This window comes from Thalassotalea sp. ND16A (genome assembly GCF_000764205.1).
In the GTDB taxonomy this organism is placed as follows: domain Bacteria; phylum Pseudomonadota; class Gammaproteobacteria; order Enterobacterales; family Alteromonadaceae; genus Thalassotalea_A.
On the sequence record NZ_JQDZ01000030.1, the window covers coordinates 1 to 57,671 of the forward strand.

Annotated in this window: 53 protein-coding genes and 1 tRNA gene (1 of these 54 running past the window's edge); 22 read left to right on the plus strand and 32 right to left on the minus strand. The window is 42.1% G+C overall.

Annotation, left to right across the window (positions count from 1 at the left end):
- Positions 1-365: 365 nt before the first annotated feature.
- From ND16A_RS14340 to ND16A_RS14330, 3 genes are all read right to left on the minus strand, one after another.
- Entirely contained in the window at positions 366-1,346 is a 981-nt protein-coding gene (locus ND16A_RS14340) for a HupE/UreJ family protein (protein ID WP_033076569.1), read from the minus strand.
- On the minus strand, positions 1,343-2,182 hold the full coding sequence (locus tag ND16A_RS14335; RefSeq protein ID WP_033076570.1) for a peptidyl-prolyl cis-trans isomerase: 840 nt from the start codon (positions 2,180-2,182) through the stop codon (positions 1,343-1,345). Before ND16A_RS14335 ends, ND16A_RS14340 begins: the two co-directional genes overlap by 4 nt.
- A gap of 117 nt (positions 2,183-2,299) precedes the next feature.
- Complete coding sequence (locus ND16A_RS14330; RefSeq protein ID WP_033076571.1) at positions 2,300-4,216, minus strand: DUF3604 domain-containing protein; 1,917 nt, start codon at positions 4,214-4,216, stop codon at positions 2,300-2,302.
- A gap of 297 nt (positions 4,217-4,513) precedes the next feature.
- Between ND16A_RS14330 and ND16A_RS14325 the strand changes: the two genes are divergently transcribed.
- The 4 genes from ND16A_RS14325 (at position 4,514) to ND16A_RS21245 (ending at position 7,331) form a co-directional block, all read left to right on the plus strand.
- Positions 4,514-5,062: a DUF4136 domain-containing protein gene (locus tag ND16A_RS14325; protein WP_033076572.1), complete on the plus strand. Its 549-nt coding sequence runs from the start codon at positions 4,514-4,516 to the stop codon at positions 5,060-5,062.
- A 118-nt stretch (positions 5,063-5,180) separates the two neighbouring features.
- Positions 5,181-5,546, plus strand: coding sequence for a hypothetical protein (locus ND16A_RS14320; protein WP_033076573.1), 366 nt, complete (start codon positions 5,181-5,183; stop codon positions 5,544-5,546).
- Between the two features lie 245 nt (positions 5,547-5,791).
- On the plus strand, positions 5,792-7,180 hold the full coding sequence (gene dbpA / locus ND16A_RS14315) for an ATP-dependent RNA helicase DbpA (protein WP_033076574.1): 1,389 nt from the start codon (positions 5,792-5,794) through the stop codon (positions 7,178-7,180).
- A gap of 13 nt (positions 7,181-7,193) precedes the next feature.
- Positions 7,194-7,331, plus strand: coding sequence for a hypothetical protein (locus tag ND16A_RS21245; protein ID WP_160173488.1), 138 nt, complete (start codon positions 7,194-7,196; stop codon positions 7,329-7,331).
- Between the two features lie 23 nt (positions 7,332-7,354).
- Here ND16A_RS21245 and ND16A_RS14310 read toward each other — a convergent pair whose 3' ends face one another.
- The 3 genes from ND16A_RS14310 to ND16A_RS14300 all read right to left on the minus strand — a co-directional run bounded on the left by ND16A_RS14310 (position 7,355) and on the right by ND16A_RS14300 (position 8,434).
- On the minus strand, positions 7,355-7,651 hold the full coding sequence (locus ND16A_RS14310; protein ID WP_033076575.1) for an SRPBCC family protein: 297 nt from the start codon (positions 7,649-7,651) through the stop codon (positions 7,355-7,357).
- The gene (locus ND16A_RS14305) at positions 7,651-8,115 is read right to left on the minus strand and encodes an aromatic ring-hydroxylating oxygenase subunit alpha (RefSeq protein WP_033076576.1); all 465 of its coding nucleotides are present in this window, start codon (positions 8,113-8,115) and stop codon (positions 7,651-7,653) included. Before ND16A_RS14305 ends, ND16A_RS14310 begins: the two co-directional genes overlap by 1 nt.
- 67 nt (positions 8,116-8,182) lie before the next feature.
- On the minus strand, positions 8,183-8,434 hold the full coding sequence (locus ND16A_RS14300) for a hypothetical protein (RefSeq protein ID WP_033076577.1): 252 nt from the start codon (positions 8,432-8,434) through the stop codon (positions 8,183-8,185).
- Between the two features lie 184 nt (positions 8,435-8,618).
- Here ND16A_RS14300 and ND16A_RS14295 point away from each other — a divergent pair, with 184 nt between their 5' ends.
- Positions 8,619-9,278 carry a dioxygenase family protein gene (locus tag ND16A_RS14295; RefSeq protein ID WP_033076578.1) on the plus strand — a complete coding sequence of 220 codons (660 nt, stop codon included), beginning with the start codon at positions 8,619-8,621 and terminating at the stop codon, positions 9,276-9,278.
- A 33-nt stretch (positions 9,279-9,311) separates the two neighbouring features.
- Here the strand turns inward: ND16A_RS14295 and tcdA are convergent, their stop codons facing one another.
- The 9 genes from tcdA to ND16A_RS14250 form a co-directional block, all read right to left on the minus strand.
- The gene (gene tcdA / locus ND16A_RS14290) at positions 9,312-10,103 is read right to left on the minus strand and encodes a tRNA cyclic N6-threonylcarbamoyladenosine(37) synthase TcdA (protein WP_033076579.1); all 792 of its coding nucleotides are present in this window, start codon (positions 10,101-10,103) and stop codon (positions 9,312-9,314) included.
- A 143-nt stretch (positions 10,104-10,246) separates the two neighbouring features.
- Positions 10,247-13,312, minus strand: coding sequence for an efflux RND transporter permease subunit (locus tag ND16A_RS14285; RefSeq protein WP_033076650.1), 3,066 nt, complete (start codon positions 13,310-13,312; stop codon positions 10,247-10,249).
- A gap of 79 nt (positions 13,313-13,391) precedes the next feature.
- Positions 13,392-16,688 carry an efflux RND transporter permease subunit gene (locus tag ND16A_RS14280; protein ID WP_052072887.1) on the minus strand — a complete coding sequence of 1,099 codons (3,297 nt, stop codon included), beginning with the start codon at positions 16,686-16,688 and terminating at the stop codon, positions 13,392-13,394.
- Positions 16,689-16,777: 89 nt separating this feature from the next.
- Positions 16,778-17,851, minus strand: a complete 1,074-nt coding sequence (locus ND16A_RS14275; protein ID WP_033076580.1) for an efflux RND transporter periplasmic adaptor subunit — start codon at positions 17,849-17,851, stop codon at positions 16,778-16,780.
- 334 nt (positions 17,852-18,185) lie between these two features.
- Entirely contained in the window at positions 18,186-18,383 is a 198-nt protein-coding gene (locus ND16A_RS14270; RefSeq protein ID WP_033076581.1) for a hypothetical protein, read from the minus strand.
- Position 18,384: 1 nt separating this feature from the next.
- A complete protein-coding gene (locus ND16A_RS14265; protein ID WP_033076582.1) occupies positions 18,385-19,065 on the minus strand; it encodes a M15 family metallopeptidase in 681 nt (226 codons plus the stop codon).
- 17 nt (positions 19,066-19,082) lie between these two features.
- Positions 19,083-20,219, minus strand: a complete 1,137-nt coding sequence (gene dapE, locus ND16A_RS14260; RefSeq protein WP_033076583.1) for a succinyl-diaminopimelate desuccinylase — start codon at positions 20,217-20,219, stop codon at positions 19,083-19,085.
- A complete protein-coding gene (locus ND16A_RS14255; RefSeq protein WP_033076584.1) occupies positions 20,212-20,577 on the minus strand; it encodes an ArsC family reductase in 366 nt (121 codons plus the stop codon). Before ND16A_RS14255 ends, dapE begins: the two co-directional genes overlap by 8 nt.
- A gap of 55 nt (positions 20,578-20,632) precedes the next feature.
- A complete protein-coding gene (locus ND16A_RS14250) occupies positions 20,633-21,019 on the minus strand; it encodes an ACT domain-containing protein (RefSeq protein WP_033076585.1) in 387 nt (128 codons plus the stop codon).
- A gap of 597 nt (positions 21,020-21,616) precedes the next feature.
- Here ND16A_RS14250 and yfbV point away from each other — a divergent pair.
- A complete protein-coding gene (gene yfbV, locus ND16A_RS14245; protein WP_033076586.1) occupies positions 21,617-22,039 on the plus strand; it encodes a terminus macrodomain insulation protein YfbV in 423 nt (140 codons plus the stop codon).
- A 42-nt stretch (positions 22,040-22,081) separates the two neighbouring features.
- On the opposite strand, the gene rlmA is transcribed toward yfbV, so the two are convergent.
- A complete protein-coding gene (gene rlmA / locus ND16A_RS14240) occupies positions 22,082-22,903 on the minus strand; it encodes a 23S rRNA (guanine(745)-N(1))-methyltransferase (RefSeq protein WP_033076587.1) in 822 nt (273 codons plus the stop codon).
- 47 nt (positions 22,904-22,950) lie between these two features.
- Positions 22,951-23,757 carry an exodeoxyribonuclease III gene (xthA, locus tag ND16A_RS14235; RefSeq protein WP_033076588.1) on the minus strand — a complete coding sequence of 269 codons (807 nt, stop codon included), beginning with the start codon at positions 23,755-23,757 and terminating at the stop codon, positions 22,951-22,953.
- Positions 23,758-24,281: 524 nt separating this feature from the next.
- Here xthA and ND16A_RS14230 point away from each other — a divergent pair.
- Both ND16A_RS14230 and ND16A_RS14225 read left to right on the plus strand, forming a co-directional pair.
- Positions 24,282-24,977 carry a winged helix-turn-helix domain-containing protein gene (locus ND16A_RS14230; protein ID WP_033076652.1) on the plus strand — a complete coding sequence of 232 codons (696 nt, stop codon included), beginning with the start codon at positions 24,282-24,284 and terminating at the stop codon, positions 24,975-24,977.
- 3 nt (positions 24,978-24,980) lie between these two features.
- The gene (locus tag ND16A_RS14225) at positions 24,981-26,261 is read left to right on the plus strand and encodes an ATP-binding protein (RefSeq protein WP_033076589.1); all 1,281 of its coding nucleotides are present in this window, start codon (positions 24,981-24,983) and stop codon (positions 26,259-26,261) included.
- A gap of 121 nt (positions 26,262-26,382) precedes the next feature.
- Here ND16A_RS14225 and ND16A_RS14220 read toward each other — a convergent pair whose 3' ends face one another.
- From ND16A_RS14220 to ND16A_RS14205, 4 genes are all read right to left on the minus strand, one after another.
- Positions 26,383-26,850, minus strand: coding sequence for a YchJ family protein (locus ND16A_RS14220; RefSeq protein ID WP_033076590.1), 468 nt, complete (start codon positions 26,848-26,850; stop codon positions 26,383-26,385).
- 570 nt (positions 26,851-27,420) lie between these two features.
- A complete protein-coding gene (locus ND16A_RS14215) occupies positions 27,421-27,861 on the minus strand; it encodes a hypothetical protein (RefSeq protein ID WP_033076591.1) in 441 nt (146 codons plus the stop codon).
- Positions 27,862-27,992: 131 nt separating this feature from the next.
- The gene (locus ND16A_RS14210; RefSeq protein ID WP_033076592.1) at positions 27,993-29,735 is read right to left on the minus strand and encodes a thiamine pyrophosphate-binding protein; all 1,743 of its coding nucleotides are present in this window, start codon (positions 29,733-29,735) and stop codon (positions 27,993-27,995) included.
- A 1,027-nt stretch (positions 29,736-30,762) separates the two neighbouring features.
- Positions 30,763-32,442 carry an FAD-binding dehydrogenase gene (locus tag ND16A_RS14205; protein WP_033076593.1) on the minus strand — a complete coding sequence of 560 codons (1,680 nt, stop codon included), beginning with the start codon at positions 32,440-32,442 and terminating at the stop codon, positions 30,763-30,765.
- Between the two features lie 112 nt (positions 32,443-32,554).
- On the opposite strand from ND16A_RS14205, the gene ND16A_RS14200 reads away from it, so the two are divergent.
- The 6 genes from ND16A_RS14200 to ND16A_RS0118850 all read left to right on the plus strand — a co-directional run bounded on the left by ND16A_RS14200 (position 32,555) and on the right by ND16A_RS0118850 (position 41,391).
- Positions 32,555-33,487: a response regulator transcription factor gene (locus ND16A_RS14200; protein WP_033076594.1), complete on the plus strand. Its 933-nt coding sequence runs from the start codon at positions 32,555-32,557 to the stop codon at positions 33,485-33,487.
- A 46-nt stretch (positions 33,488-33,533) separates the two neighbouring features.
- Positions 33,534-34,094 carry a DUF6942 family protein gene (locus ND16A_RS14195; RefSeq protein ID WP_033076595.1) on the plus strand — a complete coding sequence of 187 codons (561 nt, stop codon included), beginning with the start codon at positions 33,534-33,536 and terminating at the stop codon, positions 34,092-34,094.
- A gap of 104 nt (positions 34,095-34,198) precedes the next feature.
- On the plus strand, positions 34,199-35,401 hold the full coding sequence (locus ND16A_RS14190; RefSeq protein WP_033076596.1) for an acetate kinase: 1,203 nt from the start codon (positions 34,199-34,201) through the stop codon (positions 35,399-35,401).
- Position 35,402: 1 nt separating this feature from the next.
- Positions 35,403-37,514, plus strand: coding sequence for a phosphate acetyltransferase (pta, locus tag ND16A_RS14185; protein WP_033076597.1), 2,112 nt, complete (start codon positions 35,403-35,405; stop codon positions 37,512-37,514).
- A gap of 148 nt (positions 37,515-37,662) precedes the next feature.
- Complete coding sequence (gene purU / locus ND16A_RS14180; RefSeq protein ID WP_033076598.1) at positions 37,663-38,532, plus strand: formyltetrahydrofolate deformylase; 870 nt, start codon at positions 37,663-37,665, stop codon at positions 38,530-38,532.
- Positions 38,533-38,697: 165 nt separating this feature from the next.
- Positions 38,698-41,391: a reprolysin-like metallopeptidase gene (locus ND16A_RS0118850; RefSeq protein WP_052072888.1), complete on the plus strand. Its 2,694-nt coding sequence runs from the start codon at positions 38,698-38,700 to the stop codon at positions 41,389-41,391.
- A gap of 4 nt (positions 41,392-41,395) precedes the next feature.
- Here the strand turns inward: ND16A_RS0118850 and ND16A_RS14175 are convergent, their stop codons facing one another.
- A complete protein-coding gene (locus ND16A_RS14175) occupies positions 41,396-42,691 on the minus strand; it encodes a GntP family permease (protein ID WP_033076599.1) in 1,296 nt (431 codons plus the stop codon).
- 83 nt (positions 42,692-42,774) lie between these two features.
- Here ND16A_RS14175 and ND16A_RS14170 point away from each other — a divergent pair, with 83 nt between their 5' ends.
- Complete coding sequence (locus ND16A_RS14170) at positions 42,775-42,963, plus strand: hypothetical protein (RefSeq protein ID WP_033076600.1); 189 nt, start codon at positions 42,775-42,777, stop codon at positions 42,961-42,963.
- Here ND16A_RS14170 and ND16A_RS14165 read toward each other — a convergent pair.
- Positions 42,950-43,255: a hypothetical protein gene (locus ND16A_RS14165; protein WP_033076601.1), complete on the minus strand. Its 306-nt coding sequence runs from the start codon at positions 43,253-43,255 to the stop codon at positions 42,950-42,952. The two genes, ND16A_RS14170 and ND16A_RS14165, sit on opposite strands and share 14 nt — an antisense overlap.
- Before the next feature lie 180 nt (positions 43,256-43,435).
- Complete coding sequence (gene sthA, locus ND16A_RS14160) at positions 43,436-44,866, minus strand: Si-specific NAD(P)(+) transhydrogenase (protein WP_033076602.1); 1,431 nt, start codon at positions 44,864-44,866, stop codon at positions 43,436-43,438.
- A 506-nt stretch (positions 44,867-45,372) separates the two neighbouring features.
- Here sthA and ND16A_RS14155 point away from each other — a divergent pair.
- Entirely contained in the window at positions 45,373-45,780 is a 408-nt protein-coding gene (locus ND16A_RS14155) for a DUF1810 domain-containing protein (RefSeq protein ID WP_033076654.1), read from the plus strand.
- Here the strand turns inward: ND16A_RS14155 and ND16A_RS14150 are convergent.
- The 3 genes from ND16A_RS14150 to ND16A_RS20110 all read right to left on the minus strand — a co-directional run bounded on the left by ND16A_RS14150 (position 45,772) and on the right by ND16A_RS20110 (position 49,050).
- Positions 45,772-46,245, minus strand: a complete 474-nt coding sequence (locus tag ND16A_RS14150) for a Pycsar system effector family protein (RefSeq protein WP_033076603.1) — start codon at positions 46,243-46,245, stop codon at positions 45,772-45,774. The genes ND16A_RS14155 and ND16A_RS14150 overlap by 9 nt on opposite strands.
- Before the next feature lie 331 nt (positions 46,246-46,576).
- Complete coding sequence (locus ND16A_RS14145) at positions 46,577-48,193, minus strand: c-type cytochrome (RefSeq protein ID WP_152593805.1); 1,617 nt, start codon at positions 48,191-48,193, stop codon at positions 46,577-46,579.
- Positions 48,194-48,201: 8 nt separating this feature from the next.
- Positions 48,202-49,050, minus strand: a complete 849-nt coding sequence (locus ND16A_RS20110) for an SCO family protein (protein ID WP_081945484.1) — start codon at positions 49,048-49,050, stop codon at positions 48,202-48,204.
- 433 nt (positions 49,051-49,483) lie between these two features.
- Here ND16A_RS20110 and ND16A_RS14140 point away from each other — a divergent pair, with 433 nt between their 5' ends.
- Entirely contained in the window at positions 49,484-50,053 is a 570-nt protein-coding gene (locus ND16A_RS14140; protein ID WP_033076605.1) for a carboxymuconolactone decarboxylase family protein, read from the plus strand.
- 105 nt (positions 50,054-50,158) lie between these two features.
- Here the strand turns inward: ND16A_RS14140 and ND16A_RS14135 are convergent.
- Positions 50,159-50,235: transfer RNA gene (locus ND16A_RS14135), tRNA-Val, on the minus strand.
- Between the two features lie 177 nt (positions 50,236-50,412).
- Positions 50,413-51,801, minus strand: a complete 1,389-nt coding sequence (locus tag ND16A_RS14130) for an MATE family efflux transporter (RefSeq protein WP_033076656.1) — start codon at positions 51,799-51,801, stop codon at positions 50,413-50,415.
- A 63-nt stretch (positions 51,802-51,864) separates the two neighbouring features.
- On the opposite strand from ND16A_RS14130, the gene ND16A_RS14125 reads away from it, so the two are divergent.
- Positions 51,865-52,506, plus strand: a complete 642-nt coding sequence (locus tag ND16A_RS14125) for a riboflavin synthase (protein WP_033076606.1) — start codon at positions 51,865-51,867, stop codon at positions 52,504-52,506.
- A 31-nt stretch (positions 52,507-52,537) separates the two neighbouring features.
- Here ND16A_RS14125 and ND16A_RS14120 read toward each other — a convergent pair whose 3' ends face one another.
- The 3 genes from ND16A_RS14120 to ND16A_RS14110 all read right to left on the minus strand — a co-directional run bounded on the left by ND16A_RS14120 (position 52,538) and on the right by ND16A_RS14110 (position 54,561).
- Complete coding sequence (locus ND16A_RS14120) at positions 52,538-52,744, minus strand: CPXCG motif-containing cysteine-rich protein (protein ID WP_033076607.1); 207 nt, start codon at positions 52,742-52,744, stop codon at positions 52,538-52,540.
- Between the two features lie 197 nt (positions 52,745-52,941).
- A complete protein-coding gene (locus tag ND16A_RS14115; RefSeq protein ID WP_033076608.1) occupies positions 52,942-53,817 on the minus strand; it encodes a fructosamine kinase family protein in 876 nt (291 codons plus the stop codon).
- A 123-nt stretch (positions 53,818-53,940) separates the two neighbouring features.
- Positions 53,941-54,561 carry a hypothetical protein gene (locus ND16A_RS14110; RefSeq protein ID WP_033076609.1) on the minus strand — a complete coding sequence of 207 codons (621 nt, stop codon included), beginning with the start codon at positions 54,559-54,561 and terminating at the stop codon, positions 53,941-53,943.
- A gap of 212 nt (positions 54,562-54,773) precedes the next feature.
- Here ND16A_RS14110 and thrS point away from each other — a divergent pair, with 212 nt between their 5' ends.
- The 4 genes from thrS to rplT all read left to right on the plus strand — a co-directional run.
- Complete coding sequence (gene thrS, locus ND16A_RS14105) at positions 54,774-56,684, plus strand: threonine--tRNA ligase (protein ID WP_033076610.1); 1,911 nt, start codon at positions 54,774-54,776, stop codon at positions 56,682-56,684.
- Between the two features lie 26 nt (positions 56,685-56,710).
- The gene (infC, locus tag ND16A_RS14100; RefSeq protein WP_081945485.1) at positions 56,711-57,268 is read left to right on the plus strand and encodes a translation initiation factor IF-3; all 558 of its coding nucleotides are present in this window, start codon (positions 56,711-56,713) and stop codon (positions 57,266-57,268) included.
- 167 nt (positions 57,269-57,435) lie between these two features.
- Positions 57,436-57,633, plus strand: coding sequence for a 50S ribosomal protein L35 (rpmI, locus tag ND16A_RS14095; RefSeq protein WP_033076611.1), 198 nt, complete (start codon positions 57,436-57,438; stop codon positions 57,631-57,633).
- A 20-nt stretch (positions 57,634-57,653) separates the two neighbouring features.
- On the plus strand, positions 57,654-57,671 hold the beginning of the coding sequence (gene rplT / locus ND16A_RS14090; protein ID WP_033076612.1) for a 50S ribosomal protein L20. 336 nt of this gene lie beyond the right edge of the window; the window shows 18 of its 354 coding nt (coding positions 1-18); its start codon is at positions 57,654-57,656; its stop codon lies off the right edge, out of view.

Here is a 57,671-nt window from a genome sequence, read left to right on the forward strand (position 1 = left end):
TTCAACGACTAATGCTATTGCATCAAGCTTAAATTCTTTTGAATATTTTTTACGTGCTGTCATTTTTTTTCTCCAGTTAAGTCTATTATCTCTTAACTGGGGTAGTCGAATCCATTAAACCACGTCACAGTTACACTTGCTGCAATGTTAACTGTGATGTGAATAAACACTACTAACTTTGTGTTGAACAAGGGCTTGTTGTTGCACCTGAAACTTATCCCACTCTCGAAACCTCTCATCAATTTTTAAAAATTCAAGACTTGATTGGTGTGAACAAGCTTTTACATACACGAGAATTAACGCCAACAGAGAACCAGCCTGTTGTGCGGATGCACCGCGCTACCTATTATTCATAATATTCCCGCTTAGAATGCCGATAACCTTTCAATCATCCAGAATGTTGCTGTAGTTCCACAAAGGTAGCTCACCGGCATTCTGAGTTTTTCTAAAGATAACGATTTAACAAACATGGCGGCTGAAGCCATTAAAATAAACAATGCCAAAACAAACAGTATTTGCCCAAGCTCGACGCCAATATTAAAACTCAGCAAGGCGAGTAGTTTTTCTTGTTGAGGCAGGCCTATTTCAGTCAGTACCGCGGCAAAGCCAAAGCCATGCAGTAAACCAAAACTCGAAGATACCAGTACGGGATAGCGCAAACTGAGACTTTGTTTGCGATTTTTAGCGATTTCCCAGGCCAAAAAAATAATACTGAGCGCTATCACGGCTTCAACCGGTTCTATCGGTATTACAAACAAGCCTGATGCTGCAAGGAAAAGGGTAATAGAATGGGCGACGGTAAAGCCGGTAATGGTGAAAAAGAGTTTTCTTCGGGTGCCAGAGATATAGACCAGACAAGCGACAAATAACAAATGATCTAAGCCGATCAGGATATGTTCAATGCCTAACTCAATATACGTTAAGGCCGTCTCAACTGCGGTCATAGACGATATAGAATCGATAACATAGCCAGGTCGTTCAACATTCAATACGGTTGTTAAGGTTTGCTGCTGGCGATCTATTACTCTTAACAGAACATCCCCCGTAGAACCTTCTATGCCATCAATAATCACTTCTAAGCCAACTAAGCCCGATTCTCGTTGCACGCTCGAGTATTCAATATAGGCATTATCAATAATACGGGTTCTTTTCGGCGCTAATAAGCGAGTGTCTTCTGGAAAAACCACGCTAAGCTCCTCTTTAGTGCCATTTCTGATCGGTATTTTCCAAACCACTTCAAAGTCGGTATTGTTTACTGAGCTAATGTTAAGAGAAGCTGGCCGCATATCATCGGCCATAACTTGCGAACAACAAAACACTAATAAACTAAGAATAAAGCGCATCATTCGCTATCCTTGTTCGCTTGGCTACTTTCTCGTTCTATGTGGTAAATTTGCTGAAGTTGTTGTTCGAAGCTGGCTTTCGCTTGTTGTAAATTTTGGTATTGCCAGTCTTTTAAGACCTTGTTTTTGCTCGACTCAAATGGCTTGTTTGCCGCCGGTTGGCGCTGTTCAATAAACACAAAGTGTTGCCCCTGCGAGCTTGATACCGGCCCAGACCAGGTGGATAGCGGGTAATCTTGCAGTTTGTCGGTAAAACCATCGCCAAATAATCTATCGATTTGCAGTGAATATTTATGGTCAATGCGATTGGGTAACAGGGTAACTTCACTTGTTGGTGGCAACCCTTGCTCTATCAATGCTAACTGTTGATTGATTTTTTGCGCTAGCTGCTCAGGGCTCCTGTCGATTGAAATGTGCACTTGCTGCAAACTGTATATTGGCAGGGTTTGATAGTTTTCAATGTGTTGTTGATAGTAGCTCTGCAACTCTTCATCGGTGGGCTCTTTGGCGGTGACCAAATCTTCAATTAAAAAGTCCATTTTTTGGCGTAGACGCCGATCAATGACTTTATCGCCTTTATCCAGGCCTAATGCTCTGGCTTCGCGCAGATACATTTCATTAATGGCATAGTGCTGAGCGGCATTGGCCAATTCATCCGGCAGTGGCTCGCGTTTCCAGCGGTTTAAAAAGCTTTGTCTGATTTGCTCCATTCGGCCCTCACTGACAGTGATGGTATTGGCGGTGGCAGAGTCGTTATTTAAACGGTCAAACACAATAAAAAACACTATGGCGATAAGCAGGAAATGGATCAGTGGTTCAGAGATAATTTTTTTAAGCATAAGCACACTATAAAATTTATTATTATTAGAAGATAACAACAGAATGAAATTTATTAAAGAATTAGAGTCGCTTCATATAAAACAGCCTTGCTGATAAAAATCAGCAAGGCGTTGATTTTATTTAGGTGAATACCAGATTGGCGAGCTGTAAGCCCGTTCCTGGCCGACTAACTCTGCTTCTTTAGGAATGTCCGCGCCTAATCTGACTTTGTCATATAACACCCAGCGCGGGGTAGGGATTTCGAGCACTCGGACATAATAAAACGCCGACTCATTTTTATCAAAATTCGGATCAACCCAAACACTCGCTAACTGGCTATCGCCAATAGAGTTACTCCAGGTTGCCGTTGCTTCATCGACGGTGTTGCCAACTGCTTGTTTCGCCCGACCAGAACTGTCAATTTTTCTGCCATCAGATACCGCCACATCATACACTCGTTCATGCAACTTGCCTTTGGCATCCATCCAGCCCTTGATGATTTGAATTCTGTCTAAATAAGCACTTTTCGGGTCTCGCATGGCATAAACCATAAACGACGGTGCCTTGTCAGATTGTTGTTTGACTAAGTCACCGCCCATAGGTACACCTTTGGCGTAGCCAACTTTTGCCGGGTCACTGGCTTGTAAATCTTGCGGTTGATATTCCCAGCCACCAAAGAAGCGAACTGTCATGCGCGGCCCTGTGGTGCCGTAGGTTTCTTTTCGCTCAATGGCATCAAATATCGCGGCTCGGGTATTTTCGTGCGCCCAAACACCGGTGTAACCTGAGGCAACCAGCGTATAACCTTCTATTCTGCCTAACTTCGAGGCGATAAATGGGTGTGCCATCCTGTCTTTCGATGGCTCAACACTGGCAGATTTACTAAAAAAGTTATCTTCATCTGCGGTGGCTAATGAGGTATGGCTGTCGGTGGCGCCGCCAACACCAAACTTATACGGGTTGTATCCAAGCTTTTTCTCTAACGCTAACCCTTGTTTCAACGCTTCACGAGCATATTCGCCTTTTAGCATCTCCGGCTTTTTCAGCTCACTGATATCCAGGTTACCCACATCCCAATTTTCATAATCGGCAAATTCATCCTCCGGGGATAAATAAGGGTGGGCTTCACCATCGCCTTTTATTTGGGTAATTTCATAATGCGGTTCCCATTTGGCCCTGAGTCTTACATATTCTTCATCGACAGTGCCGCCATGATAAGTTTTATCGGTGGGGAACATCCAGCCATTAGATAAGTTACCATTATGAGAGAATGCAAACGCCCGGCCACCGTGCTTAGTTTCGTAATCTTCCAGCCATTGATATAAATCGTGTGGGTTGGTACTACCGGTTGGCGGCTGGGTTGTTGGTGGTTGAATTTTTAATGCCATTTCCGCGTTATCGCGAATAATTACATTGCGATGCAAATTAAAGCCTTTCGGTACTGAGGTCCATTCAAAACCGATAAAAGCGGTAAACAATCCCGGCTCATTATGCTGTTCAGAGGCATTAACTATGGTTTTCCAAACACTGCCAAACACTTCGGAACCAGGACTATAATCCTCGATGATTTGTTCCGGCAAGGTCATTTGCGAGAAATTTTGGATCAAGTCAAACGCCGCTTCACCGGCGGTTTTGCCACCTTTTTTAAAGCCTTCATGCCATTCTTTGCCTTTCGGGATGGCAACAATGTTGTCGGCACCTTGTTGAATATCCGTGGCAATGCCCATTAAATCGGTATGGTCGGTGATAATAAGCCAATCCAGCGGCCGGGCAAGTTTTAAAGGAATGCCCTTGGAAGAATTTATTTGTTCACCCCGGGCCAAGCGATAGGCATCGTCAATACTGACGGTATTACCAAATAAGCCGGCATCGAGTGATAGGCCGGTATGCAGGTGAGAATCACCCCAGTAGACATTATTAGGTTGCGTGTTGTTGGCACGGGGAGAAAACTTCATTTGCTCTTCTGTGGTAGCTGTGTCGGCAGCGAATACGTGGTGCGCATTGGCAAGCAAACAAGCGAAACTCAAAACTTTAAGTGCATTTATAGTTGGCATATCAAATCCTTGAAATAGATGAGTAATTGATAGGTTAGGAGACAAAAACTGTTTTTGCCAATTACTTCAATAAAAATTAGCCTGGCAGCGCAAGTGCTCTGGTTTATCGCAACTAATAATCATGGTACTAGTCATGCATTTATGTACGCATTTATGTACGCATTTATGTACGTATTTATCTATGCGTCATATGCACCATATGCATAATGATTATCAGATATCATCATTAGCATGTATATCTGCTGTTGTTTATCATTAGCCCACTAACAAATTTTAAGGTAAATAAACGAGGTATTTATGAAAGCGATAAAATTAATCCTTATTCCTTTGGTTCTTCTATTGTCGGCCTGTAGTACCACTTATCAAGCCGAGAGTGATTACAACAGTGCTTATGACTTTAACGCGGTGCAGAGTTTCCATGTTGTTGGCGATGAAAGGTTAAATAACCCGATGTTGAGTGATATCGACAGGGATCGTATTAATGTTGCCATTAGCGAATCTTTGAGTGCCCAAGGCAAGCAAGCAGAAAACAAGGAATCGGCAGATGTCCTGGTGGAATATTTTGTCCTGACTAAGGATAAAACCAAGATATACAGCACTTCGGCCGCAGGTTATGCGAATTGTTATCGTTGTGGTTATGGCTATGGCGCAGGTGTTTCAAATATCAGCAGCAGAGATTATGTGGAAGGTACCATAGTCGTCGATGTTATTGACAATGTTAGCCAAAAAACCATCTGGCGCAGTACTCTATCGAAAAAGCTGCAAGACTTTGACAATGCAACAGAACGTAATGAGGCAATAAAACTGGCGGTGAATGCTATTTTTAAAGAATTTCCAGCCAGTTAGGCCTAATTTGTCAGCTAAGACTCGCTTCATGCACGATTGTTAAACGTACTTTGCTATTTTACTGCTATGCTTTTTATAAGCCAAGCGCCGCAGTAGCAGGATTAATTCAGGAGTTATCATGAAATATTTATTCATATTATTTACTTTGCTCAGTGCCAATGCCTTTGCTGAGGAAACATTGTCGAAATCGCAAGTTAAAAGCGTTGAAGCTATGCTGATTGAAGCTGGCAGTAAAATGCTTTATCTCACTCGGGATTGCGATAAGCCAATCGACCCGAGTAAATTTAAGGAGCTGGCAAAAATTAAAGCCTTTAGTGAAGGCTATGAAACCATCGAAGGGGTGAGCTGGAAAACCATCCAAAGAGAATCTCATCGCCAATATGGTGAGTTAAAAACCGAAGCGCCCATGGGGGAGCTGTGTGAGCAATATAAAGCCGACATAAAAGGTAACTATAAATTTTTAAAAGATATTGATGAAATGTAATAAGTCATTGTCCGTCTTTGTAATGGAGCCAAAAGGCTCCATTTTTATAAGCGTCAGTCAGAGGCGTCTTGTGAAGGGAAAATTATCATTTTATTACATTGGTATACACTATTAAGCTATTTATCCATTCTCAGCTGAGTATTTATTGATTATCTTTGCTACAATACGCGCCGAAATTACCGGCCTGTAAAATTAATATCTTAGGCTGATGCTAACCAACTACATTTACCTTTTGGAATACTACATTGTCTGATCTTAAATTTTCAACGCTGGCGTTAAAACCTGAACTTCTTTCTAACTTAGAGTCACTAGGGTATGAATCAATGACACCCATTCAGGCACAAAGCTTGCCTGACATTCTAAAAGGTAAAGACGTGATTGGCCAAGGCAAAACCGGCTCAGGTAAAACGGCGGCCTTTGGCTTAGGCTTATTGCAAAAGCTTGATGTAAAACGGTTTCGTATTCAATCTCTGATCCTTTGTCCAACGCGAGAACTGGCTGATCAAGTGGCGAAAGAAATTCGTCGTCTTGCCCGTTCTATCCATAACATTAAAGTATTAACCTTATGTGGCGGCATGCCTTTTGGCCCACAAATTGGCTCATTAGAACACGGTGCTCATATTGTTGTCGGTACGCCTGGGCGGGTAGAAGAGCATGTCATCAAAGGCACCTTAAATTTAGAAAACCTAAATTTATTAATCCTTGATGAAGCCGACAGAATGTTGGACATGGGTTTTCAGCCCGCATTAGATAACATTGTCCGACGAGCACCGGATGATAGACAAACGTTATTATTCAGTGCCACATTCCCAAATAAGATCAAACAAATCTCTGAACGCATCATGACCAAGCCTGGCATGGTAAAAGTAGAGTCAACTCATGATGACAGCAGTATTACCCAGCACTTTTATAAAGTCGCAGATAATGACCAACGTTTAGAAGCCCTGCGCTTATTGTTAATGCAGCATAAACCTGAATCTGCAGTGGTGTTTTGCAATACCAAAAAAGATGCGCAAATTGTCGCCGATAAATTGATTGCCTTTGGTTTTTCCACCTTGGCTTTACATGGTGACTTAGAACAGCGCGACAGAGATCAAACTCTGGTGCGTTTTGCCAATAAAAGTGCCAACGTATTAGTGGCAACGGATGTGGCGGCTCGTGGTTTAGATATTGATAATCTGGATGCGGTGTTTAATTTCCATATTGCCCTGGATACCGAAGTGCACGTACACCGTATTGGCCGAACGGGCCGTGCGGGCAGTAAAGGCATTGCCTGTTCAATCTTTAGTGATAAAGAAAGCTATAAAGTTGCCTTACTCGAAGACTATTTAAATAGAAAAATCGTTGGCGAAGAATTACCCGATTTCAATGTATTGCATGATGCGGTAATGCGTCCACAGATGATCACCATTCAAATTGACGGCGGCAAGCGTGATAAAGTTCGCCCAGGTGATATTTTAGGGGCATTAACCGGTGAAAACGGCATCAAGGGCGACCAGGTAGGGAAGATCAATGTTTCACAAAATTTTGCCTACGTAGCAGTGAAACGCAGTGCCCATAAGCTGGCGATTAAAAAACTGGAAAAGGGCAAAATTAAAGGCCGTAACTTCCGAGTACGAGTGATCCGAGGGTAAACAACAAGTAACTATGATTTTTTCAGCATGGATCATTGTCAATATGGGCATGGAAACGATCATTTGGGGCACGGTTCTGGTGTTAATCGGTATTCCATTTTACTTTTATGAAAAACGTAACTGGTTCAAGGCGATGACAGGAAAAGATTAACCGAACAGCGTTTTTCTTTCGTGTTAAGCACTTAAATCTTGATGAAGCAGTTGGTGGAACAAATGTTCACCGGCTTCTTTTTCCACCGATAAACGGCCAGTATCGTAGCCGTTAGAGGCTAAACCGCGCTGCACAGACTCACACACGTAGGTGTCTTCGGCCTGGACTTTATTGGCCACAATCACACTGTTATTTTTAAACTCTTCGCTGTTTTTTGCATTGCGGTTATCGAAGAAATAATCAAAAGTGACTTTACCGGTATCTACGCTAACGGGCTCCACAATCATAATGCCCATAATGCCATCGTACAAATTCACCATTAAATTGGGGGATTGCCAATAATAGCGGGCGGTACCCGTGCGCACCAGGAAAATTCATTGTCGCGTTTTTTGGTGGGACAAGACTGTAAGCAAAACTTAGGCGTAGCAGCCAGGCTACCATCGAGTTTGTAACTCCAGGCATGATATGGGCAGGTAAGGGCACGGGTACAACCAGAGCCTGTCGCCATTACCTGAGCAGCATGATGGCGACAGACATTATAAAACGCTTTAATGGACTCACCTTTTACCAATACAATTGGCTGGCCGGCAATTTCAGTGGCGACATAATCGCCAGTATTTTGTAATTGTTCGCAGCGCGCTGCAATTAACCAGTTATTGCTAAACACAGGGTTTAATTCATGTTTAGCGATATCTTGATTGGTGTACCAGGCACTCGGCGGGGTAGATGCTAACTCTAACGGATTGTCTGGGTTGTATTGAGAAATTAGCTGTTTGATATCCACGGTAATCGCCTGCTGCTGTTATTATTTTTATATTACTAGCTCATATAATTAGCACTAATTTTTTGATTTATCTAGTTTTCGCTTTGGCGATGGAATTTTTTATGGCGGCAACTTGCTGCTCACAAGCTTGTCGTGAATCTTTGTCCTTTGTTGCGCAATTATTGGTGGTGACTCTTTGTTGCTCAATCGCGATGGCAACACCAAGGTAGGCAACAGCGTGCCAGGCATTATTGCTTTCAACACGCGGACCGAACGTTGTGTTTGCACAACCGCTCAGCCAACAAGAAAACAGAACGATTATTAGAGTGGTTATCTTCATTGCAGCTCCTTCATACATGTTGGCTTAATTGAGATTATTAACCGAAGCTCATTAACTAAAGTATAACTTAAAATTTGTATGTTAATTGAACAGGACACTGATCTATGCTCACTTGTATTTTCACTTGTTTGAGACTAGACCTATATTTAAGTCAATATTCGCAAGTCAATATGAGGTATTTACGGTGAAATCTTTAGATAACATCAACCGAAGGTTTATTTTAAAGGCAAGTGTAAGTCTTGTAACTGCCACAACTAGCTTGGCCGTCTTGGCTAATAGCAGCATCGCCATTACACCTAAACAGCCAGAAGGCCCTTTTTATCCAATTAAGCCACAACAAGATAAAGACTTAGATCTCACCGAGGTACAGGGCAGTACTAAGCCGGCAAAAGGAGAAATCATCGAAGTGACGGGTACCGTTTTTGATCAAGATAATCGGCCATTAGCGAATGCTGTCGTCGATATTTGGCAAGCCAATGCCGCGGGCCGATATGCTCATGAGCAAGACTCTAATGATGCGCCTCTCGACCCTAATTTTCAGGGGTGGGGAATCGTTAAAACCGATGAACGCGGTTTTTATCGGTTTAAAACCGTTAAACCCGGGGCCTATCAGGTTTCAAAGCAATGGAGTCGACCCCCACACATACACTTTAAAGTAGCAAAGCGGGGTTACCGCGAACTTATTACACAAATGTATTTTAGCGGCGAAATGTTAAATGATACCGATGCCTTATTACAAGAAGCACCAGCCGAGCAACGCCATCAACTCATTGTTGATTTTTCGACCGCGAAAGATAACATGGCGAAACAAGGAGTGTTCAATTTGGTATTGGCAAAAATCTAATACCAAATTGATTAAATATCTGCTTTTTTTGATTTAGTTTTCTCGTTGTTTCTTCGCTAAGAATTTGTCCATTGCACGACCGACGGCAAAGAAAGCAAAGCTGGCGGTAACATGGGTTGCGGCGCCAAAACCTCCGCTACAATCGAGACGCATCGCCCCGTCGGTGGTTTGTTTGGCATGACAAACGCTGCCGTCATTGGTTGGGTATTTTAACTGTTCGGTGGAGAATACCGCATCAATTGAAAATTTTCGTTTCAGGTTACGCGGAAAATTGAAATCTCGACGCAATTGGTTTTTTACCTTGGCCAGTAGCGGGTCCTGGTAGGTTTTACTTAAATCGGCAAATTCGATTTTACTCGGATCAATTTGACCGCCGGCACCGCCAACGGTGATCATCGGGATTTTTTGTCGTTTACAATGAGCAATCAGTGAGGTTTTAATTTTCACCGAATCAATGGCATCAATCACATAGTCAAAGCCAGTAGTGATTAACTCAAACAAATTTTCCTGAGTGATAAAATCTTCGATTTCATTGACCACACATTCGGGGTTAATTTGCTTAATGCGCTGTGCCATGACTTCCACTTTACTTTCACCTATGGTGTCGGTTAAGGCATGAATTTGGCGGTTAATGTTGGTGATGCAAATATCGTCTAAATCAATTAAGGTGATTTGGCCAATACCGTTACGAGCCAGGGCTTCTGCGGCCCAGGTGCCGACGCCACCGATGCCAATCACACAAAAGTGCGCTTGTTGGATATGTTTGGCACCAGTTACGCCATATAAGCGTTCGATACCACCAAAACGTAATTGATAGTCTGACATGAAAAATACTGAGCCATATAAGGCAATTTAAAGAAAATACTGCGGCATTATATAAGAATTTATTAGCACGAACACTCGATTTTTTTAGTTCGTTAAAATCAAGTGTTCGTGTGGCTAGGCCAGGGCTTAAAGTAAAGGCAAGATCAGGCCTTTATCACTTTACTCACCACCACTTTTGAGTTGTTCACTACCCTTGCACTATAGGCTTTTAGTCGCAGTAATAACACATACGCCAATGGCACCAGATACAAACTGGTGATGGTGGAGAAGGTTAGGCCGCCAATAATGGCAATCGCCATTGGTGAGTAAGTAGGACCATCGCCACCAAGCTGGGTATTACCCATGGCAAGTGGCACTAAACCAAGAATAGTGGTGGACACTGTCATCAGTATCGGCCGTAATCTATCTTTACAGCCTTGCATAACCGCAGCTTCTGCTTCTAGCCCTTGTTCAATTAACTGATTGATCCTATCCACCAGTACAATGCCATTGTTGACCACTATGCCCATTAAGATCAGCATGCCGATCATGCCCATGATTGACATATTGGTGCCGGTGATCAGGAAAGCCCAAAATACCCCGACAAAGGAAAACAGTAATGAGGTGATAACCGCAGTAGGTAATAACAAGCTTTCAAACAACGCCGCCATGACAATATAAATCATGAAAATGGCCAAGATCATGTTTTGTCCCATGACATTTTCGGCTTCGTCCTGACGCAGGAAGCTACCGTCTAAACTGTAGTTATAGCCGGCCGGTAAGGCGATATTGGATAATGTGGCTTCCAGTTTCTCTTTGGCTTGTTCGAGGGTAATGTCATCTAAATTCGCTTGAATCGAAATTGCCGTTTGGCGGTTATAACGACGAATTTCACTTAACCTTGGTTTAATGGTTAAATTGGCGACATTATCTAAGGTGATGGTTTTACCATTGTGTTCGATGATTGGCAGTTTTTTCAGTTCAGCAATCGATTTTTTCACTTTTAAATCATAATTCAGCCAAATATCAATCTCACCAGTTTCGCCATGGCGATAGGTACGTAATGGCTGACCACGAAGCGCAAGAGCAACGGCACTGGCGACATCCTGAGTGCTTAAACCATGACGAAATGCCGCGGTTCGATCGACGCTGATTTGCATTTCTTTTTTCTCACCACGAATATCAGACGTGACATCGGTGATGCCATCAATATGCTCGATAAGCGGCAGTAAGTCATTTTTCAACTTAATTAATACATCGGTAGATACGCCTGTTAGGTTAATTTGTACGCCGCCGCCATTGCCCCGGTCGAAACCAAAGCGCGGTGTCGCTCTGACAAATTTCGGCATGTCTTTACGAATTTTCTCTTTCAATTCCGCCATGGTAATGGGCAATTTACCGTCGTTTAATAACAAGGTGGTTTGCAAGCTATGACCGGCATAATAACTGTATACCGAGTCAATCAAAAACTCGTCTTTATTGCCATAAAGGTAGGCTTCCATCTTATTGGTGATTTTCTCTGCAGTGTCGTAGTTGAATTGATCATGTAACTCCCAGCTGATAAACAAACGATTATCACTAAAGTTTTGTTCTTCATCGCCGCTCACAAATTGCATCGGGATGGCGATACTGAATAAGATCAACAAGGCGATAACACTGGTGATTTTTTTATGTTTGTGGCTCCAGTTGAGACTTTTCAAATAATAAAATTCAAACTTGCTTTGCGTTACTTTTTTCGCCTTTATTTCCGGCTTTAATTTACTGGTGAGCAATGGAATAAGCGTTTGCGCTATCAGCAATGAGGCAAATAAAGAGATGCATATGGCGATGGCAACATGCTCTAAAAAGATGGTGATATCTATCTTTTTACCGACAATGTTTGGTAAAAACACTATCATGGTGGTGGCCGTGCCGGCAATTACCGCAAGCGATACTTTATTCACGCCCTTTTTCGTGGCGGCAACTATGTCGATATTATCTTGATCTTTGGCTTTTTGTTTTTCCTGAAAGATGGACTCGGTTATGACCACTGAATTATCGACTAGCATACCCACCGCCAGCAATAAGCCCATCATAGATAATATGTTCAGACTGTAACCGGCAAAGTACATCACCCCCAGGGTAATACAAATGGACACAGGTACCGACAGCACCACTATCATGGTAGTGACAAATTGTCGCAAAAACAGATACAACACACCCACAGATAACAATGCGCCGATAATACCGGCATCCAATAAATCCGATAGCGAACTGGTAACGCCTTCGGCGGTATCGTCCATGATGTATAAGTTAATGCCCTTAAATTGCGGGTTTTCATTAACCTCAACGATCACCGCCAATACCCGTTTTGACACTTCAACCAGATTGGCATTCGACTCTTTTAAAATGTTCATGCCAATGGCGTAGGTTTGATCTAAATGACGGCCTTCCCAGGGAATCGGCAAGGTCAAATCGACACTGGCAATATCTTTGATGCGAATATTGTCTTGCACGATCAGGTTTTTAATTTCGTCGATACTGCGATACTCGCCAACCGGGTTAACCATGACTTTTTCGTCACTGTCATAAAAGTGACCCGCAGCCATCGAAAAATTGTTTTCATTGAGGTTTTTCACCAACATGGCTCTGTCGATGTGTAATGCCACTAATTTGTCCGGATCTAAGCGGATCACGATTTGCCGCTTATCGACACCGTAAAGCTCGACTTTACTCACCCCGGGCACGCGTTCAATCGGACGTTTCAGGTTTCTGTCGAGTAAATCATAGGCAAGCGATAAGTCTTGTTGTGATGAGATACGCAACTGAAATATTGGCATGTCATTGGTATTAAATTGATAGACCAAAACACGTTCCACATCGCGTGGTAGCAAGTGGCGAATGGCATCGACGTTTTCCCGTGCTTCAATGCTTTTGGCGTTTATGTTTTCATCCCAATCAAACTCAAGTTGAATATCGGCGCCACCTTCGTGTGAGGTAGAGCGCATCGTTTTGATGCCTGAAATCGTCGCCAGTGCTTCCTCTATTGGGCGGGTGATCAACCGCTCGACTTCGGCAGGAGATGCATCCGGGTAGGGCACGTTTATCCATAGTTGTGGAATATCAATGCCGGGGAATTTCTCCAATGGCAGTAATTTACTGGAAATAATGCCGGTCAGTAATAATGATAAAAATATCATGATAATAGTAACCGGGCGGCGCAGCGCAAAACTCGCCAAAGCTGCGCCCATGCTTTCTTTCCCTGAGCTTTCTCTAACTGAGTTCTCTGTTAGAGAGCTATTTTTATCTAATTGATGCTGTTGCGTATCATTAGTCATGAGCCGCTCCAAATCTTTTGCGGTCAAACAGTGAGTACAACACCGGAATGAAAAATAGCGTTAAAAGGGTAGCAAACAGTAAACCGAAAATAACCGTGATTGCCATTGGTGCTCTAATTTCTGCGCCTTCACCAACACTGATCGCCAATGGCAGTAAACCTAACGTGGTAGTCAACGTGGTCATGATAATAGGACGCAATCTAGAGGTTGCCGAGTTTAAAATCGCTTGGGTTTTTTCCACGCCGCTTTCACGTAATTGATTTATTCTATCCACCAGAACAATGGCATTATTGACCACGATACCGGCAAGCATAATTAATCCGATAAAGACAATCACGCTGATTGGTGTCGCGGTTAAATACAGTCCATAAATAGAACCGGCTGCCGCTAATGGTACGGTAAATAAAATAAGTAATGGGTGCAGTAATGATTCAAACTGTGAAGCCATGACTAAGTACACCAAAAATACCGCAAGCAGTAGGGCGAAAACCAGTGAGGTAAATGACACATTCATTTCTTCGTTCTGGCCAGTTATATTGGCGGTAATACTTAACGGAATTTTCATCTCGGCAATTATGTTTTGCACCTCAAAGACCGCCGCCGTTATGTCGCCATAAGCGAAGTTTGCTGAGATAACGGCAGCTCGTTGCTGGTCAATGCGGGTAATTTCACTTGGGCCAACTGACAACTTAACGTCCGCAACCGCAGATAAAGGAATGGGTTTGTCACTTTGCGGATTGACGATGATTTGTTTAATGTCGTTAACTGAATCACGGCTTTGCTCATCGGCACGCACTAAGATGTCGACTTTTTTATCTTTGATTGAATACTGACTGGCGATGGTGCCACCCACTTTGGTGGACAGTAATTTTGCTACCTGTGGCGCCGTTAAACCAAGTTGCGCAAGACGTTCATGATCAAAAAATACTTTGATTTCAGGATGGCCATTTTGCAGAGAGGTTTTTACATCAATGAAACGCTTATTATCGCTAAGTTTGTCATTTAACTGGTCGCTGTAGCGTTTTAACAATTCCAAATCGTAACCAGAGAGCTCCACTTCAATCGGCGGTTTAAAGCTAAATAGTTCTGGGCTTGCAAACTTCATTTGCACACCGGGAATTGATTGCAAGTATTGACGAAGGTGTTTCATCACCGCTTGCTCATCTTCCTTGCTGCTATCGGCAGTTAATACCACGTTTAATTTGCCCCAATAATCACCGCCTTGAGCCGGCGATGCGTTCATTAAACTGCCCGTGCCAGCTAAGGTATAGGTTCGGTCAACTTGTGGTAAGGTTGCCGCAACGGTGGAAAGTTTGGCCAATGTTTCATCGGTTCTTTCAAGTGGTGTACCCGGTTGCTGGCTGATCTCTACATAAAACTCACCTTGTGCTAAAGCTGGTATCACCTCAACATTTAATTGTTTTAATAACGGCATTGATGAAGCACTTAAGCCAACAATGATAAACAGCACGGCGATGCGTTGGTTCAAGGCAAGAGTCAGTAATTTTTCATAAAACGCAGCCAAGGCGTTATACACTTTATCAAACAGCCATAAAGCCGGCGCAAAAGCTTTACTCAATCCTAACCGGAGAGTTCTGAACACAAAGGTAGAAACCATAGCCACCAGTAATGGCAGGTAATAAAACACCCCTTTGAATAACCAGATTATCGGGGTGGCCAAATAATATTTAAGCTTTTGCAATTTAGTGGCGTTGTCGCTCAGTTGCCTTTTCTCGCTGGCGGTATTTTCGTTATTGTCTGCACGGTTAAACTCTCTCGAAGAAAGCATAGGGATTAACGTTAACGCCACAATTAATGACGCCAATAAGGCGAAGGTTACCGTTAATGCCTGATCTCTAAATAACTGGCCGGCAATGCCTTCAACAAACACTAATGGAAAGAATACCGCCATCGTCGTGAGCGTAGAAGCCATAATGGCAGTAGAGACTTCTTTGGTACCGATTACCGCCGCTTCTTTATTGGAATTGCTGGAACTGTACTGATTACTAGCACTACCGGTTTGCTTTTTTAACCCTTTATGGCGAGCAATATTTTCTAAAACGACGATTGAATTATCAACCAACAAGCCAACTGCCAGGGCAATACCACCTAAACTCATGATATTTAAACTGATGTCGTTACCGTACATTAAATTGAACGTGGCGATCACGGATACCGGAATCGATATCGAAATAATCACCGTTGCCCAGATGTTTTTCAAAAAGAAAAATAGCACTAACATCGCCAGTAAACCACCAATAATGGCGGCACTTTTCACTTCGTTGATGGCATTACTGATAAACGTTGATTGGTCATAAACTTTAATCAGTTCAATGTCTTCGGGTAATTCGTCGGCTAATTGGTTAACTCGAACATCGACTTTTTTCGCCACATTTACGGTATTGGCATCACCTTCTTTATACAGGGCGATTTCCACCGCTTCGGCGCCATTAACCCGTGTTATTGACGTACGTTCTTTGTGCGAGTCAACCACCTGAGCAATATCGGCTAAGCGAATATGGGTACCGTCTACACTGGTGATATAGACATTGCGCATATCATTTAAATCTTTGAATTGGTTTAATGTTCGAACCAGATACTCTTGTGTACCGTCTTCAACACGGCCACCCGATTGGTTAATATTTTCTTGTTTAAGGCGTTCAACAATTAATTGGCTGTCGATGCCAAGTTGACTGATTTTGTGTTGATCGATGAGAATTTGAATTTCTTTTTCAAAACCACCACCGAGTTTTACCGAAGCCACGCCACTGACCGACTCAAGCTTGCGTTTTAATTCTTCATCGGCATACTCACGAATTGATTTTAATTTACTCTCAGCAAAACTGGCACTGCCTTGTTTGGCTTTTAAGGCAAAGCGAACAATGGGGTCTAAATTGGGGTTAAAACGTAATAATAACGGCTTTTTCACATCTAATGGCAGGCGAATGACATCCAGCTTCTCCCGGACTTCAAGGCTGGCAAGGTCCATTTCGGTACCCCATTCAAACTCGAGTAAGACATCCGATTGTCCGGCTTTTGAGATAGATTGAACGTTACGGACACCTTTTACAATGCCAACCACTTCTTCAATCGGCTTGGTCACTAACTGCTCAACCTCGCCAGGGGCGGCACCTAGGTAATCGGTGCGAATTGTCAGGGTAGGGTATGACAGTTCAGGTAATAAATTAACCGCTAATCTTGATAACGACACCATGCCAAATAGTAGTACTGCAAACGTGAACATCCATATAGTTACCGGTCTTTTCACCGCAACATTAACCACACTCATCGGAATTTCCTCAAATTGATTCTTTTTTAATTATTATTGGTAAAGGCACTCATTAACCAAATACTGGTTAATGAGGTTTTGTAGACAGGTTAAATGGTGTCAATGATTTGAATAACCGCTTGGTCTTTTAAGTTATTTTGACCCGTAGTTACGACTTGTGCGTCTATTGCTAAGCCATCGATGATTTCAACAAACGAGTCATCTTGATAACCTAAAGTAACGACAGTTTTTTCGGCTTTGTTGTCATTAATGGTAAACACTGCGTGCTTGTTATCCATTGAGATAAGTGCTTTTTTCGGCACTAATTTCGTATTAGTGTGAGTGTCGTAAACCAGTTTTACTTGCGCAAACATTCCCGCTTTCAATACATTTTCAGGATTTTCAACAATAAGTTTCACACTAAAGGTACCGGTATCCGCGTCAACAACCGGGCTAATACGTTCAACTCGCGCAATCACTTCTTTACCAGGTAGGGCGGTAAAGTTTAATTTTGCCGCCTGGTTTAAACGCAATTTCGACAATTCTTGTTCTGGTAAGTTAACCGTACTTTCTAATACGTTCACTTTAACGATATGAAAAAGTTTTTGGCGTTGATATTGTTCAACTAAATTACCTTCTTTTACGTAGCGTTTGGCAATATATCCTGAAATTGGTGCAATTATTTTAGTCTCTTTTAAATCAAGCTCGGCAATTTTTAAGTTTGATTTTGCCACTTCATATTGCCATTTTAATTTATCATAGGTATCTGAGCTCACCAGCTTTTGGCTATGAACTTTATTAATTCGGTCTAATTCAATGGTTAAACTGGCTAATTCCGCTTTCGCTTTATCTAAGTTTAATTGAATACGCTCTGGTTCAATTTCAGCCAGTAACTCACCGGCTTTTACATATTGTCCTTCCTCGACATACAGTTTTTCTAAAATGCCAGAGGCTTTTGAAACAACTTCGGCCTCTTCTTTAGGTTCAAGCACAGTAGTTGTTACGTAGTTGGAACTAATATCACCGTTTTGCACAACGGCTATTTCTACCGGAATGGCGATAACTTCTGGTGCTTTTTCTTCAGCCACTGCTTCGGCGCTATTGCAACCGCTTAAAACAATTACAGAAGACAGTAAGCTTGCTGCAAGAACAAATGTTTTTATGTTTGATGTAGTCGATTTCATCACTTCATACCCTATGGATAAATAATTAACGTATAGAATGCATCTAGCGTGCCAATATTGAAAAATAAATAAATTCCTTATTTATCAACGGATTGATCCGTTAAATTTAATCGTTAGTATTTTACAGTATGTTAACAAGTAGTTAAATTTACAAATTGTTAGTAAATATGACGAACGAGAAAAGGCAACTGGCTTCGAGCTACGAGCTACGAGCAGATAGCGGCAGACGAGGAGCAACGGTTACGGTTTTGAACGTGGAACTAGGAACGAGGAATGGAACGTGGAACTAGAAACGGACTGCCAGGAGCTAGTAGCCGGAAGCCCGTAGCTTATTTTATCTATTTTTTTGTCGGTTTATTTTCTCTTGTTTGATTTCTTCTTCACGGCGATCGCCGGCTCTGGGGAGAGTTTCCGATAAATCATTTAAGCTTTTGCGGCGCAACGGGTGAGCACTACGCTTGAGCATAGATAAATTACCGATGACCATAGCAATTGCTAATCCAATTACTACCACAATTAACCAAGTCGGCATATTAAGGGCTTCCTACGTTGATGATAAAACGCTGATAAATACTATCGAGCATAGCCAGTATTTCTTCTTTATTGAGTATATCACTTTGTTCAATGCAATCGTGCAGTAACTCAATGCTAAGCTGCTCAATGCATAAGGCTGCAATGGGCTGGTAAGATAGGTGCCAGGGTTCGATGGCAACCCCACCTCGATATTTATCATATGGCCGATAAAAACCAAACGACCCCATATTTTCATCTAACCATTGAGACAGAGGAGCAAAAGGCCCTTGCGCATGATATTCCCAAGGTTCGAGTTGTAATGGTTTGCCCGCTAATAAATTGGGATCGTATACGTCTATATCGGTGCCCCAATGATGGCGGCTGCCACCGGGTAGGGCAGAGAATAATAAAATGCGGCTAATTTTTTCAGTAGCAGACAAATTGGCACAATCAATCGGCTGATTATTGGCATCTAATATCGGACGAACACCGGCTAACTTAGCATTAAAAATGGCCAACTGTCTGGCAAAAGAGCGATAACCACTGGCAATTTTTAAATCAAAACCATCTTTTGCTGCCGCTTGTTGCATTTGCAAAAATGCGGCAACCATATCCTTATGAATACCTAAACCTTCATTAAAGTAGTGGATATGGCTGTCATTCAAACCAATAACATTAGTTGCATTTGTTGCTTTATTCATTGTTTAACAGAATTAATTTAAGTTAACAGCTTTTTCATAATTAAATAATACATCTCAACCAGGTCTTCCAGGTCTTGGCAGTTCACGCTTTCATTGACTTTATGGATAGTGGCATTGGTTGGCCCTAATTCAACAACTTGCGCGCCTGTAGGAGCAATAAAACGGCCATCAGAGGTACCGCCCGCGGTTGACGGTGTACAAGTAACCCCATTGGCCTCGGCGATCGATTCCACGACCGAGGTTAACAATTTTCCTTCGCCAGTAATAAAGGGTTTACCATTAAAGGTCCATTTTATCTCGTAATCCAGCTCATGCTTATCAAGGATACTGGTTACCCGTTCGATGATGATGTCATCATTGATTTCAGTACTGTATCTAAGATTAAAGATGGCATGTAACTCTCCTGGCACCACATTGGTGGCGCCCGTACCTGAGTTCAGGTTTGATAATTGAAAACTGGTAGGTGGGAAGTACTCGTTGCCATGATCCCAAACTTGTGTGCTTAACTCAGTGAGAGCTGGGGTTGCCAGATGAATCGGGTTTTTCACTAAGTGTGGGTAAGCCACATGACCTTGAACACCATGAATGATTAAATCGCCAGTGATTGAACCTCTACGACCATTTTTTACTACATCTCCGGCTTTTTCCGTACTCGATGGTTCGCCAACAATACACCAGTCAATTTTTTCATTACGAGCTTCTAAGGTATCAATTACCCGAGTGGTACCGTTGATAAACGGGCCTTCTTCATCGGAGGTAATTAAATAGGCGATAGAGCCGTTGTGATCGGGAAAATCATTGACGAAACGTTCTGTCGCGACAATCATAGCAGCCAACGAGCCTTTCATGTCGGCCGCGCCTCTACCATATAACCAGCCGTCTTTTATGGTTGGTTCAAATGCCGGGGTATGCCATTTAGAATCAGGCCCGGCAGGAACAACATCGGTGTGACCGGCAAAACAAAACACTGGATGCTCGCTGCCTCGTCGAGCCCACATATTGGTGGTATCTTCAAATACCATAGATTCATTGGTAAAACCTGCTGCAGTTAATCTATCTGCCATGAGCTCCTGGCAGCCCTCATCGAGTGGGGTCACCGATTTTCTTGAAATTAAATCTTTGGTTAACTCAATAACAGCCGATGAATTATACATTAGTTGCGCCCTCCTGGCCAAATATCGCTTGATATTGTGGCGCTTTGAAGCCTAAGTGTAGCTCGCTCTCATTGATCAGCAGCGGCCTTTTTAATAGCGTTGGTTGCTCTAAAACCGTAGCTTTGGCTACCTCATCGGTTAAGTTGTTTTTTATTTCTTCCGGTAAACTGCGATAGGTTGTGCTGCGTTTATTAATCAGCGCGTTCCAGCCTGCCTTCGCGACGAACTGTGCCAACAGGGCTTCATTTATGCCATCTTTGCGTAAATCGTGAAATTGATACGCTACCTTGGATTTATCTAACCAGGCTTTGGCTTTTTTTACTGTATCGCAATTGTGGATACCATAAAGAATTGTCATTGTGGCTCTCTTTTTATGTGTTGAGCAAGTACTGCTTATCCCGGATTCCGGTTAACTAGTCGTTTATCACCAGGTAATCGTCTGCACGTAATGCGTTAACTGCGTTTTTCAGATTCGCTTTTTTCACCAGAATGTAGTCAGTGTCGAAAGTAGATATGGCGAATATGCTGATCTTTTTCTCGGCTAAAACCCCGGAGATATTCGATAGAATTCCGGTTAATGAGAAACCTAATGGACCAAGAACTTCTAACGCTCGCCAATCGGGTTCTACTTCTAAACTTTCTATGTGAACATTTGCGGGTACCACAATCGATAATTCATCATACGTTTTGCCAATAAAATATATTTTTGCATCAAATACTTCACTAGGTACCTGCGAATCAGGAGTGAGGCTATGAATATTAAAGGATTCATCTAATAATTGCAGTGTTTGCTTTGTCATTTATTTACCTTCCTGGCGTAATTTTCTTATCCTTTGTACTATAACGCAGAGAAAATACTAATGGTATAGGTGGCGACATAATAACAGCCTTTGTTTAGTTGAAATTGTTATTTATTAGACCCTTAACCTTATTTGCCACTAAGTTTCTCTAAAGCGAAGCAATATAATTGCAAAATTCATTATTATTCAATCTTATAATGTTTTTATGCTTTTAGTATTATCCACAAAAGCTGTGGGTAATATTGTTTATAACTATTTATATGTTAATTAAGTGCATGTATTTTAATGATATTTCACTTGCGGGTAAAAAGTAACCTATAGCTATTGTTGTATATTTTATAGCCTACAGATCATTTAATGGCTTTCTTGTTATAAATTGATCATATCTACTGTTTTTGTTGATTAAAATTAGAAAATATATCCATATTCACCTTGAAAATTGATCTTTATACAGTAGTTTTTATCAAACGCTGAATAGCATTGTTTATGCTTTTATTGATCTTGTATAATATTTGTAACGATTTAACACATTAAATAACAGGGTAGGTTAACCATTATGTGTTATCTTTAAAGAGTAATTTCACTTAAACTAAGCTCATGCAAATATCTTTACAACAACAGCTAAAACAAGGCCGCCAATATATTGAATTTTGGCCAGCTCAACCTGAGCTGTTAAATTACTTTGCTGAATATCGGGCGGTAATCGTGAGCCGGTTCGTGTTGAAGTATGGCGCCCCCTTAGCGGCGTTAGCTTTTTTACTGCCAATACTGTTTATTGGTGTGGAGCAATTAAAACAAGCGCTGTTTTATGCTTTGTTCATTGGCTCTTTGCCGGTGCAATCGTTATTTTTAATGTATAACAAATCAAAAGAACCGTTACCGCCATCGTTAAAAAGTTGGTATAAAAATGGTGTGGAAAAAATCAAAGACAAGCCTGTAGATACAGAATTTTCGCTAATTAAGCCAACTTTCCTGGATTTGGCCAAACTATTACACTTTTCTTATCACCGCATCGGTTAACTTCATAACCTCTCCTAGTCCTTAGTCCCTGGCTCCTAAACCCTAAGAGCTTACGATAGACTTCTTATATACCCTGATCATAAAGTCTGCCTGACAGATAAAATTATTGGCTTGTTGTAAATCGCTTAATAGTTGCTCTGAAGATTTAAACGCGAAAGGTGTCATTGCCAATAGCGTTAATGCTTGTTCACCATGAGCAAATAACATTTCATAATTAAGGTTCTCTTCTGCAACCAACTCAAAACCATCCAGTTGTTGCTTGCCAATATTATGATACTTTGGCGTTTGATAAATCATTTGCTTTAATTCCCACAAATGTTTTTCACCAGGAGTTACGGTAACCAGGTAACCGTCATCAGCCAGCAAGCGGCTGAATTCTTCAGTTTTAATCGGTGCATAAATGGAATATAACCATTTAGCAAAGCCATCAGCAAAGGGCAGTTGCGCGATAGAAGCAACACTAAAGTGACATTGCTTATATTTTTTAGCGGCAATTTTCACCGCGTTTTTCGCAATATCTACGCCATAAACCTGGTTATTATCCATGCTGTGAGCCATGGTATAGTAACCCTCACCACAGCCCGCATCTATGACGTTACCGCCGTTAATGTATTGCTGATAAAGCTTTACCAGAGTGTCACGCAAGGGTTGATAACAACCTGACTCTAAAAAAGCGCGACGAGCATTAACCATCTGTTTATTGTCGCCGGGATCCTTCGAATGTTTAAACTGCACCGGAAGTAAATTAACGTAACCTTCTTTGGCCTGATCAAAAGCATGGTTATTATCGCAACGGTATACTTTATCTTGCAGTGTTAATGCATGCTGGCAGATAGGGCAGAGGTAATGACTGGTATTATTCACGTTAAATATTTCTCAGATAAAACTAATGGTGGATTTGGCTTTAGCCATTATTCAAAAGTAGACCAGATAGGGGCATGATCAGAAGGTTTTTCAATACCTCTTAATTCATAATCAATATCCGACTCAACGCATGTTGCACTTAACTTTGTTGTCGCTAATACCACATCAATACGCAGACCGCGGTTATCATCAAATCCGCGTGAACGGTAATCAAACCAGGAATAGCGCTCACTACGCTCAGGGTGAAGCTCACGGAATGTATCTTTAAAACCCCAGTCCATCAGCGTTGCTAACCACTGTCTTTCTTCTGGCTGAAAACTGCATTTGCCGGTTTTTAACCAACGCTTGGCGTTCGGTTCACCAATACCTATATCTAGATCAACAGGAGATATGTTGATATCACCCATGACAATAACGTTTTCATCTCGATTGTGGTGATCATTTAAGTAAGTCATCAAGTCTTTATAAAATTGGCGTTTATAAGGAAATTTGGTTTCATGGGCGATATTATCGCCTTGCGGAAAATAGCCATTTAGTACGGTAACTTCTTCGCCTTTATCATTAGTGGTTTTCACCATTATCATCCGTTTTTGCATATCATCACAATCGCTGGGGAAGCCTTTCTGTACAGAGATTGGCTGCTTTTTGCAGAGCATGGCTACGCCATAATGCGCTTTTTGGCCATGAAAATACACGTGATAACCCATAGCTTCAACATCCGCTAAGGGAAACGCTTCATCATGAACTTTAATTTCTTGTAAACCAATAATGTCAGGTTGGTGTTTGTCAATAATCGCTTGTAACTGGTGCAAACGAGCACGCAGGCCGTTTATATTGAAGGAGATAACTTTCATAAGGGTATTTAATTTTTAATTGTTAAAGTGCAGCTATGCTACCAGAAAATCGCTTACTCTTGAATGAAAAATAGCGCATACATTTACGTTTTTAACCGCGGCGATAAGAACTGTTTTGACGCTGATAACGGGATATAAACAAAAAAAATATATTTTTAGATTTATCTTTATAAATCAATAAACTAAAATGTAACCAGGAGCAAGTTTTGGCCAATGTTTACTGCTTAATATGACAATTTAACGAGGGAATGTAATTAGATTGTAAATGCGAGTATTGATTTGTTATCAAAAGACGTAATTTTTTTGTTATAATTTATATGTAACATATTGATAGTTTTGGTCTTTGTATGTAAATCAAATGTGAAGCTGTTGACGAAATAATATTTTGAACTGTCCCGTTCTTTTGTTATAAATACAGCCAGATGTACTAAAGCCAAACTTTTCTACTAAACTTTACAACAACTTACAAAATTAGTTGATGATAATAAATGGAGCGAAATTTAATGTCAGAAAATAAAACAAGTTTGAAAAAAATATTATTGGTAGAAGACGATAGGCAGTTATCTGATTTGATTAAAGATTTTCTTGTTAGTGAAGGCTTTCACGTGAAACAAGAATTTAGAGGGGATACGGTATCCAAAACGGTTGAAAATTTCTCACCAGACCTAATCATTTTAGACGTTATGTTGCCTGGCAAAGATGGTTTTACCGTATGTCGTGATTTACGTCCATCATTTGGCAATCCCATTTTAATGTTAACCGCAAAAAGTACTGACTTTGACCAAGTGCTTGGTTTAGAAATTGGTGCCGATGATTATGTGGCCAAACCCGTTGAACCAAGAGTGTTGCTGGCTCGCGTAAATGCCTTGTTGCGACGAGGTCAACTACCAAAAGGTGGCAATGAAAAAACAGAAATTACCTGTGGTGGTTTGCACATTAATCGTAACTCTCGACAAGTGACGTTAGCGGGTGAGAGCATCGACCTAACCAGTCAGGAATTTGACTTATTGTGGTTATTAGCAACACGCGCCGGCGAAGTGCAAAATCGTGACTACATCTACAAAGCGGTTGTTGGCCGTGAATATGATGGTATGGATAGAAGTGTTGACGTTCGTATTTCACGGTTACGTAAAAAATTACACGATAGCAATGAAACACCATTTAGAATTAAAACCATTTGGGGACAAGGTTACTTATTTGTGCCAGATGCCTGGAACTAAGTGATGAATCTAGGTCGCTCCTTTTTTAGTCTGTATTTTTTAATTGTTGCTTGTTTTGGCGCTCTAAGCTGGTTATTAGACGAAGCTTGGAGTGTCAGTGTTGAACAAGATGTTGAATCTTATACTGGCTATAAGACTGTTTTGTTGGCCATTGATGAACACCTTAAAAATTTTCCTGTGGAACAATGGGATTCACGGATTAAAAAAGCCAATGACAGATATAACATTCCCATTCAGTTAATTCCTGAAGAAAATGTGGAAGTTCTCTTACCTGAGCTAAAATTTGTTAAAGGCGATAAAGTCACTGTTTATTATGACGATGATGACATTACCCTGTTTCAGCCAATAGTCGAACAAAAATTGGTACTAATGCTCGGGCCAGTTGCTTCTCCAACCCGGCCCCGTACCGAAGCCTTGATCCGAGTATTGATCTTCATTTTTATTGGTATTGTTATTTTCTTTTGGGTGTGGCCGATCTCGAAAGATCTGGATAAATTATCGAATACGGCGAAAAATTTTGGTCATGGTGACTTTAAAGCGAAAGTAGGCAAAGCCGAATCTATGCTGGTACAGCCGATGATGAACACATTCAATATGATGGCATCAAGGATCAATAATTTAATTGAAGCCCATAAAGAATTAACCAATGCGGTATCGCATGAGCTAAGAACACCTCTGGCCAGAAGTAAATTCGCATTGGAAGTGTTACGCGGCGCCAAAGATGATGAAACTCGAGACAAGTATATCGATAAAATTGCCACCGATGTAGAAGAGCTTGAGTTGTTGGTTAATGAGTTGTTAGTGTATGCCGCCTTTGAAAATGAACAACCCAATATCAGTTATCAACATCATGATCTGAAGCTGCTAGTTAATGACCAAGTAGCCAGTTTTGCTCATAATGACGTTGATATCACTCTGCATTGTAAAGCGGATGGGTTGCTGGCTGATTATGACGGCCACTTTATCAATCGAGCGTTAAGTAACTTACTCACCAATGCGATGAAATATGGTAATGGCGTCGTGCGAGTGACGTTAGCTGCCGATTCTGGGCAATGTACCATCATCGTTGAAGACAATGGCAAAGGGGTTGAGGAAAGTTTTAAAGAGATTATCTTTGATGCATTTTCAAGATATGAGTCCTGTCGCGGTAAAGATACCGGAGGCTTTGGTATTGGTTTGGCGATAGTGAATAAGATAATGCTTTGGCATAATGGCAGCGCCAGAGTTGAAAATAGTGAATTGGGCGGAGCCAAGTTTATCTTGTCCTGGCCGCAAAGTAATTAACCGATATTAGTGATTCCGATTTAAGGCCAATCTGCGAAGAGTTGACTATATACTTCTACAGGTTGGAATAAGAGCAAGGAATGCTTCAAAATCTATCCAGCTACGCTAATGGCTATAGTAATTATGTCATACAACAGCGTTTAAATTTTTTACCACTGTTACATGGACAAGTTTCGTTGCGAGATACAGTCTTTATGAGTTTGTGGTGTTTCACATCACCATCTACATAGCACCACTTTCCATCTTCTTTTATAAATCTGGAATTCTCCTGCATTTGCCACAATTCGCTACCGGTTAAATAGGTGGCAGCAAACTCAACGTAATGAAATTCATCATCACTTTGATCTGTGCTGATAATCACCAGGGCAAGCCACGTGGTTTGCTCCGCCCAGTCTTGAATATCGACAAGAGAGTTAGCTCCGCGAGATGCTTTGGCATAACTACAGAACAGATAATCGGCATTTTTTAAGGCATAAGCGCTAAAACGGGAGCGCATTAATTGCTCGGCAGTTGTCGGTATCGCTTTCGCTTCAATAAAACTTTGGCAACAGAGCTGGTAAGTACCGCCTGAGCCACAAGGACATTGCATAATTCATTTAAAGAGTAGTTTAACGAGGGCCGAACTATAACTTATCCACTGCCAGTTAGGAAAGAGAAAAAGGCAAAGAGTACAAGTAAAGCTGGTGGAACAGCTCATTACTGGAGAAATAAACAACTGCACAAATTGCCAAAAAATGGACTTGTTTAATGTATACCATTCCGTATAAGCATTTTCCCACTTAGCGTGATTTTAACGGTTGATGGGCAAGGCATTGATTGCTGACGACACCATGGATGGTGGAGATAGGGCGACTCAGGAGACAAAGCCGAGAATGGTAATTCTCGGCAACTGCGTCCTGTGTTGCTCTAATACGCCACATCCATGTGGCAACCTTGTCAAAATCAATAACGCCGCATATTAACCGTTAAAACACGCCCTTCGGGAACTCATGAACAACATGATAACTTCATAAAATCTGTTCGCTGTACGAAAGCATGGATGCTGCAGGTAGAGCGACGCAGGATGCCAAAGCCGAGAATAACTATAACGTCACAAATTTCACTTGTTCTAATGCCGTTCATGCAGTTCTAAGTGGGTAAATCATTATACGGATTGGTATCAGTGTAATTGCTTTGGCGTATTCTTCACCACGATGCATTCGGTTTTGCCGTGTTTGGCACAAGATTGCAACATCAGCAATTGCTCCTCTGAGAGTTGCGGGTCACACAAGATAACGGTAGAACAGTTTCCTTTTAATAACGCTCGGGCTATTTTATCAAAAGCAATGGGTTGATGTTGTCCATTTACTCGTAACAATTTTGATTTATCAATACTTTTCGCTAACGACTGCACCCTAGAATCATCGCCATCCACACATAATATCCAGCGCTTTTGTTGTTGGTTTTTGATACACACTTTTGCCAAATCAGCACTGAAAAAGGCATCATCGTTAACCGTTTCTACTTTAAACCAAGGGTTATTAAACTTAGTTTGTATTAAATCAGACTGTGTTAAGTCATTGTTTTCAGCGTTATTTATTAGGTTGTTAAGGTTATTCATTTGCTCTCTCCAGCTAACTCACAAAACTACTGTATAAAACAACAGTATATGTAAATTTAAACAAATGCAAGCTTTTACTATAATTACGCGAGGCTGAAGCCCCACCAACCGGAAAGCTGATAGGTTTAGTACTAGTCGGTAATTTTTCGATAAATCGCTCTACCCACCAGCCTCATTTTGGTGGGCAATGGCATACGTTTTAAGTTTGTTTTCACAATGCCCTGGGTAAATGACGTTGGTTTTGAATAATCAATATTAATGTCTAAGATCACCGGTTTATTATTGGCGCTAAGTGTTCGTGCTTTACTGATCCCGGCCTTGATATCATCATTGCCTTGTATGCGAATATACTCAGCGCCGGTGGCAGTGGCAATTCCCTGTAGCTTGGTTTGCGGTAATACGGTACAGGTTTTTCGGTTATAAGGGATTTGTTGTGCTTGCGATATTTGTGATAATTCCCCGTCGTTAAATACCCCAATTATACAGCCGATGTTATTGGCAACGGCAGTTGCAAGTTCCATGCAGGTCATCATAAACGCACCATCGCCGACCACAGCCACCACTTCTTTATCTGGCGCAGCAAGTTTTGTGGCAATAGCCGCGGGTACGGCATAGCCCATACAGTTAAAGTCGGTAGGAGAAATAAACCCCCTGGCGTTATGAATTGGCATTAGCTCTGCCGTTAAAAACGTATGATTACCATCATCGACGACCACAAAGCCATCATCACTCAGTTGCTTTCTTAACTCATCAAAGTACAACGCCGGATTTACCCTGGCTTTTGAATCATGATTGTACCAATCTTGTCGATGCGCTTGTTTGTCTTGAGCAAGTTGTGCGCTGAGTGCAGAATTGTTTTGGCTACTTAATGAGTCAAATTTTTCTAACTCTTCACTTAACTGTGCGCACACTTGTGTTGCATCGCCAGTAATGGCCAGTTTGGTGTTAAAATTACAATCAAACACATCCGGGTTGATATCGATATGAATTAAGTTCTCCGGCAAGGTGCCACCAAAGCTGCCGGTAGCAATTTCAGCAAAACGAGTGCCAATGGCAAGTACGCAATCGGCTTTAGCAAAGGCATTTTGTGCCGCGGGTGCGGCTGCCGGGCCAAAACTAAACCCGGCATGAAGAGGGTGGTTTGCTGGAAATGCACTAATACCTTGTAACGTCGTAGAAACTGCCGCCCCTATTTGTTCAGCAATACTCACTAATGCTGCGCTTGCTTTTAGCGCGCCCCAGCCAGCAAAAATAACTGGATTATCAGCTTCAGCCAATAACTGCGCAGCCGCTTTTATTTGCGCAATCGTCTTTGTTGTTAACGGTTGCTGTTCAGCTGGCTGGTATGGTTTGATTTCAGTGATTTGTGCTTTATCTAGTTGCAAATTTACCGGGATCTCAACAAATACCGGGCCTGGCTCACCACTGATGGCAATGTTGTAGGCTTTATATATGGTATCTATTACTTGTTCATGGGTATCAACACGAAAAGCGGCTTTAGTAATACCCTCTACTAATTTTAATTGATCGAGTTGATGTAGCTGATAGTTAAATTTTGAATCATTGCGGATGCCACCGGAAATGACCAACATTGGAATTCCGTCCAGGTAAGCCTCGGCGATGCCACTTGCGGCATGAGTAACACCTGCCGCAGGAACAATCACCATAGCGCCGATGGCGTCGGTCGTTCGACTAATGGCGTCTGCCATAAAGCCACCATGGCCTTCATGCATCACTAAATATGGGGTAATGAGATCGGAATTATTCAACTCGTCATACAGTTCCGTGTTATGCACCCCTGGAATTCCAAAGGTGTATTCAACACCCACTTGTTCTAACGCATATTTTGCTAACCATGCTGCCGTTTTTTTCATTATTTTTCCTTAATGCTGCGGGCTTCGAGCAACGAGCCGCGAGCTGTTTATTTTATATTAATAAATTAAGTGTTCATTTACCGCTATGCGCATACCTGCCCGTAACCTGTAGTTAATGCTTCGAGCTTCGAACAACGAGCTTCGAGCAGTGCATTTTTCTAAATAATTTCAGTGTAAATTTCGTAATGCCCATAATTGCCAGTAGCCAGCTGAACATAGTTCCTAGTTCCTAGTTCCTCGTTCCCAGTTCCCTGTCTCGGATACATAGAGACATCCGAATGCTAAAATATCCTGCTTGTACCTTGTACCCATTGGCCTCTAGCAACGAGCTTCGAGCAGATTGCGTTAAATTAAATATATTTATCAGCAAACACACTCTGCCAGTAGCCCGCAGCCAGTAGCGAGACTATGGTATTTAGAGACATCCGAATGCTAAAATATCCTGCTTATACCTTATACCTTATACCTTATACCTTATACCTTATACCTTATACCTTATACCTTGTACCCATTGGCCTCTAGCAACGAGCTTCGAGCAGATTGCGTTAAATTAAATATATTTATCAGCAAACACACTCTGCCAGTAGCCCGCAGCCAGTAGCGAGACTATGGTATTTAGAGACATCCGAATGCTAAAATATCCTGCTTATACCTTATACCTTATACCTTATACCTTATACCTTATACCTTATACCTTATACCTTGTACCCATTGGCCTCTAGCAACGAGCTTCGAGCAGATTGCGTTAAATTAAATATATTTATCAGCAAACACACTCTGCCAGTAGCCCGCAGCCAGTAGCGAGACTATGGTATTTAGAGACATCCGAATACTAAAATATCCTGCTTGTACCTTGTACCCATTGGCTTCTGGCAACGAGCTTCGGGCAGATTGCGTTAAATTAAATATATTTATCAGCAAACACACTCTGCCAGTAGCCCGCAGCCAGTGGCGAGACTATGGTATTTAGAGACATCCGAATGCTAAAATATCCTGCTTGTACCTTGTACCTTGTACCTTGTACCTTTTAGCCCTTGTTTATAAACCTTGCCGCCTGCTGAGCCGTTAAAATACAGCCAGATAAAAAGGTACCTTCTAATGATTTTGCACCACTGGCGCCACCGCCACCAAATCCGGCCGCCTCGCCAATGGCAAACAAACCGTTAATGCATTGTTCGTTGTTATCAAGGACTTGCGAATCTAGATTGGTTTGAATGCCACCTAAACTTTTACGACTGATCAACACCACTTTTATGGCGATAAGCGGCCCGTGTTTGCTATCTTGTATCGGATGTGGTTTACACGTTCTTAATTTATCGGCTTTCCATTTGCGCGCGTGTTCAATGCGGCGAATTTGGTCGTCATTCCATTGTGATTCAGGACGGGCAAGTATTTGATCATAATCATCCAACGTTTGTTGCAATATGGTTTGTTCAATCGGGTTTTCAGCTGCGATTGCATTCATCTTTTTGGTGAGTTCAGCAACACTGTTGGCAACAATAAAGTGATCGCTTTCGGTTTGCATTTGTTTTACCAAACGATGATTTCCTAACAAGGTCTCTTTTAAAAAGCTGAAGAATTTTTTATCACGGATCATGATGTTATGTTCGGCACCAGAGATAGCAAATTCTTTACTGGCGATTTTCCAGTTTAAAACCTGCCAGGCATACCCTTGTTCCTGCTCTGCCATGCGTTGACATAAATAGTTGGTATCAAAGCCGGTAACCAACGGGTTTGGACCAATTCGTTTGCCATCCGCATCTAGCCATAAAGCCGATTTACACGGAATTAAACTCAAGCCATGACCGCTAAACTTTGGCTGTGGGTGGGGGATACCGGCGGCATAATTCCACATTTTATCCATGTGAGTTAAATGACCACCATATTTGGCGACTTCGTCGTGCATGGCACCATCGCTGCCTGGATGGGTGCCATTTAATAGGGTTTTTGGTGGTTTAGACCAGGTCCTTGGCCAGTGCTGTTTAACCATATCTAAGTTGCCGGTAAAGCCACCGCCGGCAACAATGGTATGTTTAGCATAAAAATTTAATGCGGCATTGTCATGCTTCTTGTTGGTGTCGGTAATGGTACTGCTGTTGGCATTGGCTTTGATATTGAAATTGCCCATTTGGATAGGCCTTGCACAACAACCAACGACTCTATTCTCATCGATCAATAAAGAGTCGACATGATGATTAAATTTGAAATGCACATAGGTATCGATATAAGGGGCAATAGCTGCCATCACTTTATCGACTAACTCTAACGATGTGCCCCACATCACGTGGTATCTTGGCAGTGAATTTCCGCCTGAATATAAGCCCCTTTCTACCCAGTTCACCGCCGGTAAAAATTTAACACCAAGGTTTTTAACGTAGCAATAGACATCTTCATAGCTACGCTCTACGTAATGCTTTGCCCATTGCCTGGGATATTTATCATCATCACTAAAATTTGCAAATGAATACCAATCTTCTAGCGCGATTTCCGCACTGTCTTTGATGCCATTGCGTTTTTGCTCTGGTGTGCCCACTAATGCCATGCCACCGAATGCGGAACGAGCAAGCCCACCAACCTGGCTTTCGTCCTGGTTGTCGAGAATGACTACCTGTTTTTGCTGTTTTGCTAATTCAAGCGCTGCCGTTAAACCTGCAATGCCAGCACCAATGATTAGCGCATCTATTCGCCCATCTTGCCTAATCGTCATTTATTCTTCTTTACAGAGTTATAAAGTCATAGCATTATCATAGCTACTCACTTCAACTTATCTATAGTAAAAATAGCCCAATGCTAAACATTTTCATCAAGAGGTTAATTTAATGAATTTACAAGAGTTTATTGGCAATATTTATACTGCTACCGGTAAAATTGAATTGCGCGAGTATCGGCATTGGGCATTAACGCAACTGCAACAATTGCTTGAATTTGATGGCGCTATCTGGAGTAACGGCCATCAACAAACCGCCACTTTTCATAATCAAACGCTATTTAATGTGCCTGAGCAATTGGCAAATAGCTTATTAGAATATTTAACCATCAACCCTTTAGCGGATGTGTTACTCACTAAGTTAGGCTCGCCCGTTGATATGCAAGACTTGCTCAAGGATGAGGAGTTTTATCAATCAGACATTTATCTAAAATGTTTTAAACCTTGTGGTATTGAGCGTATCTTGTCATCAATACATTTAGATGAAAGAACCGGGCTGTTTACGCTGTTAACCTTATATCGGTTTGAACGTGATAAGCCGTTTTCTGCAGACGATAAAAGTTGTCAAAAACAAGCGCTGTATCATTTATTAACGGCGGCCAATCATGCCTTGTTTCTCCAACTTGAACAACATACTGGTGCAATTCACCATCATAAGGCGATATGCGATAAACAAGGTTATCTTCATCAAGTACAAGACTCATTTCTCGATTTATTAGAACGCCATTATCCACAGCAATCGGTGCCAAAGTTGCCATTTGCATTGAACCAATTTGAGCAACAATCATTGGCTAACGGTTTACAGGTAAAACTAAGCGCATTTAATGATTTGTACTTGGTCGAGTTATGGCCACAAGGACCACTAGACTTGTTAACCGAACGCGAGCTACAAGTGGTACAGGCAATAGAGCAGGGCTTAACGTTTAAACTTGCCGGTAAACAATTAGGTTTATCACCCTCAACGGTGTCGAATCATTTGTATCGAATTTACCAAAAGCTGAATATTGGCAGTAAGAGCGAGCTGATTAAGTTGATGCAGCAATGACCACGTACTTCAATGTTAAAGTGCAGAATTATAGTGAAGCAATGAGATGATAGAGACAGACAACAAACAGATCTCAGGCTTGGGCGAATTAAGTGCACCGTTAAAAGTGTACCTAGATAACCGACCGCCGCTGGAGCAATATCAGTCTTTAGTAACCATGCAGCCGATGGTCACTGAAGAAATTTCCGACATTGGCCGTTTAACCGGCAATCACTGGCGTAAAATTTTCAATGTCTATGCCAAACTGTGTTTTGAATTAGCGCCCAAGCATTTTCACAGCTGGCAAGAGTTAAGGGATAGAGCATTGCTGCAAAAAGGGTCGGAGCAAGCATTACTGTTTAATCAGCCAAGTTTTAATCACATTTTTGACGCCGCCAATGACGCAAACACCACCGATATCCATATCATTATGGGCAGAACGTATGCGGCAAGGTTAGTGCAGCCTTTGCCATTTTCGCAACACTTACTCTGGCTCGATAAAGACTTTGCCATAAACCCGAAAAAAAGGCTGATCATCTGTCCTTATTTTGATTATCGGCAATTATCCAATGTGAAAATTACGCAACTGGTTAAGTTAATTAAAACTTTACAAAAGAAACATAGCTAAAATATTAAAACTACATTTTTATTGAATTAAATCAATTACTAGTTATATTTTCAAACTATACTAAGCGCATCTAAAAAATTTCTTTCGTTTATCCAGGTTTTACCATGTCAAAAAATGCCGTTTTAGTGATCAACTGTGGCAGCTCGTCACTTAAATTTTCCCTGATCGAACCCAACAGCAGCAAGGTGATTATCAGTGGTGTTGCCGAGCGCTTATTAAGCGCTGAGGCTTTTCTTAAAACCTCTTATGCAGGAACAAAAACCAGCACCAGATTAAATCCGCCGTTTGATCATCAAACTGCGGTTGATGTTATTGTTGCTGCATTATATGAGCATAATCTTGTGGAGCATTTGTTAGCGGTTGGCCACCGCCTTGTTCATGGTGGTGAGAGCTATTCACAACCAACAGTCATTATTGATGCAGTAAAGCAGCGCATCAAGGAGTTAGCCAAGCTAGCACCGTTACATAATCCGGTAAATTTGATCGGCGTTGAAGCCGCAGAAAAAGCCTTTGCTGATTTACCGCAAGTTGCCGTGTTTGATACCGCCTTTCATCAATCGATGCCGGAAAAAGCCTTTATTTATGGCATACCCTATAAGCTATACCAGCAACATGGCATTCGTCGTTACGGCTTTCATGGTACCAGCCACTATTTTGTTGGCAAGCAAGCGGCGAAGCTGTTGCACAAGCCCTTTAGGAGTACCAGTGTGATCAGCGCGCATTTAGGTAATGGTTGTAGTGTTACCGCCATCGATAATGGTCAAAGTGTTGACACCTCAATGGGCCTGACACCACTCGAGGGTGTGGTAATGGGCACTCGCAGTGGTGATGTTGACCCCGGTATTATTTTTCATTTAATTCAGCAATTAAATTACAGCGCCACCGATGTCGACAAACTGCTTAATAAAGAAAGTGGCTTATTGGGTATTTCTGAAATGAGTAACGACTGCCGTACCATCGAGGAGGCGATAATCAATGACGAGGATGCTCGCGCGAACTTAACCATGGATATCTTTTGTTATCGCGTAGCCAAAACCATTGCCTCATATATGGCAAGTTTATCGCATTTTGATGGCTTAATTTTTACCGGCGGTATTGGTGAAAATTCAAACTTGGTACGTTCGCGTATCGTCAACTCATTGAAACTGCTTAATCTTGAGTTAGATGAAACTAAAAACACAGAAGTAAGGTTCGGAAAGTCTGGACTGATCTCCAAACAAGGGTCAAATAATTGTTGGGTCATTGCCACCAATGAAGAACAAGTCATTGCCGAACAAACCTATCAATTAATTAGCAAGGATAAATAATATGCCACGTCGTATTATGTTAGTACCAGTAGGCTTTGGTGTTGGTTTAACCAGTGTCTCGTTTGGCTTGTATCATAAACTGCAACAACTGGGGATAAATGTTGGTTATTTTAAACCAATTAGTCAACCGTCGCGTAATGTCCTTTCCAATGATTACCATTCTCCGGCAGAGTTTAGTCATATGGATGTTGGCTCTATCCCAATCAGTTACGTTGAAGAGAAAGTTGGTGATGATTTACTCGACGTTGTGCTCGAAGAAATTGTTGGCAATATTCAAGGTTACAAGCAAGAGATTGTCATTATTGAAGGGGTGGTGCAAACCCCAAGGCAAACCTATGCGGCAAAAATAAATCAGGAAGTTGCGCAAGCGCTATCGGCAGATATCGTTTTTGTCGCCACCCCGGATAATGACACGCCGGAACAGTTTGAAGACCGAATAGAGCTCAGCGCAAAAACCTTTGGCGGCGTTAAAAATCGACGAGTGAAAGGTTGTATCATCAACAAAATCAATTCACCGGACAAAGACGTATTTGGTTTACTGCCAAACGAGACCGACTTCAACGAAGAACACGACTTAACGGCCTGGCAGGATTTAGCCATTTTCAAGAAACCAAATTTTGCCCTGATTGGCGCAGTGCCTTGGGAAATGGATTTGGTCGCGCCGCGAGTCAATGAAATTAAAAACTATTTATCCGCCAGGGTGATTAATGAAGGTGACATGGAGCATAGACGGGTACGTAGTATCAGTTTTTGTGCGCGCACGGTGGCGAACTTAAAAAGTCACCTGGTACCTGGCCGGTTAATTGTTACCCCAGGGGACAGAACCGATATCATTATTGCCACTTGTTTATCGGCGCTAAACGGTACCAAGGTTGGCGCGTTATTATTAACCAATGGTTATCAGCCCAATGAAAGTGTGATGGAGCTTTGTCAACAAGCGTTTAACACCGGTCTGCCAGTGTTATCCGTGCCTTGGGACACCTGGGAAACCTCACGCCATTTATTAAGTTTTAACCCCGAAATTCCGGAAGAAGATATTCAGCGCCAGGACCGGGTGAAACAGTTTGTTGCTGACAGCATTAATCAAGATTGGATCGAACAGTTTGTCGGTGACAAGGTGCAAGGTCAGTTATTATCACCACCGGCATTTAGACACAAGCTGACCGATTTAGCCAAAGCCGCCAATAAACTGATTGTCTTACCCGAAGGTAATGACATTAGAACGATAAAAGCGGCGGCAATTTGTGCCGAGCGAAACATCGCCAGATGTCAGTTACTGGGCAATAAAGACGAAATTTTATTAATTGCCGAGCAACAGGGTATCACTTTACCCGATGGCGTACTGATAACCGATCCCACAACAATTATCGAAAATTACATTAACCCGTTAATGGAGTTAAGAAAGCACAAGGGGCTCACCGAAATTGTTGCCCGCCAAGAACTGAAAGACAACGTAGTGTTGGCCACCATGATGCTACAACTGGGCCAAGTTGATGGTTTAGTCTCTGGTGCCGTTAATACTACGGCAAATACTATCAGACCGGCGCTACAACTGATTAAAACCGCACCGGGTAATTCGTTGGTATCGTCAATATTCTTTATGCTGTTGCCTGATCAGGTCTTTGTCTATGGTGATTGTGCCATTAACCCGGATCCAAACGCCGAACAACTGGCCGATATTGCCATTCAATCGGCCGACTCTGCGCAAAAATTTGGCATTGAGCCCAGAGTGGCGATGATCAGTTACTCAACCGGCAGTTCCGGCACCGGCCAAGACGTTGAAAAAGTGGCGCTGGCCACCAAACTTGCTCAACGAAAACGGCCAGATTTATTGATTGACGGGCCATTACAATACGATGCTGCAGTCATGGAAAATGTCGCTAAGAAAAAAGCGCCAAACAGCAAAGTGGCCGGTAAGGCAACGGTATTCATCTTCCCGGATTTAAATACCGGTAATACCACTTATAAAGCAGTGCAGCGCTCTGCCGATTTGGTCAGTATTGGACCTATGCTGCAAGGGATGAACAAACCGGTAAATGACCTGTCTCGTGGCGCTCTGGTGGATGATATTATCTACACCATTGCCTTAACCGCGATACAAGCAGACAATTAAAGCAGAAAGTAAAAGTACAGAGTAACTTTGGTTTAGTGCTATACCGGCTAAACCAAGTTAGTTGCATTCTTAGATATATCATTTAAATGCTTGTATTTTCAGTCAACTATTTATAGATTGAGGCTACTAAGATGAAGTGAGTAGCCTTATGCCAACCAGTATTAAACCAAACAACAGTTATATTCTAAAACTGAAATGCCCTGACAAATTGGGCGTTCTCGCCCGCATCTCTGGTGAGCTCTATGCACACGGGGCGTTTATCAATAATGTTAAGCATTATGCCGACCCTGATCAGCAAATCTTTAACATGCGCATTGAATTTGATGACAGAACGTTAACGGTATCTGAGCCGCAATTTAAACAGGTTCTTGCCAACTTGGCAGCAGAGCTGGACATGGATTATCAACTGCGTTGCGCCAGTTACCGGCCAAAAATATTAATTGCAGTGAGTAAAGATGAACATTGCTTGAATGTGTTACTGACCAAATGGCGGGCAGGGGTAATAAAAGCCGATATCGTCGGGGTTATCTCGAACCATGAAACCTGCAGAGATATTGTTGAATTTAACAAGATTCCGTTCCATTATTTGCCAATAAGCAAAACCACAAAGCCGCAACAAGAGGCACAAATTGTTGAAATAATGCAGCAAAACAATGTCGACTTGTTAGTGCTAGCCCGCTATATGCAAATTCTTTCTGACGATCTATGTCGCCAAATAGCAGGCCGGGCAATCAATATCCATCACTCGTTTCTGCCAGGCTTTAAAGGCGCTAAGCCTTATCAACAAGCCCACGACCGAGGGGTGAAAATTATTGGCGCCACTGCGCATTACGTAACGGCAGATTTAGATGAAGGGCCGATAATCGTGCAAGACGTGAAACCGGTTGACCATGCAACATCGGTCAAGGATATGATCGAAATAGGCCATGACACAGAAGCGACAACGCTTGCCAGAGCGGTACGTTGGCATGTTGAAGACCGCATACTGGTAAACGATCAACGCACGATAATTTTATAGTCGCAGCCAATTGAGCTTAGCTATGCCGAAGCTGCAAATTAACTTCAAATTAAGCCTGAACACGGGAAAGTATTCATTTTTTTCCCGTAGTAGCGGCGATTAATTTGCCATTTTTAAAATAACACTCTTAAATATTAAGAACAGTTGTTTAGATAAATTATAGTTATGACGTCGTTATTGCCGGTTAAATCTACATTGTTTGCTTTAAGCTTAATTGCCAGCCAAGTTCTTGCAGAACATACTCCGCCTGTGCGATGGGCAGACATAAGCTCCACTGCAGTTCAAATTCAAAATAACAGCACAGTAACAGATCCTGCGGTAAATCTTAAAGCCAAAAAATCCCGGTTATTAGCTGCGAGTCATCAGGCTTTAGCCAAGCAAATGAATTTTGCTAAGTTGCAGCTTGAGATGCCATTACCCAATGGCCAATCGGTGATTTTCAACTTACAGCAAAATAGTGTTCTTCCGGATGGACTCGCGGCTAAGTATCCTTCAATAAGGACCTTTACTGGCGAACAAGATGGCAACAACAATAATCGTGGTCGTTTTGATATTACTGAACATGGTTTTCATGCTGCGTTTAAGTATAACGGTGAAACTGTTTATATTGATCCGCTGCAAAATGCCAGTAATGAGCACTATGTGAGTTATTACAAAAAAGATGCGTTGCCATTAACTGACGTAATTGCTGACTCTACCAAGCAACGCCGGGTTAAACAATTACCAGCAGAGTTAAGTGCATTGGTGGGTAAAAGTACAGGGTTGCCATCAATAAACAAACGTTATCGTATCGCCTTTTCCACGTCGGCAGAATACAGCGTGTTTCATGGCAATAGTAAAGCAAAAGTATTAGCGGCTATCGCAACGTTAGTAAACCGGATGAATGATGTCTTTAGTCGAGATTTGGCGGTTGAATTTATTCTGGCCGAAAACTCTGATGCGGTGATTTTTTTAGCGCCACAAAATCCTGACGGCAGTTATGATTATTCCCAAGATCCATTTGATAATACCGACAATGGGGTATTTGATAACCCAGCAGTGGCAGAACAATATATTGGTAACGCAAATTATGACATTGGCCATGTGCTAACCACTGGCGCCGGCGGTTTGGCCGGGGTTGGCGTAGTTTGTGATAACGATGACTTTATTGATGCGGGGGTAAATTATGGTGGCCCATGGAAAGCGGTAGGGGTAACCGGCAGTGCGGCGCCAACCAATGACAGTTTTTATATCGATTTTGTCGCCCATGAATTAGGCCATCAACTGGGCGCCGATCACAGTTTTAATTCACTTAGCGCGGCATGCTCTGGTAATCGCTGGGCAGCTTCGGCCTATGAGCCGGGCAGTGGCTCAACCATTATGGCGTATACCGGCATTTGCGCGCCGACAAATTTACAAACAAGTTCGGATGATTATTTTCATGTGAATTCAATACTAGAAATGCGGGATTTTTTGCTTAATTCTCCTGGTGGTAACAGTTGTGGCGCTGTGTTTAGTTCAGAGAATCAAGCCCCTGTTGTTGATGGCGGCAATGATTATAGTATTCCGGCCAATACCGCATTTACCTTAACCGCACAAACCTCAGATGCTGATAATGACCCCATTGATCACACCTGGGAGCAGTTGGATTTAGGCAGCGCATCGTTTTCTCCTGATTCCATGGTAGATGATGGTAGCAGGCCATTGTTTCGTTCCTTTAAACCGAACACTGATCCTACTCGAACCTTTCCACAACTGAGCAGTGTACTCTCGGGACAACTGGTGATTGGTGAGAGCTATGCAACGACGACGCGCGAGTTAAATTTTAAAGTCACTGCACGCGATAACCAGGGGGGCGTTGGTATTGATCATGTGGTGGTGAATGTCATCGCCTCTGCCGATACATTTATGATCACCACACCGGTTAATGATGACTACTGGCCTGAGCAAACGAGTAGTTTAGTTCAATGGGATGTTGCTAATAGCAATGACGTTAACGGGGTGAATTGTCAATTTGTCGATATTGAATTTTCCGCCAACGGTGGCCAGAGTTTTGATTATAACTTAGCGGAAAATACAGCAAATGATGGCGAGCACACGATTAATACGCCACAGGTTAATACCGACAGTGGCCGTATTAAAATAGCTTGTGCAGACAATGTGTTTTTTAGCGTATCAACCACCGATCTGGAGGTATTTAATAGCAATGCGCCGAATGTCATTCCACAAATCACCGGACAAACAACTCTGGTTATCCATGAAGACATGGATATAGAAATACTGTTGAGCCATATCGTTGTGACCGACAGTGATAATCGCTATCCCGATGAATTTACCTTAACCATTGCCCCGGGCAGTAACTACACCCTTGTTGATAATACCGTGATTCCCGAGGAAGACTTTTTTGGTGAATTACCGGTGCTGGTGACAGTGCATGATCGAGAAGATGCCAGCGATGAATTTGGCTTTATCATCAACGTACTCTCCGTTAATGATGCGCCAATTGCCGTCGATGATGCCTTTAGGGTTAAGTATCAAAGTAGTGCCAATACCCTTAATGTGTTGGCCAACGACACTGACATTGAAAATGAGCCATTATCTATCGTGTCCTACAGCTATGAAGGTCTGGGCAGTGTAGAAATTGTCAATAACCAGATAAGTTATACCGCGCCAGGTGAGTATAGCGGTACGGACGTTTTGAGTTATCAAACAGCCGATGGTTCAGGGGGCTTCTCTACTGCGCAGGTTACTGTAACCATAGCGCCAAAGCCAAAGTCGGGAGGAGGAACTTTGCTTTGGCTAAACCTGTTCTTAATGCTGTTCATCGGCCATCGAAAGATGAGCAATTATTTGACTTTGATGCATGGGAAGAGGTATTAACAACCTAAAACATTGCAAATAAGCTTACGGCTAAAATGGTTGCTACTAATGGCAGTATGACGGTTAACGCAAAGATAGGACCATACGCGCTCGCATGGCTCTCACCGCAAATCGCTCTAACCGTTGTCACAATATAGCCGTTGTGCGGCAGAGAATCTAAAGCTCCTGAGCTAATGGCGACTACGCGATGTAACTCCCCGGCATCTACGCCGGCGTTTAAATAATGGGGCGCAAGCTCAGGTAGCGCAATTGACTGGCCGCCAGAAGCTGAGCCGGTGATCCCGGCGATGACTATTATCGCCACTGAAGCGCTAACCAGGCCATCACCCGGTAAAGACATAACGGCTGTCATCGCCACGTCAAAGCCGGGAGTCGCTTTGGCAACGGCGCCAAAGCCGACAACCGCACAAGTGTTGCCAGTGGCGATTAAGGCGGAATAAGCCCCTTCATGCAACGCTTTAGCGGTATTGTTAAAGTGCTTGAGATTTAATAAGTAAGTTAATATACAGCCGATAAGCAAGGCTAATACCAGAGCATTTTGATGGAATGCTTCATGCGCTAAAAAACTGATTAACACGATTGAAACCAGGGGCAGTACCGATGTGAGCAAATACGGCAAATGACGGTCATCTGGATGTGGGTCACCGTCCCGGTCAACAAAATGTTCACCATTGATTAATGCGGTATTCATCATACGTTTTAACCAAACGTAACCGACGAGTGCCATAAATATCGCGATTGGAATACTTACTTGCCAACCCGCCCAGGGGGAAGTGTGCAAATATTTGATGGGGATCCAGTTTTGAATTTCAGGTGAACCGGCGCTGGTCATGGTAAACGTTGCCGAGCCAAAGGCTAAACAGGCCGGAATGAAGCGTCTTGGTAAATTTGCTTCTCTAAACAAACTCAAAGCAATAGGATAAGCGGTAAAAGCGACGACAAATACACTAACGCCACCATAGGTCAGCACCGCACATGCCAAAACGACAGCAAGGGCGGCACGTTCACTACCAACATGGGTCATGATGTAATGCGATATTTTTTCGGCCGCGCCACAGTCTTCCATCAGCTTGCCGAAGATACTGCCCAATAAAAAAACCAAAAACCAGGAGGCGAAAAACCCGGTAAAGCCTTTCATATAGGTATGGGTAAACCCGTGTTGCTCTACGGTGCCAATATCAAAACCGCTAAAAAAGGCAAGGATAAGCGCACAAAACGGGGCAACTACGATTAGGTTGGCACCACGCATGGTTAGCCAGATAAGTAAGGCAAGGGTAAGGATTAAAATTAATAGGTCCATTGTTTTTATTCTTATTAAAATGTGACAAATTAAATACTTGGCCTATAATAAATTTCTACACAGTCTGACTTAAGGGAGTTAAGATGAAAACTGGAACGGTAATTTATTTAAAAGAACATAGCAGAAATTTGTCATTAGATGAGCTAATGACGGTAATGCAAAAAGACAAAGCCAAATGTGTGATCATAGATATTGAGCAATATCGACAAGAAAACTTGGCCTTGCATGAGTTAATGCAATTAGCTGAGAAAAGCCTCTCTAATCAAAATTAACCGTTTTTTTGCCTTCTTGCTCAGCGGCTAAAAGTTTCTCGGCTTTGAGATCTTTACCTTCCATAAGAAGCAGTAAATCGGCGAAAGCTTTACGTAATTTTTGCGTTAATGTGCGCGGGAAGGATGTTCGGTTTCTGGTTGCGATAGTATCGGCAACATAAATACTTTTAAATTCTTTTTCGATAGAGTCGATATCGTTAATATCAAGCGTTCGGTGGGTATAATTCATCTCTTTAAGGTACTGATTGTAAAGTTCTACAACTTGCTCTTTCACTTCATTGATTCTATCCATAATAATCCTCAAGCTTTTTTATTTTATCCTTTAATCTACATTACAGGTTTTTTTAAAGATGTCTATGACATTCAAGTAAATAGTTAAGGCAGTGTTAGATCATACAATTAGATAGGGATATTTTAGGGAGCTTACACGAACGGTTAAGCTCCCTCAGGTGATAAAGTTAACGGACAAGCATTAGAACAAACGGTTGATCCCATTTAATGCCGCAACTCGGAAGGCTTCTGCCATAGTCGGGTAGTTAAACGTGGTTTCAATGAAATAGTCTATGGTGTTGCCGCCATTTTTTTGTTGCATGATCGCTTGGCCAATGTGGATAATTTCGGCAGCATTTTCACCAAAACAATGGATACCCAAAATTTCTTTGGTTTCACGATGGAACAGTATTTTCAAAGAGCCGACTAAAGAGTTGGCAATTTGCGCCCGCGCTAAATGTTTAAATTGCGCGCGTCCTACTTCATACGGAATTTTCGCTTCGGTAAGCTCTGATTCTGTTTTGCCAACTGAACTGATTTCCGGAATGGTATAAATGCCGGTAGGTATATCGGCAATGAGTTTACCGGCACTGTCATTGTTGGTAATCGCGGTGGCGGCGATTCGACCTTGATCGTAGGCGGCGCTGGCTAAACTTGGGTAGCCAATCACATCACCGACGGCATAAATACTGTCCACTTCGGTTTGGTAGGCGCCATTGACTTTTATTTGTCCTCGGCCATCGGCAGTTAAACCTGCGGCGGCTAAGTTCAATTCAGCAGTATTACCGGTGCGACCATTAGCAAACAGTAAACAGTCGGCTTTCATTTTTTTACCCGACTCTAAATGGACAATAATGGAATTATCGGTGGTTTCCACTTTTTCCATTTGTTCGCCATGGCGGATGACAACGCCATTATTCCATAGGTGATAACTTAATGAATCAGACATTTCGTCATCGAGGAAGGATAATAACCGATCGCGGGTGTTGATTAAGTCTACCTTAACGCCCAGTCCTCTAAAGATAGAAGCGTATTCACTGCCAATAACACCGGCACCATAAATAATAATGTGTCGAGGATCGTGCTTTAACGAAAGAATACTGTCAGAGTCGTAAACTCGAGGATGATTAAAATCGACCTCATCAGGGTGATATGGGCGCGAGCCAGTGGCAATGATGATATTTTTCGCACTGATGATCTCAGTCGAACCGTCTGCTAATGTCACCTTGACCCGATGGGCATCAACAAATTCTGCTTGTCCATGAAAATTAGTAATTCGATTTCGATCATAAAAGCCTGAACGTAAACGCACTTGTTTATCGATTACCGAAGATGCGTGGCTTAAAATATCAGGAAAAGTAAGATGTTTGGGCTTATCGTTATTGGTAAACAGCGGGTTTGAGTTGTATTGGATCAGCTGCCTGACCGATTGACGTAACGCTTTTGAAGGAATGGTCCCCCAATGCGTACAGCCACCGCCAACTTGTGCGTAGCGTTCAATAACGGCAACCGTTTGGTCTTGTTTTGACAGCTTCATTGCCGCACCTTCACCACCAGGACCTGTGCCGATGATTATCGCGTCAAAATCGTATGTAGCTTTGCTGTTATCTGCACTCTTTTTTTGTTTAGCCAATGTGATTGCCTTTAACCCCTGGGGCGAATAAAAATAATTAAAAGGATTATACAATAACAAGCACAGTTTTAATAAAGTAAAAAGACATATTTATTCAGAAAGTTTGAGTGAAAACAATTATCTAATCAAAAGTTTGGTGACAGAACCTTGATTGTTCTGAGCTAATACCAGTTCGTGTAATGATGTGATCAATTGAGAATGATATAGAAAGCTTTAGAACAACTGAAATTTTGAATAGATAGTTATTCATATCTTTTTGAAATTTCAGGAAGTTATCAAGCTTTATATACATTCCCGAAGGGGAACTCATGTGTTGTTTATATGAGTTGCTCAATGAGCAGATCATTATACGGATTGGTATAAAGTAAGAACCCTGTTTTTTTTGAGAGAAATGAGCAAATCAAGGTAGGCATTTTGTCGACTTTGACTATACTTATTTTGGATTAAATATCCCGATGAAATTTGGCCATACGATTTACTGTTTGTTTGCAAAAAAAAGGATAACGATGCCGTTATTAAAATTTATTAGAGCCCAGGACAAATGCTGGCAACGAGTCTGTTGTGAATTGTCTGCGGGCAAAAAACAAAGTCACTGGATTTGGTACGTTTTTCCACAAATCGCCGGGCTAGGGCACTCAATAAATGCGGAACACTATGCCATCGAGTCGGCAAAACAAGCAGAAGATTACTATAAGAACCCGAAATTAAGATTACGGTTAAAGGCGGCTACCGAGAAAGTACTCAATCACCAGGATAAATCATTGCACGATATTATGGGCCACCCTGATGATCTTAAATTTATCTCGTCTATGACCCTGTTCTACTTGGTCAGTCAGGAAGATATTTTTAAACAGGCGTTAGATACCTTTAATCATGGCGAGTATTGCCATGAAACCGAACGCTTTCTAGCGTAATAATAAATAAATTGAGAGCAGCCAAAATGGCGCGGACAGAAATAAAAAGGATAATGATTGTTTGACCCAAAAAAATTTGGTGTTGACTATCTGAGCATTGATATAACACTGGTTGAACAAGTCTTCGAGGTATTGCTCTTCGGTTAAATGGTTAATTTTCTGCTTATATTCGCTGAACGTTAGTTCGGTTATACCGACAAAAAATATCACCGAACCGGTGGAGGCTTTTACCCTGGGAAAAGATGCAACGGCAATTAACACTATGCTGATTATTAGAGCTATGGTCGCGATAATCGTCACCGCATAACCAAAACCATTCATCTCAGTTATTTTACTCGTCATCGCGGCTAACACGGCCAACATGGCGGTTGCAATTGGCAATATCAATGATACTCTGGAGTCGGCCGCCCTGATCCAAAACAGCAGTCTAATCAGTTCTTTTTCCAACAAATCAATCTGATTCATTTGCCACCTAAACTTTTACCCTTAATGCTAAGGGGATGGAGTACGTGCGGTGCAAAAAATAACAATATTTAGCATCCTCATTTTATTCGACTTGGTTTTAGTATAAGTGCAATTTTTTGCAAAACCCTAATACCAATCAATTTGGTAGGAAAGAATAATTTCTAGTCATAACTTTAATGTGCTGGAAGAATTGAAATTTTCAATATACTTTGCAAGATCGGACTAACACTTCAGTTTGACTTGCTGACCTAAGCGGTCAATATTTTCAATCTGATAGCCTTGTTCTTGGCCATGGCGACGGGCCCGAAATTTTGGCGCTGCTAAATGAATATTAGAACGGTAAAATCCATTGAGCATTTATAATATCCGGCTCACCGTTTATTAGTGACAGCAAGTAGCCGCCTTTGGTGAGGAAGCGCTGACCAGGACCTAAACTCGGTCTCGGATAGTGAGGAAGATAAACAGCCACCCCGGGAGAATGATCAAGCATCTCTAGTAAATAGTCTCTCAACCGATAACGACGAACATGATTAAGTGCATCGCTGGTCGCAAAGCTGGCGAAAAATGCTTCTGCCTGTAATTTGGGATAGCGGATTTTGATGCCGTGCAGCTTGGCCCAAACTTTAAACCGTCTCATAGCAGAGTCAATTTTTCCTGGCAGCTTGTAGGGATGGGCTACCAACAAAGAATCTTTCGCAAGCGGAAAATCCCCGAGCAGATTACGCTGTAATAAGGTCGAAGAAAGATAAATATTTCTTGCTGGCAAAAGTTGTGTGATCTCATTCAGTTTTTCCCGAGCCAACCATAAAATAATATCGCTCAGTGGTGATTTTTTTAACTGCGCGATCAATTTCGAAACCGGCATCGGCTCTTGACAATCAAAAGAGATATTTTCTGTTTTGAGCTTCTGTTGTGCAAGTGCTGAAGTTAAAAATTCGGAGGCACGTGCCCCTATGGCATCACAATAAAACTGTATGGTTTTTGAGCCCTCTTGCCTGACTTTTGGCACAAATTGCGATGATATATGCTCGGAAATTAACTCTGCTTCCAGTTTTATTCCCTTAGAAAAATGAAACGTGTAGAAGTCATTTTGTTCTGCATCCGGCAGATCTGTACTGGGAAACAGACAGGGAATTTTATTATTTTCGCAAAAACGACCTACTGGTGCCCATGAGCCGGAGGTCAAGCCACTCATCAGCGCAAACACCGGTTGAGTTTGATAATAATTTCTAAGCTGTGCTGGCCAACTTTGCCTATCTCCCTTAAGTGTCCAAATATCGAGGATCCACTCACGGTACAGACTCGGCAATTTTACCTCTGGTTTGGTACCGCGATTGGGACGCTGACTTTCCAAACGGGTCTGACGATTTATCACTTTAACATAGGTACTTAGTACATCAACAACCGCTTTGCGCTGTTCAATATCGATATCTTCTGAAATGACAGTGGCTAATCGAATAACTTTATCGTCCAGTCCGGGCATCGGCTCTGCAGACAATCCCTCCAGATAAACGGCGAGTTCTTCGATATCATTATCCGGTAGAACAAAACGAGGCATTAATGGATCTAGCAATCGACCGGATGAATCGATGCCTTCACGCAACACTCTAGCGAGGGTTTTGCGGTCATAGGCAGGACGTTTGTGAGAGCCTGAAAATAATAATTTCCCAGCAATTGACGGAACCACATATTTTCCTTCCGCTGCTCCCATGCCACTTCGGCCATGACAGCTCTGACAATTGAATTGTTTACCAAGAATCGCAATATCACCAGCCACAATGGCGGTCATTTGATTTCCCGAGGAAAGGATCCCTTGACGATATAAAATTTGTCCAGCACTTGGGGTTAACTGATTGGCGGCATCAACAGAGGAACAGAACAAGCCAATCAGAGCAACGCAGCGAATGATCATAATCTGCAGAAAATTACTGAGAATAAATCGATCCATTTTTCGTCTCAATTTAATAGCCGGTTAGTGACTATATTTGCCAAATCTGCTGCCCCTGCTAAACCTTCAACTCTGATCCATGAAGGGCTGTCTGGGCTCTTCAGTAATGTTAGTGGTTGGTGGTTCATTTTCGATCCAAAATAGGCATCGAATCCACGCACAACTTTTTCAATATCGCCGCCGCTGCCGGTCAGGAAAGTCCAGTTAGGGTAGGCACCGAAAAGCTGTGAATATTTTCGCAGGACATCGGGACGATCGTACTCCGGATCAATAGAAATAGAAATCAATTGTAATTTTGATGCCCGTTCGCCTAACTGCATCTGCATCTGTGCAAAAGTAGCCGTCATCACCGGACATATTGTTGTACAAGTGGTAAAAATGAAATTTAGCGCAATGGGGTGAGAGATATTAAGAAGGCTGGATAGCTTAATCTTCGCCCCCAGACTATTAATTAGATCGACATCGGGAATTGAATATCGACTAGTTGAAACGGAAATACTGGTTTTGCTCAACGCCGCCCGATGGGCCGCATGTTCGTCATGCTGTTTATTTTTTTGCTGACGCTCTGATGTTGCGGTGATTAGGCTAGACTCTGGCTCACCGGGGTCCCCTTGCGGGAGTTCGGCGTAACTAAATATGTACTGCTGCTTCCTTGCATCGTCGACCATAGTTACCATTTCCTCACCCGCCAGCAGATAACCGCATTGGATGCCATTCCCTGATGGATACAACACCGTGATTGCCGGGCACTGGACGTAGCTATTGCTATCTTGGGCGCTCGTAGTAAGCGCTACGAATTGCAGGAAGAACATTGCTGCACTCAACCCACTGATAATAATTTTCATCGTATCATTCATCGCCTTGTGCCCATTGAATTACTGTGCTCATCGACATTTCGCTAATCCTCATTAATATTATTTCTTTCGTATGGTTACAATAATCTGTGTTACTAACTCCTCTATAACTATTTTTAGACTATCCAGGTCATGTTCAACAATGGGCAAGTTACGCAATCGTGGGTAGATATTATCTCCCTTGGAGAATCTTAGAGCGGTATGAGAGGTTGGATAGGTATTGTGCAATTTATAGCGGGTCAAGCAGGAAGAAAAATAACCGGAGCATATTTTTGTATAAGTTGGTGGGTTAAGTCAATATTTTGAAAAACGATGCACCATACAGCATGGCCACTGTTTACCCTGTTGCGCTGACTAATAATCTCGGCTCAATGTTTTGATTGTTTCATAATATCAGTCAATACTTTCAAACATCCTTTATTCTTGGAGAAAACCCATGACATCACATTATTTATTGAACAATTTATCAGCTGTGCCACTAGAATCGGCGTCCGAGGCACAAGCTTTGATTTTGAATCAGGCAAAAAAACAGGTCGGTTTTATCCCTAACATGTATAGCAATATGGTTAACCTGCCAGCCTTGCTTGACACTTATTTACATGGTTACGGTTTATTTCGTGAGAGCAGTGATTTAACTCCAGCCGAGCAAGAAGTGGTATTTCTGGCTATCAGCAAAGCCAATAATTGTCACTATTGTATGGCAGCACATAGTACATTGGCAGCCAATTACTCGGGGGTAGCTGAAGATGTTTTAACTGCCATACGCGGCGGAGATGTCATTAACGATACTAAATTGGCAGCGCTATATGCCATGGCTGTTGAAGTTAACGATAGTCGAGGCCGACCAGACGCCGCAAGTGTAAGAACCTTTTTACAGGCAGGGTATACCGAGCTCCATCTACTGGCGATTATTCTGGCGGTATCGGTAAAAGTGCTGAGCAACTATAGCAACCATCTTTTTAATACCGAGGTCGATGACGTTTTTGCAACGTATAAAATTACCTAAATTAACCGCCTGCGATTATGATAAGCACAGCTCAGGCATTGAATACTTTGATCAGAGTGAGTCTTTGAAATTTCGGGTATTAAAATGATGGGGAGCGAAAGAAGATGGTGCTCGCTGCTGGACTCGAACCAGCGACACCTTGCATGTCATGCAAGTACTCTAACCAACTGAGCTAAGCGAGCGTATCTTTTTTGCGGCGTTGTTTACCATAACGGATGTTTTGCAAGACAACGGCGCTATGTTAGCCAGTTGTTTTAGCTGTTGCAAGTGCTTTTCAACACATTAATTGTTTTTTTGGTTTGAATGGATAAAACTTATACAATTACACACTTTTCAGACAGATAACGCCTAGATAACGACTACGGTATAATAACCGTACCCTTGGGGAGTATTCCCAATTCTGCCCGTTTTTGAATCACTTTTAAGCGCCACGCTAATAATATTGCCGCTGTGGTTAAGCCAAAAATAAACCCAATCCAGAAACCGTAAGGACCCGTTTGTGGTACCACCCAATCGGTGACCCCTAAAATCAAGCCAACCGATAAGCCAACCAGCCAATAGGAGACAAAGGTGATGTATAAAATGGCTTTGGTATCTTTATAGCCACGCAACGCGCCGGCAGAGATCACCTGAATGAAATCGGAGAACTGAAACAGCGCTGCTAAAAACATTAATTTGGCGGCAAGCGACACTACCCCGACATCATTGGTATAAATTAACGCGATTTGTTCTCTAAAGATGATGGTGCCGGAGGCCGTGAATAGGGCGATAATAAAGCCCAGTATCATTGAGTTGGTACACATGTCTTTGGCTTGTTGCAGTTTATTTTCGCCCACGGCAAAACCTACTTTTATGGTAACCGCCATGGCGATAGATAACGGCACCATAAATACCAGACCAGAAAAGTTAATGGCCACTTGGTGGCTGGCGACAATTTCGGCGCCAAACGGGGCAAGGATTATGGCCACAACGGAAAACAACGATACTTCAAATAACAATGATAAGGCGATGGGAACACCCAACTTAAGCACGTTGCTGATTTCACCAAAATCAGGCCAGCTAAGGCTTTTAAATAAATTGATGTGGGAAAGTTTTTTCGAGGTATAAACATAAATTAACATGCCGATAAACATGGCCCAATATACTATTGCTGTTGCTATACCACAACCCGCGCCGCCTAACTGTGGTGCACCAAATTCGCCATAGATAAATATGTAGTTGGCAGGGATGTTAATGAGCAAGCCGATGATAGAGATTATCATGGTCGGTTTGGTATAGCTTAAGCCCTCGGCAAAATTGCGCAATACCACGTACAAACAAAACCCTGGGCCACCCCAAACGATATAGCCCAGGTAATCAAACATTAACCGTTTGAGTTCCGGCTCTAAGGTTACGCTAGTTTCAATTACCGGGATGAATAAGTAATAGGCAATGATCACTAATATCGAAAGGATTAATGCTATCCAGCCGGTTTGTATCGTTGAATGGCCAATGTTGGTAAACTTTTTTGAACCGGCAAATTGCGACACAATGGCACTGAGTGCCATGATCACCCCATAAATGGTTAATATGATAGGTAACCAAATACTGCTGGCAACCGCAACGGCTGCCATGTCGGTAGCGCTCACACGACCTGCCATTACCGTGTCGGCAAAACTCATTAAATTTTGGATTAACTGGGCGATTAAAATAGGGTATGCCAGTTTTAACAAGTCTTTGGTGTCAGTGAAAAATTTATCTAGAGTCATGGCCATAAAAATTGGATAATAAATACTTAACGATGAAAATGAAGTTTAGATCAGAGATGATATATGTTTACAGGAATAGTGCAATCTACTGCACAAGTTAAATCAATAAAAGCCGGGAATAATTTTAAACACTTCGAAATGCAACTGCCAATTGCGCTTATTGATAACCTTGAAATTGGTGCCAGTGTTGCTAACAATGGCGTGTGTTTAACGGCAGTAAATTTTGCCGAAGTTGATGAGGAAACTGCCGTTATTGGCTTTGATGTGATTGATGAAACATTACGAGTGACCAATCTGGATTCACTGGCAGAGGGCAGCACGGTGAATATTGAACGATCGTTAAAGGCTGGTGACGAAATTGGCGGTCATATCGTGTCAGGCCATATTCACACCAGAGCAAGGTTAGTACAACGAGACGAGAATGTGGATAATTGCCGATTGGAATTTAGTTTGGATAGCCAGTGGGCAAAGTATATTTTTGCGAAAGGCTTTATTACGCTTAATGGTTGCAGTTTAACGTTGGGGGCAAAGGTGGTTACCGAGAATGAGTTAACGCATTTTGAAGTGCATTTGATCCCCGAAACATTAGCAAGGACAAACTTGAGCAAACTAGATGTAGACGATTTGGTCAATATTGAAATCGATCAGCAAACCATAACCACAGTAGATTCAATCGAACGCATTATGGCGGAACGTGTGGGTTAATATCCTTGTATATGTTTTATCACTCAGAGAATTAAAACACCTGTTCATCGTCAGCATCTACCATTAACTGAACTTTTTGGTGGTAGTTGTCTATGTGCATATTCATATGGATGTCATTACAACATGAAGGGCAAGATTCATAATAATCTTGATCGCCCTGGCTGATGTCTAACATGACATGCAGGTGATGGCCACAATGTGGGCATTCGATGATTTTTCGGCTAACTTCTTGGGGCATAATTGCCTCCGTAATCGCTATTAATAGTATTATGGAAATCAGTTCTTTTAGTATGGACTTTTTAAATGAACTTGCTTGCCAATTATTGCATTTTTATTGGTTTTTTACGGTGTTTTAGGCTTGCTTTTATTGAAAACTATACTACTCATAGAAGGGCTTGCAGCAAGGTTGGATATACCAATTTAATCAATTTGGTATTATAGGTTTTGCAAATCGTGAATAAAGCTTTGCGCCTGGTCAACATAAATGCCGGCAAACAAGTTGGCATGATTTAAAATGTGGTAACCATTGTATATCTTTTTACGTTGTTCATAGCCTTTGGCTAACGGCAAGGTCTGTTGATATCCTTGATAAAAGTTTGCAGGAAAACGACCGAACAACTCGCTCATCGCAATATCCACTTCGCGGTCCGCGTAATAGCATGCCGGATCATAAATGCAGGGCAAGTTATTGACAAAAGCCACATTGCCTTGCCATAAATCGCCATGCACCAAGGATGGAGTCGGGTGATGGTGACAAAGCAGTTGCTGACATTTATCGGTAATAGCAGAGATGCTGCCATCAAACATGTCATTTTCTCGCAACAGTTGTAATTGATAACCCAGGCGTTGTTCGGCAAAAAATACGCTCCAATTGTGCTGCCATTTATTGGTTTGCACCGTTAAGCCGATATAATTATCGTCACCCCAGCCAAACTCTGCCTGTTGGTTATCGTTATGTAAATTGGCTAAAGCAACACCAAAACTGTGCCATTGTTGATCCGTTATTTGTGGTTTACTGGTATGCATATCTAAATATTCCAGCACCAAATAACTGTGGCTTATGGTGTTACCAACAGTTACCACTTTAGGGACGATGAAATGGTTACAAACCGCTAAGTGTTCGAGCGAGTTCGCTTCGCTTTGAAAGTTGTTTAACCGTTGCTTTTCATTGATTTTGACAAAATAGGTTGTCTGCCCATCGGAAACTGAGTAGCAATCATTAATATCGCCGCCGCTAAGCTGCTCAGTTTGTTCAATCACAAAGCGTTTATTCTGCGCAATAGAAATGTCATCGGCAATTGCTTTCCACATAATTTACCCTTTCGCTATTATTCACTGTCGGCGCTAATGAAGTAGCAGTATACGTCGCTTAAAGTATAGATAAGGATTTAGCTTATGAACGGTTTTATTGTCAACAATCCGAATTTAGATTCGTTATTTTACCGGCCTGAGTTTTTGCAAATTATGCATCGTGGCTTTTATGGATGACAACGAATAGCGATTACTGAGCCATTTCGGCAAGCTTCCTGCGGGATCAAAGCTGCCATGGTAACTCACCTGCAATTGGTTATTGGCCATTAGCGTTGCTTGCCAGCGAACGTTCACATCTTTTACCCGTACATAACCGTCATTTAGTGGCAGGTAATCGTTATAGTCAGTGACAAACAATGCTAATGACGTTGCTGTCTTGGTCTCTATGCTGGTTCGAGTTAACATTTCTCGGGCCGAGACAAAGGCAAAACCATCAAATTTAGTCATCACCACAACACTATGATCGGCAAGAATCATCAATGGTTCGGTAGAGCTCACTTTGTCTAGCCAGGTCGGGGCTAAGTTTTCATTCGTTAATAATTGATAAAAGTCCTCAATACTGGCACTAATCACTACTCTGGCTTTGACTTCATACAAGCCGGTTTCTTTATTGCTTTGGTAACGAATAGAAAGCTGCTGTTGTTGATGGTATATCTGCCATTTGGCGATACTTGCATGACTCACCGAAACTAAGGCTAAGCTGAGGATTAATTTAAAAATTATGCTGTGAAATAAACTTTGCACTTTATCGACCTCTTATCCTGTTCAAATGATTGCAAATCTGCGCCATATCACCTATATTGCACGCTTTCATGCAAAGAATGAATCAAAACTATTCTTACATACATTCAACACCTTTAGGGTGTTTTTTAGTTTTTTACCTTAACCTGAATTCAGGTTATTACAATAAATACAAGTGACATTACGTGTGTGTCACCACTGTTAAGGACATAATAATGCCAGTTATCACTCTTCCTGACGGCAGTCAGCGTAGCTTCGAAAATGATGTTTCTGTAATGGATGTCGCCTTAGACATAGGCCCTGGTTTGGCAAAAGCCACCATCGCCGGTCGTATCGATGGCCAACTTGTCGATGCTTGTGAATTAATCACAACCGACGCCAAGCTGCAATTAATTACCAGTAAAGATGCCGAAGGCTTAGAGATCATTCGTCACTCTTGTGCGCATTTATTAGGGCATGCGATTAAACAATTATACCCAGATACCAAAATGGCGATTGGCCCAACCATTGATAATGGTTTTTATTACGACATCGATTTAGAACACAAATTAAATGATGACGATTTAGCCAAGCTTTCAAAGCGCATGACCGAACTTGCGCGTACTGGCTATGAAGTGGTTAAGAAAACGGGCACTTGGCAAGATGCTTATGACGCGTTTACCGAGCGTGGTGAGTCTTACAAATTAGAAATTCTTGAGCAAAACATCGAGAAAACTGACACTCCTGCGTTATACCATCATCAAGAATACGTTGACATGTGTCGTGGCCCACACGTGCCAAGCATGCGTCACTGTCATCACTTTAAGCTGATGTCTGTGGCCGGTGCCTACTGGCGTGGTGATTCAGACAACAAAATGTTGCAACGCATTTACGGCACTGCCTGGGCAGATAAGAAACAATTAAAAGCTTATATCCAACGTCTTGCCGAAGCGGAAAAACGCGATCACCGTAAAATTGGTAAAACTTTAGATTTATTCCACTGGCAAGAAGAAGCGCCGGGCATGGTGTTTTGGCACAATGACGGTTGGACTATTTATACCGAGTTAGAAAAGTTTGTTCGTGAAAAATTACACGAATACGACTACGACGAAGTCAAAGCACCAATGATGATGGACCGCAGCCTTTGGGAAAAGTCTGGTCACTGGGAAAAATATGCCGATGGCATGTTTACCACCGAGTCGGAAAAGCGTGAATACGCAATTAAACCGATGAACTGTCCAGGGCACGTGCAAATATTTAACCAGGGGTTAAAATCGTACCGTGATTTACCGCTGCGTATTGCCGAATTTGGCTGTTGTCACCGTAACGAGCCATCGGGTTCATTACATGGTTTAATGCGTGTACGTGGCTTTACTCAAGATGATGCCCATATCTTCTGTACGGAAGAGCAAGTACAAGCGGAAGTGACCAAATGTATCGACATGGTTTACGACGTATATGGTTCGTTTGGTTTTGAAGACATCGTGGTTAAATTATCAACCCGTCCTGAAAACCGTATTGGCAGTGATGACATTTGGGATAAAGCCGAAGCCGGTTTGGCCAAAGCATTAACCGATGCCAACATTGAATTTGAATACCTTCCGGGTGAAGGGGCGTTTTATGGCCCTAAAATTGAATTCACCTTAATGGATTGTTTAGGTCGCGCCTGGCAATGTGGCACAGTGCAACTAGACTTTGCTTTGCCGACGCGTTTAGGTGCAACTTATGTAGGCGAAGATAACGAGCGTTATACTCCGGTGATGATCCACAGAGCGATTTTAGGTTCGTTGGAGCGTTTCATCGGTATCTTGATTGAAGAGTACACCGGAAAATTTCCAACCTGGTTATCGCCAAATCAAGTCACAGTGATGAATATTACCGATAAACAAGGCGAATATTGTACTCAAGTGGTAAAAAAACTGAAAGAAAATGGATTTAGAGCAAAAGCGGACTTGCGTAATGAGAAGATAGGCTTTAAAATCCGCGAGCATACTTTAAAACGTGTTCCTTATTTACTGGTTGCCGGTGATAAAGAAATGGAAGCAGGTGAAATTGCTATCCGCACACGTTCAGGTGAAGATTTAGGAAAACTGTCGGTGGATGACTTTATCGCTAAGCTTAGCGAAGAAGTAAAAACACGGGCGTAATTATTGGGTATATACCCTAAGTTCTTTTGGAGGAACAGGCTATTAAAGGTGGTCAAAGAGGCGGTCAAAAAGAACCGCAACACAAATTAAACGAATTAATCACTCATGAAGAAATTCGTTTAGTTGGTTTGGAAGGCGAAGCATTAGGTATTGTTTCATTGAATGAAGCGTTAGATGCTGCGGAAAAAGCGGGTGTTGATTTAGTAGAAATCAGTCCTACCGCCAAACCACCTGTATGTCGCGTAATGGATTACGGCAAGTTCTTATACGAGAAATCGAAAGAGCTAAAAGAACAACGTAAGAAGCAAAAACAGATCCAGGTTAAGGAAATAAAATTCCGTCCTGGCACTGATGAAGGCGATTATCAGGTCAAACTACGCAACCTGAGACGCTTTCTAGAAGGTGGCGATAAGACTAAGGTTACATTACGTTTCCGCGGTCGTGAAATGGCCCATCAAGAGTTAGGACTTGATCTTTTAAACCGAGTTAAAACGGACTTAGAAGACCTGGCTACCTGTGAGTCTTTCCCTCGTAGAGTGGAAGGACGTCAAATGGTGATGGTGCTTGCCCCAATCAAGAGATAATTTTTGGTCTGAAAGTAATTAAGCCTGAGCAAACATTTATGATTGCCTGGGTTTAATTCACCATGATTATCTTTTTTAACCGGTAACTGAGGCTCAACAAGCGATTCTTTTTAAGATATCCGCCCCAAGTTGCTTAAATTCAGGCATTAACAATGCGGAGTTATTCCATGCCTAAAATGAAAACCAATAAAGGTGCTGCAAAGCGCTTTAAAAAAACCGCTTCTGGTGGTTTTAAATGTAAACAAGCCGGTCTACGTCACATCTTAACGAAGAGACGTACTAAGGTTAAGCGTCACTTACGTGCTAAATCAATGGTTGCTGCTTCTGATATTAAATCAGTTGTATCAATGTTGCCTTACGCTTAATTAACTAGGAGATATAGACAATGGCTAGAGTAAAACGC

Coding starts and splice junctions, on each gene's coding strand:
- ND16A_RS14215 (WP_033076591.1), bottom strand. CDS start 27,861: ATGAATAACCTTAACAACCTAATAAATAACGCTGAAAACAATGACTTA.
- thrS (WP_033076610.1), top strand. CDS start 54,774: ATGCCAGTTATCACTCTTCCTGACGGCAGTCAGCGTAGCTTCGAAAAT.
- ND16A_RS14325 (WP_033076572.1), top strand. CDS start 4,514: ATGAAAGCGATAAAATTAATCCTTATTCCTTTGGTTCTTCTATTGTCG.
- ND16A_RS21245 (WP_160173488.1), top strand. CDS start 7,194: ATGATTTTTTCAGCATGGATCATTGTCAATATGGGCATGGAAACGATC.
- xthA (WP_033076588.1), bottom strand. CDS start 23,757: ATGAAAGTTATCTCCTTCAATATAAACGGCCTGCGTGCTCGTTTGCAC.
- ND16A_RS14165 (WP_033076601.1), bottom strand. CDS start 43,255: ATGGATAGAATCAATGAAGTGAAAGAGCAAGTTGTAGAACTTTACAAT.
- ND16A_RS14280 (WP_052072887.1), bottom strand. CDS start 16,688: ATGAGTGTGGTTAATGTTGCGGTGAAAAGACCGGTAACTATATGGATG.
- ND16A_RS14270 (WP_033076581.1), bottom strand. CDS start 18,383: ATGCCGACTTGGTTAATTGTGGTAGTAATTGGATTAGCAATTGCTATG.
- ND16A_RS14335 (WP_033076570.1), bottom strand. CDS start 2,182: ATGCTTAAAAAAATTATCTCTGAACCACTGATCCATTTCCTGCTTATC.
- ND16A_RS0118850 (WP_052072888.1), top strand. CDS start 38,698: ATGACGTCGTTATTGCCGGTTAAATCTACATTGTTTGCTTTAAGCTTA.
- ND16A_RS14125 (WP_033076606.1), top strand. CDS start 51,865: ATGTTTACAGGAATAGTGCAATCTACTGCACAAGTTAAATCAATAAAA.
- ND16A_RS14150 (WP_033076603.1), bottom strand. CDS start 46,245: ATGAATCAGATTGATTTGTTGGAAAAAGAACTGATTAGACTGCTGTTT.
- ND16A_RS14220 (WP_033076590.1), bottom strand. CDS start 26,850: ATGCAATGTCCTTGTGGCTCAGGCGGTACTTACCAGCTCTGTTGCCAA.
- ND16A_RS14265 (WP_033076582.1), bottom strand. CDS start 19,065: ATGAATAAAGCAACAAATGCAACTAATGTTATTGGTTTGAATGACAGC.
- ND16A_RS14250 (WP_033076585.1), bottom strand. CDS start 21,019: ATGACAAAGCAAACACTGCAATTATTAGATGAATCCTTTAATATTCAT.
- ND16A_RS20110 (WP_081945484.1), bottom strand. CDS start 49,050: ATGAATGATACGATGAAAATTATTATCAGTGGGTTGAGTGCAGCAATG.
- ND16A_RS14300 (WP_033076577.1), bottom strand. CDS start 8,434: ATGAAGATAACCACTCTAATAATCGTTCTGTTTTCTTGTTGGCTGAGC.
- ND16A_RS14285 (WP_033076650.1), bottom strand. CDS start 13,312: ATGGGCGCAGCTTTGGCGAGTTTTGCGCTGCGCCGCCCGGTTACTATT.
- ND16A_RS14275 (WP_033076580.1), bottom strand. CDS start 17,851: ATGAAATCGACTACATCAAACATAAAAACATTTGTTCTTGCAGCAAGC.
- ND16A_RS14140 (WP_033076605.1), top strand. CDS start 49,484: ATGACATCACATTATTTATTGAACAATTTATCAGCTGTGCCACTAGAA.
- pta (WP_033076597.1), top strand. CDS start 35,403: ATGCCACGTCGTATTATGTTAGTACCAGTAGGCTTTGGTGTTGGTTTA.
- ND16A_RS14155 (WP_033076654.1), top strand. CDS start 45,373: ATGCCGTTATTAAAATTTATTAGAGCCCAGGACAAATGCTGGCAACGA.
- ND16A_RS14210 (WP_033076592.1), bottom strand. CDS start 29,735: ATGAAAAAAACGGCAGCATGGTTAGCAAAATATGCGTTAGAACAAGTG.
- dapE (WP_033076583.1), bottom strand. CDS start 20,219: ATGTATAATTCATCGGCTGTTATTGAGTTAACCAAAGATTTAATTTCA.
- ND16A_RS14195 (WP_033076595.1), top strand. CDS start 33,534: ATGATAGAGACAGACAACAAACAGATCTCAGGCTTGGGCGAATTAAGT.
- ND16A_RS14115 (WP_033076608.1), bottom strand. CDS start 53,817: ATGTGGAAAGCAATTGCCGATGACATTTCTATTGCGCAGAATAAACGC.
- ND16A_RS14320 (WP_033076573.1), top strand. CDS start 5,181: ATGAAATATTTATTCATATTATTTACTTTGCTCAGTGCCAATGCCTTT.
- tcdA (WP_033076579.1), bottom strand. CDS start 10,103: ATGTCAGACTATCAATTACGTTTTGGTGGTATCGAACGCTTATATGGC.
- ND16A_RS14170 (WP_033076600.1), top strand. CDS start 42,775: ATGAAAACTGGAACGGTAATTTATTTAAAAGAACATAGCAGAAATTTG.
- ND16A_RS14190 (WP_033076596.1), top strand. CDS start 34,199: ATGTCAAAAAATGCCGTTTTAGTGATCAACTGTGGCAGCTCGTCACTT.
- ND16A_RS14175 (WP_033076599.1), bottom strand. CDS start 42,691: ATGGACCTATTAATTTTAATCCTTACCCTTGCCTTACTTATCTGGCTA.
- ND16A_RS14200 (WP_033076594.1), top strand. CDS start 32,555: ATGAATTTACAAGAGTTTATTGGCAATATTTATACTGCTACCGGTAAA.
- ND16A_RS14145 (WP_152593805.1), bottom strand. CDS start 48,193: ATGGATCGATTTATTCTCAGTAATTTTCTGCAGATTATGATCATTCGC.
- rpmI (WP_033076611.1), top strand. CDS start 57,436: ATGCCTAAAATGAAAACCAATAAAGGTGCTGCAAAGCGCTTTAAAAAA.
- purU (WP_033076598.1), top strand. CDS start 37,663: ATGCCAACCAGTATTAAACCAAACAACAGTTATATTCTAAAACTGAAA.
- yfbV (WP_033076586.1), top strand. CDS start 21,617: ATGCAAATATCTTTACAACAACAGCTAAAACAAGGCCGCCAATATATT.
- ND16A_RS14310 (WP_033076575.1), bottom strand. CDS start 7,651: ATGGTGAATTTGTACGATGGCATTATGGGCATTATGATTGTGGAGCCC.
- ND16A_RS14205 (WP_033076593.1), bottom strand. CDS start 32,442: ATGACGATTAGGCAAGATGGGCGAATAGATGCGCTAATCATTGGTGCT.
- ND16A_RS14130 (WP_033076656.1), bottom strand. CDS start 51,801: ATGACTCTAGATAAATTTTTCACTGACACCAAAGACTTGTTAAAACTG.
- ND16A_RS14340 (WP_033076569.1), bottom strand. CDS start 1,346: ATGATGCGCTTTATTCTTAGTTTATTAGTGTTTTGTTGTTCGCAAGTT.
- ND16A_RS14120 (WP_033076607.1), bottom strand. CDS start 52,744: ATGCCCCAAGAAGTTAGCCGAAAAATCATCGAATGCCCACATTGTGGC.
- ND16A_RS14225 (WP_033076589.1), top strand. CDS start 24,981: ATGAATCTAGGTCGCTCCTTTTTTAGTCTGTATTTTTTAATTGTTGCT.
- ND16A_RS14330 (WP_033076571.1), bottom strand. CDS start 4,216: ATGCCAACTATAAATGCACTTAAAGTTTTGAGTTTCGCTTGTTTGCTT.
- ND16A_RS14255 (WP_033076584.1), bottom strand. CDS start 20,577: ATGACAATTCTTTATGGTATCCACAATTGCGATACAGTAAAAAAAGCC.